The 54304-nt window shown below is 46.4% G+C and carries 65 protein-coding genes, 3 tRNA genes, 1 pseudogene and 1 other annotated feature (1 of these 70 cut by a window edge); of the genes and pseudogenes, 36 read left to right on the forward strand and 33 right to left on the reverse strand.

Features of this window, described 5'->3' with window-relative positions; translation table 11 throughout:
• Both ACFO8Q_RS13850 and ACFO8Q_RS13855 read right to left on the reverse strand, forming a co-directional pair.
• Nucleotides 1-925: Alp7A family actin-like protein (locus ACFO8Q_RS13850; RefSeq protein ID WP_380026404.1), on the reverse strand; the 925-nt coding region annotated here is incomplete at its 3' end.
• Nucleotides 871-1053 (reverse strand): hypothetical protein, encoded by a 183-nt coding sequence (locus tag ACFO8Q_RS13855; protein WP_380026405.1) that lies wholly within the window; start codon nt 1051-1053, stop codon nt 871-873. The genes ACFO8Q_RS13850 and ACFO8Q_RS13855, both read right to left, overlap by 55 nt.
• A gap of 695 nt (nt 1054-1748) precedes the next feature.
• On the opposite strand from ACFO8Q_RS13855, the gene ACFO8Q_RS13860 reads away from it, so the two are divergent.
• The gene (locus tag ACFO8Q_RS13860) at nt 1749-2186 is read left to right on the forward strand and encodes a hypothetical protein (protein WP_380026406.1); all 438 of its coding nucleotides are present in this window, start codon (nt 1749-1751) and stop codon (nt 2184-2186) included.
• Here ACFO8Q_RS13860 and ACFO8Q_RS13865 read toward each other — a convergent pair.
• From ACFO8Q_RS13865 to ACFO8Q_RS13880, 4 genes are read right to left on the reverse strand one after another with little or no spacing between them, the layout of a single operon-like run.
• On the reverse strand, nt 2183-2416 hold the full coding sequence (locus tag ACFO8Q_RS13865; protein ID WP_380026407.1) for a DUF3892 domain-containing protein: 234 nt from the start codon (nt 2414-2416) through the stop codon (nt 2183-2185). The genes ACFO8Q_RS13860 and ACFO8Q_RS13865 overlap by 4 nt on opposite strands.
• Before the next feature lie 55 nt (nt 2417-2471).
• A complete protein-coding gene (locus ACFO8Q_RS13870; RefSeq protein ID WP_380026408.1) occupies nt 2472-2672 on the reverse strand; it encodes a DUF951 domain-containing protein in 201 nt (66 codons plus the stop codon).
• Nucleotides 2673-2698: 26 nt separating this feature from the next.
• Nucleotides 2699-3595 carry a mechanosensitive ion channel family protein gene (locus ACFO8Q_RS13875; protein WP_380026409.1) on the reverse strand — a complete coding sequence of 299 codons (897 nt, stop codon included), beginning with the start codon at nt 3593-3595 and terminating at the stop codon, nt 2699-2701.
• Between the two features lie 16 nt (nt 3596-3611).
• Entirely contained in the window at nt 3612-4175 is a 564-nt protein-coding gene (locus ACFO8Q_RS13880; RefSeq protein ID WP_380026410.1) for a CvpA family protein, read from the reverse strand.
• A gap of 147 nt (nt 4176-4322) precedes the next feature.
• Here ACFO8Q_RS13880 and yyaC point away from each other — a divergent pair, with 147 nt between their 5' ends.
• Both yyaC and ACFO8Q_RS13890 read left to right on the forward strand, forming a co-directional pair.
• The gene (gene yyaC, locus ACFO8Q_RS13885) at nt 4323-4910 is read left to right on the forward strand and encodes a spore protease YyaC (protein ID WP_380026411.1); all 588 of its coding nucleotides are present in this window, start codon (nt 4323-4325) and stop codon (nt 4908-4910) included.
• Between the two features lie 21 nt (nt 4911-4931).
• Nucleotides 4932-5177 (forward strand): YkuS family protein, encoded by a 246-nt coding sequence (locus tag ACFO8Q_RS13890; RefSeq protein WP_380026412.1) that lies wholly within the window; start codon nt 4932-4934, stop codon nt 5175-5177.
• Between the two features lie 236 nt (nt 5178-5413).
• Here ACFO8Q_RS13890 and ACFO8Q_RS13895 read toward each other — a convergent pair whose 3' ends face one another.
• From ACFO8Q_RS13895 to rpmH, 14 genes are all read right to left on the reverse strand, one after another.
• On the reverse strand, nt 5414-5923 hold the full coding sequence (locus ACFO8Q_RS13895) for a DUF4446 family protein (RefSeq protein ID WP_380026413.1): 510 nt from the start codon (nt 5921-5923) through the stop codon (nt 5414-5416).
• 90 nt (nt 5924-6013) lie between these two features.
• Nucleotides 6014-6700, reverse strand: coding sequence for a DUF554 domain-containing protein (locus ACFO8Q_RS13900; protein ID WP_380026414.1), 687 nt, complete (start codon nt 6698-6700; stop codon nt 6014-6016).
• A gap of 13 nt (nt 6701-6713) precedes the next feature.
• Nucleotides 6714-7850: an aminotransferase class V-fold PLP-dependent enzyme gene (locus tag ACFO8Q_RS13905; RefSeq protein ID WP_380026415.1), complete on the reverse strand. Its 1137-nt coding sequence runs from the start codon at nt 7848-7850 to the stop codon at nt 6714-6716.
• Between the two features lie 575 nt (nt 7851-8425).
• Nucleotides 8426-9262, reverse strand: coding sequence for a ParB/RepB/Spo0J family partition protein (locus ACFO8Q_RS13910; RefSeq protein WP_380026416.1), 837 nt, complete (start codon nt 9260-9262; stop codon nt 8426-8428).
• Nucleotides 9259-10017, reverse strand: coding sequence for a ParA family protein (locus tag ACFO8Q_RS13915; protein WP_380026417.1), 759 nt, complete (start codon nt 10015-10017; stop codon nt 9259-9261). Before ACFO8Q_RS13915 ends, ACFO8Q_RS13910 begins: the two co-directional genes overlap by 4 nt.
• A gap of 143 nt (nt 10018-10160) precedes the next feature.
• Nucleotides 10161-10985 carry a nucleoid occlusion protein gene (gene noc, locus ACFO8Q_RS13920; protein WP_380026418.1) on the reverse strand — a complete coding sequence of 275 codons (825 nt, stop codon included), beginning with the start codon at nt 10983-10985 and terminating at the stop codon, nt 10161-10163.
• Between the two features lie 110 nt (nt 10986-11095).
• Complete coding sequence (rsmG, locus tag ACFO8Q_RS13925) at nt 11096-11824, reverse strand: 16S rRNA (guanine(527)-N(7))-methyltransferase RsmG (protein ID WP_380026419.1); 729 nt, start codon at nt 11822-11824, stop codon at nt 11096-11098.
• Entirely contained in the window at nt 11821-13710 is a 1890-nt protein-coding gene (gene mnmG / locus ACFO8Q_RS13930) for a tRNA uridine-5-carboxymethylaminomethyl(34) synthesis enzyme MnmG (RefSeq protein WP_380026420.1), read from the reverse strand. The genes rsmG and mnmG overlap by 4 nt, the downstream gene beginning before the upstream one ends.
• Nucleotides 13711-13727: 17 nt before the next feature.
• The gene (gene mnmE / locus ACFO8Q_RS13935) at nt 13728-15107 is read right to left on the reverse strand and encodes a tRNA uridine-5-carboxymethylaminomethyl(34) synthesis GTPase MnmE (protein ID WP_380026421.1); all 1380 of its coding nucleotides are present in this window, start codon (nt 15105-15107) and stop codon (nt 13728-13730) included.
• A 150-nt stretch (nt 15108-15257) separates the two neighbouring features.
• The gene (gene jag, locus ACFO8Q_RS13940) at nt 15258-15956 is read right to left on the reverse strand and encodes an RNA-binding cell elongation regulator Jag/EloR (RefSeq protein ID WP_380026422.1); all 699 of its coding nucleotides are present in this window, start codon (nt 15954-15956) and stop codon (nt 15258-15260) included.
• Nucleotides 15953-16687, reverse strand: a complete 735-nt coding sequence (locus ACFO8Q_RS13945) for a YidC/Oxa1 family membrane protein insertase (protein WP_380026423.1) — start codon at nt 16685-16687, stop codon at nt 15953-15955. Before ACFO8Q_RS13945 ends, jag begins: the two co-directional genes overlap by 4 nt.
• A gap of 14 nt (nt 16688-16701) precedes the next feature.
• Nucleotides 16702-16935: a membrane protein insertion efficiency factor YidD gene (gene yidD, locus ACFO8Q_RS13950; protein ID WP_380026424.1), complete on the reverse strand. Its 234-nt coding sequence runs from the start codon at nt 16933-16935 to the stop codon at nt 16702-16704.
• 3 nt (nt 16936-16938) lie between these two features.
• Nucleotides 16939-17283: a ribonuclease P protein component gene (gene rnpA, locus ACFO8Q_RS13955; RefSeq protein ID WP_380026425.1), complete on the reverse strand. Its 345-nt coding sequence runs from the start codon at nt 17281-17283 to the stop codon at nt 16939-16941.
• A gap of 107 nt (nt 17284-17390) precedes the next feature.
• On the reverse strand, nt 17391-17525 hold the full coding sequence (rpmH, locus tag ACFO8Q_RS13960; RefSeq protein ID WP_200757487.1) for a 50S ribosomal protein L34: 135 nt from the start codon (nt 17523-17525) through the stop codon (nt 17391-17393).
• 563 nt (nt 17526-18088) lie between these two features.
• On the opposite strand from rpmH, the gene dnaA reads away from it, so the two are divergent.
• From dnaA to gyrA, 7 genes are all read left to right on the forward strand, one after another.
• Complete coding sequence (dnaA, locus tag ACFO8Q_RS13965) at nt 18089-19450, forward strand: chromosomal replication initiator protein DnaA (protein WP_380026426.1); 1362 nt, start codon at nt 18089-18091, stop codon at nt 19448-19450.
• A 178-nt stretch (nt 19451-19628) separates the two neighbouring features.
• A complete protein-coding gene (gene dnaN, locus ACFO8Q_RS13970; RefSeq protein ID WP_380026427.1) occupies nt 19629-20765 on the forward strand; it encodes a DNA polymerase III subunit beta in 1137 nt (378 codons plus the stop codon).
• A 19-nt stretch (nt 20766-20784) separates the two neighbouring features.
• Nucleotides 20785-21012 (forward strand): S4 domain-containing protein YaaA, encoded by a 228-nt coding sequence (yaaA, locus tag ACFO8Q_RS13975; protein WP_380026428.1) that lies wholly within the window; start codon nt 20785-20787, stop codon nt 21010-21012.
• On the forward strand, nt 21009-22121 hold the full coding sequence (gene recF / locus ACFO8Q_RS13980; RefSeq protein ID WP_380026429.1) for a DNA replication/repair protein RecF: 1113 nt from the start codon (nt 21009-21011) through the stop codon (nt 22119-22121). The genes yaaA and recF overlap by 4 nt, the downstream gene beginning before the upstream one ends.
• Before the next feature lie 30 nt (nt 22122-22151).
• On the forward strand, nt 22152-22409 hold the full coding sequence (remB, locus tag ACFO8Q_RS13985; RefSeq protein ID WP_380026430.1) for an extracellular matrix regulator RemB: 258 nt from the start codon (nt 22152-22154) through the stop codon (nt 22407-22409).
• A gap of 153 nt (nt 22410-22562) precedes the next feature.
• Nucleotides 22563-24470: a DNA topoisomerase (ATP-hydrolyzing) subunit B gene (gene gyrB, locus ACFO8Q_RS13990; RefSeq protein ID WP_380026431.1), complete on the forward strand. Its 1908-nt coding sequence runs from the start codon at nt 22563-22565 to the stop codon at nt 24468-24470.
• A gap of 287 nt (nt 24471-24757) precedes the next feature.
• Complete coding sequence (gene gyrA / locus ACFO8Q_RS13995) at nt 24758-27226, forward strand: DNA gyrase subunit A (RefSeq protein ID WP_380026432.1); 2469 nt, start codon at nt 24758-24760, stop codon at nt 27224-27226.
• A gap of 45 nt (nt 27227-27271) precedes the next feature.
• Here the strand turns inward: gyrA and ACFO8Q_RS14000 are convergent, their stop codons facing one another.
• The 4 genes from ACFO8Q_RS14000 to ACFO8Q_RS14015 are packed head-to-tail and all read right to left on the reverse strand — an operon-like array spanning nt 27272 to nt 30368.
• Nucleotides 27272-27460, reverse strand: coding sequence for a hypothetical protein (locus tag ACFO8Q_RS14000; protein ID WP_380026433.1), 189 nt, complete (start codon nt 27458-27460; stop codon nt 27272-27274).
• A 15-nt stretch (nt 27461-27475) separates the two neighbouring features.
• A complete protein-coding gene (locus ACFO8Q_RS14005; protein WP_380026434.1) occupies nt 27476-28402 on the reverse strand; it encodes a prenyltransferase in 927 nt (308 codons plus the stop codon).
• Nucleotides 28383-29303: a polyprenyl synthetase family protein gene (locus ACFO8Q_RS14010; RefSeq protein ID WP_380026435.1), complete on the reverse strand. Its 921-nt coding sequence runs from the start codon at nt 29301-29303 to the stop codon at nt 28383-28385. The genes ACFO8Q_RS14005 and ACFO8Q_RS14010 overlap by 20 nt, the downstream gene beginning before the upstream one ends.
• 33 nt (nt 29304-29336) lie before the next feature.
• The gene (locus tag ACFO8Q_RS14015; protein ID WP_380026436.1) at nt 29337-30368 is read right to left on the reverse strand and encodes a YaaC family protein; all 1032 of its coding nucleotides are present in this window, start codon (nt 30366-30368) and stop codon (nt 29337-29339) included.
• A 153-nt stretch (nt 30369-30521) separates the two neighbouring features.
• Between ACFO8Q_RS14015 and guaB the strand changes: the two genes are divergently transcribed.
• The 4 genes from guaB (at nt 30522) to ACFO8Q_RS14035 (ending at nt 34618) form a co-directional block, all read left to right on the forward strand.
• Nucleotides 30522-31979, forward strand: a complete 1458-nt coding sequence (guaB, locus tag ACFO8Q_RS14020; protein WP_380026512.1) for an IMP dehydrogenase — start codon at nt 30522-30524, stop codon at nt 31977-31979.
• Between the two features lie 420 nt (nt 31980-32399).
• On the forward strand, nt 32400-32621 hold the full coding sequence (locus ACFO8Q_RS14025) for a hypothetical protein (protein ID WP_380026437.1): 222 nt from the start codon (nt 32400-32402) through the stop codon (nt 32619-32621).
• The gene (locus tag ACFO8Q_RS14030; protein ID WP_380026438.1) at nt 32618-33598 is read left to right on the forward strand and encodes a hypothetical protein; all 981 of its coding nucleotides are present in this window, start codon (nt 32618-32620) and stop codon (nt 33596-33598) included. Before ACFO8Q_RS14025 ends, ACFO8Q_RS14030 begins: the two co-directional genes overlap by 4 nt.
• Before the next feature lie 63 nt (nt 33599-33661).
• Complete coding sequence (locus ACFO8Q_RS14035; RefSeq protein ID WP_380026439.1) at nt 33662-34618, forward strand: S8 family peptidase; 957 nt, start codon at nt 33662-33664, stop codon at nt 34616-34618.
• Between the two features lie 57 nt (nt 34619-34675).
• Here the strand turns inward: ACFO8Q_RS14035 and ACFO8Q_RS14040 are convergent, their stop codons facing one another.
• Both ACFO8Q_RS14040 and ACFO8Q_RS14045 read right to left on the reverse strand, forming a co-directional pair.
• Complete coding sequence (locus ACFO8Q_RS14040; RefSeq protein WP_380026440.1) at nt 34676-35569, reverse strand: DUF4179 domain-containing protein; 894 nt, start codon at nt 35567-35569, stop codon at nt 34676-34678.
• Nucleotides 35566-36024, reverse strand: a pseudogene (locus ACFO8Q_RS14045) (RNA polymerase sigma factor); the annotation flags it as partial. The pseudogene ACFO8Q_RS14045 and the gene ACFO8Q_RS14040, both read right to left, overlap by 4 nt.
• A 492-nt stretch (nt 36025-36516) precedes the next feature.
• Between ACFO8Q_RS14045 and ACFO8Q_RS14050 the strand changes: the two are divergent.
• The 6 genes from ACFO8Q_RS14050 to serS all read left to right on the forward strand — a co-directional run bounded on the left by ACFO8Q_RS14050 (nt 36517) and on the right by serS (nt 42280).
• Nucleotides 36517-37707 (forward strand): D-alanyl-D-alanine carboxypeptidase family protein, encoded by a 1191-nt coding sequence (locus tag ACFO8Q_RS14050; protein ID WP_380026441.1) that lies wholly within the window; start codon nt 36517-36519, stop codon nt 37705-37707.
• 21 nt (nt 37708-37728) lie between these two features.
• Nucleotides 37729-37878, forward strand: a complete 150-nt coding sequence (locus tag ACFO8Q_RS14055; RefSeq protein ID WP_380026442.1) for a hypothetical protein — start codon at nt 37729-37731, stop codon at nt 37876-37878.
• Nucleotides 37879-38000: 122 nt separating this feature from the next.
• Nucleotides 38001-38882 (forward strand): pyridoxal 5'-phosphate synthase lyase subunit PdxS, encoded by an 882-nt coding sequence (gene pdxS, locus ACFO8Q_RS14060; RefSeq protein WP_380026443.1) that lies wholly within the window; start codon nt 38001-38003, stop codon nt 38880-38882.
• A gap of 14 nt (nt 38883-38896) precedes the next feature.
• On the forward strand, nt 38897-39475 hold the full coding sequence (gene pdxT, locus ACFO8Q_RS14065) for a pyridoxal 5'-phosphate synthase glutaminase subunit PdxT (protein ID WP_380026444.1): 579 nt from the start codon (nt 38897-38899) through the stop codon (nt 39473-39475).
• A 104-nt stretch (nt 39476-39579) separates the two neighbouring features.
• A complete protein-coding gene (locus ACFO8Q_RS14070) occupies nt 39580-40662 on the forward strand; it encodes a glycoside hydrolase family 15 protein (protein ID WP_380026445.1) in 1083 nt (360 codons plus the stop codon).
• A 43-nt stretch (nt 40663-40705) separates the two neighbouring features.
• Nucleotides 40706-40948, forward strand: a binding site (T-box leader).
• A gap of 51 nt (nt 40949-40999) precedes the next feature.
• Nucleotides 41000-42280 (forward strand): serine--tRNA ligase, encoded by a 1281-nt coding sequence (gene serS / locus ACFO8Q_RS14075; protein WP_380026446.1) that lies wholly within the window; start codon nt 41000-41002, stop codon nt 42278-42280.
• A 78-nt stretch (nt 42281-42358) separates the two neighbouring features.
• Here serS and ACFO8Q_RS14080 read toward each other — a convergent pair whose 3' ends face one another.
• Nucleotides 42359-42994, reverse strand: a complete 636-nt coding sequence (locus ACFO8Q_RS14080; protein WP_380026447.1) for a deoxynucleoside kinase — start codon at nt 42992-42994, stop codon at nt 42359-42361.
• A gap of 64 nt (nt 42995-43058) precedes the next feature.
• Here ACFO8Q_RS14080 and ACFO8Q_RS14085 point away from each other — a divergent pair, with 64 nt between their 5' ends.
• Together ACFO8Q_RS14085 and ACFO8Q_RS14090 are read left to right on the forward strand one after the other, a co-directional pair.
• On the forward strand, nt 43059-43325 hold the full coding sequence (locus ACFO8Q_RS14085) for a hypothetical protein (protein WP_380026448.1): 267 nt from the start codon (nt 43059-43061) through the stop codon (nt 43323-43325).
• A gap of 41 nt (nt 43326-43366) precedes the next feature.
• Nucleotides 43367-43460, forward strand: a tRNA-Ser gene (locus ACFO8Q_RS14090).
• A 48-nt stretch (nt 43461-43508) separates the two neighbouring features.
• Here the strand turns inward: ACFO8Q_RS14090 and ACFO8Q_RS14095 are convergent.
• Both ACFO8Q_RS14095 and ACFO8Q_RS14100 read right to left on the reverse strand, forming a co-directional pair.
• Nucleotides 43509-43742 carry a hypothetical protein gene (locus ACFO8Q_RS14095; protein ID WP_380026449.1) on the reverse strand — a complete coding sequence of 78 codons (234 nt, stop codon included), beginning with the start codon at nt 43740-43742 and terminating at the stop codon, nt 43509-43511.
• Nucleotides 43743-43754: 12 nt separating this feature from the next.
• Nucleotides 43755-43994, reverse strand: coding sequence for a helix-turn-helix transcriptional regulator (locus tag ACFO8Q_RS14100; RefSeq protein WP_380026450.1), 240 nt, complete (start codon nt 43992-43994; stop codon nt 43755-43757).
• Nucleotides 43995-44146: 152 nt separating this feature from the next.
• Between ACFO8Q_RS14100 and ACFO8Q_RS14105 the strand changes: the two genes are divergently transcribed.
• The 5 genes from ACFO8Q_RS14105 (at nt 44147) to ACFO8Q_RS14125 (ending at nt 46320) form a co-directional block, all read left to right on the forward strand.
• On the forward strand, nt 44147-44536 hold the full coding sequence (locus tag ACFO8Q_RS14105; RefSeq protein WP_380026451.1) for a helix-turn-helix domain-containing protein: 390 nt from the start codon (nt 44147-44149) through the stop codon (nt 44534-44536).
• 48 nt (nt 44537-44584) lie between these two features.
• Nucleotides 44585-44663 (forward strand) — tRNA-Arg (locus ACFO8Q_RS14110).
• Nucleotides 44664-44883: 220 nt separating this feature from the next.
• The gene (locus ACFO8Q_RS14115) at nt 44884-45153 is read left to right on the forward strand and encodes an AbrB/MazE/SpoVT family DNA-binding domain-containing protein (RefSeq protein ID WP_380026452.1); all 270 of its coding nucleotides are present in this window, start codon (nt 44884-44886) and stop codon (nt 45151-45153) included.
• Nucleotides 45153-45539 (forward strand): type II toxin-antitoxin system death-on-curing family toxin, encoded by a 387-nt coding sequence (locus tag ACFO8Q_RS14120; RefSeq protein ID WP_380026453.1) that lies wholly within the window; start codon nt 45153-45155, stop codon nt 45537-45539. Before ACFO8Q_RS14115 ends, ACFO8Q_RS14120 begins: the two co-directional genes overlap by 1 nt.
• Nucleotides 45540-45759: 220 nt before the next feature.
• Nucleotides 45760-46320: a GerAB/ArcD/ProY family transporter gene (locus ACFO8Q_RS14125; protein ID WP_380026454.1), complete on the forward strand. Its 561-nt coding sequence runs from the start codon at nt 45760-45762 to the stop codon at nt 46318-46320.
• Here the strand turns inward: ACFO8Q_RS14125 and ACFO8Q_RS14130 are convergent.
• The 3 genes from ACFO8Q_RS14130 to ACFO8Q_RS14140 form a co-directional block, all read right to left on the reverse strand.
• Nucleotides 46305-46646: a Ger(x)C family spore germination C-terminal domain-containing protein gene (locus tag ACFO8Q_RS14130; protein ID WP_380026455.1), complete on the reverse strand. Its 342-nt coding sequence runs from the start codon at nt 46644-46646 to the stop codon at nt 46305-46307. The genes ACFO8Q_RS14125 and ACFO8Q_RS14130 overlap by 16 nt on opposite strands.
• Nucleotides 46647-46659: 13 nt before the next feature.
• A complete protein-coding gene (locus ACFO8Q_RS14135) occupies nt 46660-46980 on the reverse strand; it encodes a spore germination protein (RefSeq protein WP_380026456.1) in 321 nt (106 codons plus the stop codon).
• A 283-nt stretch (nt 46981-47263) separates the two neighbouring features.
• A complete protein-coding gene (locus tag ACFO8Q_RS14140) occupies nt 47264-47467 on the reverse strand; it encodes a hypothetical protein (protein ID WP_380026457.1) in 204 nt (67 codons plus the stop codon).
• 223 nt (nt 47468-47690) lie between these two features.
• Here ACFO8Q_RS14140 and tadA point away from each other — a divergent pair, with 223 nt between their 5' ends.
• From tadA to ACFO8Q_RS14180, 8 genes are all read left to right on the forward strand, one after another.
• Nucleotides 47691-48140: a tRNA adenosine(34) deaminase TadA gene (tadA, locus tag ACFO8Q_RS14145; protein WP_380026458.1), complete on the forward strand. Its 450-nt coding sequence runs from the start codon at nt 47691-47693 to the stop codon at nt 48138-48140.
• Between the two features lie 8 nt (nt 48141-48148).
• Nucleotides 48149-48239, forward strand: a tRNA-Ser gene (locus ACFO8Q_RS14150).
• Between the two features lie 240 nt (nt 48240-48479).
• Nucleotides 48480-50186: a DNA polymerase III subunit gamma/tau gene (gene dnaX / locus ACFO8Q_RS14155; RefSeq protein WP_380026459.1), complete on the forward strand. Its 1707-nt coding sequence runs from the start codon at nt 48480-48482 to the stop codon at nt 50184-50186.
• Between the two features lie 12 nt (nt 50187-50198).
• Nucleotides 50199-50504 (forward strand): YbaB/EbfC family nucleoid-associated protein, encoded by a 306-nt coding sequence (locus ACFO8Q_RS14160; protein WP_380026460.1) that lies wholly within the window; start codon nt 50199-50201, stop codon nt 50502-50504.
• 27 nt (nt 50505-50531) lie between these two features.
• On the forward strand, nt 50532-51134 hold the full coding sequence (gene recR, locus ACFO8Q_RS14165; RefSeq protein WP_380026513.1) for a recombination mediator RecR: 603 nt from the start codon (nt 50532-50534) through the stop codon (nt 51132-51134).
• Between the two features lie 229 nt (nt 51135-51363).
• The gene (locus tag ACFO8Q_RS14170) at nt 51364-51639 is read left to right on the forward strand and encodes a DUF2508 family protein (RefSeq protein WP_380026461.1); all 276 of its coding nucleotides are present in this window, start codon (nt 51364-51366) and stop codon (nt 51637-51639) included.
• 65 nt (nt 51640-51704) lie between these two features.
• Complete coding sequence (locus ACFO8Q_RS14175; RefSeq protein ID WP_380026462.1) at nt 51705-51974, forward strand: pro-sigmaK processing inhibitor BofA family protein; 270 nt, start codon at nt 51705-51707, stop codon at nt 51972-51974.
• Between the two features lie 102 nt (nt 51975-52076).
• On the forward strand, nt 52077-52265 hold the full coding sequence (locus tag ACFO8Q_RS14180) for a sigma factor G inhibitor Gin (RefSeq protein ID WP_380026463.1): 189 nt from the start codon (nt 52077-52079) through the stop codon (nt 52263-52265).
• Between the two features lie 36 nt (nt 52266-52301).
• Here the strand turns inward: ACFO8Q_RS14180 and ACFO8Q_RS14185 are convergent, their stop codons facing one another.
• On the reverse strand, nt 52302-53732 hold the full coding sequence (locus tag ACFO8Q_RS14185) for an NAD-dependent malic enzyme (protein ID WP_380026464.1): 1431 nt from the start codon (nt 53730-53732) through the stop codon (nt 52302-52304).
• A gap of 153 nt (nt 53733-53885) precedes the next feature.
• Between ACFO8Q_RS14185 and ACFO8Q_RS14190 the strand changes: the two genes are divergently transcribed.
• A protein-coding gene (locus ACFO8Q_RS14190) for an aminotransferase class I/II-fold pyridoxal phosphate-dependent enzyme (RefSeq protein WP_380026465.1) crosses the window boundary here: on the forward strand, nt 53886-54304 show its beginning. The gene runs 1033 nt beyond the window's last position; the window shows 419 of its 1452 coding nt (coding positions 1-419); the start codon lies at nt 53886-53888; its stop codon lies beyond the right edge, outside the window.

The raw sequence follows: 54304 nt of genomic DNA on the forward strand, positions 1-54304 counted from the left end.
ATAGCTTCACTGGGTTTAGTTTCCTATTGCCTTTAGAGGTACTCCCTGCCTCGGATATTTTCAGGGTAGGTTTTAAAAGCAGCGATCCTCCACCGATCTGGTAGGAGACACGAATTTGCGGCACTTTGTTCCATAAACTTTTAATCAGCTTGTACTCTTCTTTCGCCAGCTTCATCAATACCTCGTCCACGATAGGCTGAATGCTTCTCCGATTCCCCTTCAACCAAATGTAATTCCGTTCTTCCGGATTTTCTGCAGTAATCACTTCCACGAGTTGCCGTCTGCTTTGGAATTTATAACCGAATTGCCTGTGTACGCGGTCCATGATTTCATCCAGATAGGGGGAAACCCCTTCTTTAATTCCTTCGGAATGAACGTTATCGATACTTCCGTCCGAATGAACGATTACTGCATCGGTTGATAAGCCGCCAATATCGTTAATCAGGACTGTCATCTTCGTTAATTCTTCATTGCGTACGGAGCCATCTTCGTTGGTGGTTAAATCGACAAGTGCCACATGTCCTTCCGTGTTCACCAAGACTTCCTCAAACTTGAGTCGAACAATTTTTCCGCGCAGTTCCGGCGTATCTTTAAAATGAACCTCATGTTGATTGTTTGCCAGTTTCTCCTTAAACACCGATCGTTTCCCTCTCTTGGCTTCGCTAAGCGGCAATCCTGTCGAGAGGAAATAGGTACCTTCCACTATTCCTTTCTTTTCAGGAAGATTCATGACTGCATCATACGCAAGAGCAGTAAGGAGCAAAATGAGAGTCTGGTCGCTTTCCGATTTTTCCGATTCTAAAGTCAGTTCATCATTATGAGGATATCCAGCAGCAAGTTTTCCAACAGCATAAATCCCTTTACCTCTTTTTAATGCGCCGGAGACAATCTCGACGTGCAATCCGTCAATGATTTGCTTTTCCATCTCAACAACTTCCCGGGAGCACCAATCTCAGCAATAACATTCGGGATATACAGTTCGTTGTTTAATCCTCCGGCGTACGCCTTCAAGCCTTCATTTCCAATATCCACCGCTGCCATTCTTTTGCTCATCCCTACATCCTCCCTTTTCGTTTACAAGTTGTATACAAACCCGTCTACAAACTGTATACAAGTTTTGTTTACAAACGCAGGCCATCCCGCTCCGAAGTATACAAACTGTATACACTTGGATATTGCAAACCCGTTTTTTGTTTACAAGTTGTATACTTTTTGGAATAACCCCTGTCTTTTTGTTTACAAATTGTATACAACCGGAATCCAATTCGGTGTTCTGTTTACAAGTTGTATACACACTTGAAAAAAAGCGCCCGATACCTGAATGTGGCATGGGCGTTTTTCTTCACTATAGAAAAGAAAAGCAATAGATCTGTGACCAAGTTAAGAAAAATCTATGAAAAAACTATTAAAAAATCGTGAACATAGACCGATCCGATACTCTTCAGCCTTAAAAAATAGGCAATTCTCCTAAGACAAACACCGCTACCATCATGACACCCGTCACATAATCTAAAATGTACGAAAGGAGGGAATCAGGTAATGTATCCAATCTTCGGTGGTTACACTCGTTGGGCTGTGGTTTTCTTAATCATTTTTGTTCTGTTCTTCCTGTTGGTTCCTGTTTCCTACTAATAAATGGGAAAGCTGCTTGCAAGCGGTGGTCTCAATGGAGACCGCCTTTTTTCTTTTTTCATCCACGAGTTCCGATTCTATAATTTTGGGCAAAGTAAGAACGGAGGTGTTCTTTCATGTTGAAAAAAGCCTTACTCCTGTGCATGTTTCTTGTTGCAATACCCGGAACTCCCACCGTTGAAGCATCTCAACTGCCAGACATCGAGTTGTTCGATGTAACCAAAGGAAAGGTTGTTCAACATATTGTCAATACGGAAGAAATACAACAGGAAGCGGTTGACTGGCTGAGAGCGGTTACCGAACCGGCCCCACAACTCAATATCGAATTTCACGATGGAATCCTGCTTCGGGTTCCTCTAGAGCCTATCATCAAAATTGGCGAGGTCTCGATATCCCAATTGTTTCTGGTCCTGAGTCCGTCCAGAGAAGCGCTGCTGATTGTGTTAACCGAAGAAAACCGACCGTTGGTTCTGCGTTTCAACCCCGGCCGGCTTCCTCTATTCACAACACTGAAAGAATTTTGCGGAATCCCTTTGCTTTATGATATAAACTAAAACTCGGGAAGAATGGTCAGATTCCCACCTGTTTCCGGCTGTCCGTCCCCTGCTGAACTGGCAATATACCAGTTTCCTTGAGGATCAAGCGACGTAATCGAGTCAAATCCTCCATTATTTGCTTGCACCATAGCCTCTTCAATCGTGAGAATTCGTCCTGTATGAGTCTTAACCTTTGCTATGTTCCCATTCGCATCTTTCTGAATCGCAATAATTTTTTCTCCGATCATCCGGATCCCTCCAAATACCATATGCGAGGGTTAGTATGTTTCGGAAACTGGAGAATTAAACCTCATCTGCCTTGCGCAGGATTTTCCTCATCTGCCGTTCGAATTGACTCCTTGGAATCATCACACTGCGTTGGCATTGAACACATTTCATTCGAATGTCGGCCCCCATGCGAATCACTTCCCACTCATTCGCCCCGCAAGGATGAGGTTTTTTCATTTGCACTACATCGCCCAGCGCAAATTGTTTTCGCTCCACAGTGCATCCCACCAAATCAAGATTTGTTACCCTTCAGATACAGCCGGATTCCCTTTCGCATCCACATTCCCCGGAGACACTACTACCTGTTTCGGATACGGGATTTCAATTCCTCTCTCATCAAACGCGACCTTAATCCTTCTGCGTAATTCCCGGGCAACCGGAATGTTTTCCGTCGGTTTACAGTCCGCCGTGATACGGATGATCACTTCGGACGGACCAAAATTCTGCACCCCCAATACCTGAGGCTCCCCTACAATTGACGGCATCTCCTCTTGAGCTTTTGCTAAAACATCTTTTAATGTGTCAAAAACCCGATCGAGATTTTCCTCGTAAGCCACGCCCACATCAATCACAGCCAATGAATTCGCTTTTGAAAAATTGGTCACATCTGTGATTCGTCCGTTCGGTAAAATATGCAGTTCCCCGGTCCAAGCACGAATCGTCGTAATCCGCAATCCAATCGCTTCAACCGTTCCCCGATAGTTGCCCGTCTGGATTTGGTCTCCTACAGCAAATTGATCTTCCAGAATAATAAAGAACCCGGTAATCACATCTTTCACAAGACTTTGAGCACCAAAACCGATCGCCAACCCGACGATTCCCGCACCTGCCAAAAGTGTTTTAATCGGAAAGTTTAATTGCTCCATTACTGTCATAATTACAAAGAAATATACAACATATTTCAATATACTTGTGGCCAAGACTGTCAAGGTGCGGGTCCTACGCTCGTCCATTCGAACCGCGCGATTGGAGAACAATCGGGCTAAGGCAGCTCCGCCAATTCGGACAAAAATATTGGCTGCAACTACTATAACAATAATTTTTAGTGCCCCATATACCACCGCCCCCCAAAAGTCCGGGCTGCTCAGCTTTTCCATCAGATTTTGGTACAAGATCTTCCACTGCTCCCACATATACATTTCTTCTTCCACCTCTTTAAATCACCATCAAATTCATAAAAGCCCACACGAAAAAAGATTTCGCCAAATAGTGATCCAACGCCTCCCAGCCTCTCAACCATGACAATGGTCCTAGACATTGTACCATATATATGGAAAAAACGCTGCCTATACAGGTTCCAAGCAAGGTGCCTGTGACGCGGGACGCAATTGAACCGGATGGTTCTTTCCAGACTGTCTGAAACACTTGCAGGATCATTTGAATTCCAATCCAGACCGTTAACGCACCGGCTCCGACAATCAAAAGATGATACAGCTTATCCGCAGGACCCATTTCTGCATTTGAGAAACCGAACGTTGGTACCGTTCTCATCATTTCATGTATCCAATTTCTCAGCTGCCACGCCCAATCTCCATCAATCAATTGATCGCGAAATAACGGAATCGTAAACACAACTACAGCAATCGCACTTCCTATACTCATGCAATCGAGTAAAGATCGATATCCGCCCCGTCGCCAGCCAATGATTGTGAACCACGAGATCAGGCAAAGGATGAGCAGATCAACCATATTCGCATGGAGGATGGACAGATCAATCATGCTTGCTGCCTCCCTTTTCGAATCTTCGTCCCTCGTCGCGCATATAGTGGAAGTACCCCACTTTTATACGTATTCCAGTCAGACAAGTATAGAACTCCACAGTTTTCCATAAACTGATTACCAATACGCCTACCCGGAGGAATTCCTATGTCCACTTTCAAAATTGATCACACCCTGCCGCATGCGCCTTCAGCGATCCGACTTCACTTGATCGATTTGCTTGCAAACAAATATCGGGATCGGCCACTGGTGATCCTTTGCATCGGGACCGACCGTTCTACGGGGGATTCCTTGGGTCCGCTAGTCGGCAGCCGCTTACAAACACTTTTCAGGGATGAATTGTGTCCTATCTACGGCACATTGGAAAATCCGGTTCATGCGGTCAATTTGGCCGAAACTCTTTCCGGAATCAAACGGCTTTACCAAAATCCGTTTATTATCGCAATTGATGCATGTTTGGGACAGCTTAGTTCTGTCGGGATGATCTCCGTCGGTCAAGGGCCATTGAAACCTGGAGCCGGGGTAAACAAGAACCTTCCTGAAGTCGGCGACATCCACATTACCGGAATTGTGAATGTCGGAGGGTTTATGGAATACTTTGTCTTACAAAACACACGATTATCTGTAGTAATGAAAATGGCCGAATGCATCGCGCAAACTCTTTCTGAAACCGTACATGGTCTCTTGGAGGCTGCACCGTATAATCAAGCCCGCTTGGAATCAAACTACTTTTGATTCCAAAAAGGAGGGCTTTCCATGAAACGAGTTGCAGTTGAATCCAACCTCTCGCACGTCCAAGAATATCTTTCCGAACAAGGATATCAAGTAGATAATCTGGACGCTTCCAATCTCAATCAAGCGCAGAACTATTCTGCAATCGTAATTTCCGGCAGTGATCAAAACATGATGGGCATTCAAAATGTGGCTCAAAACTGTCCCACTATTAATGCGCACGGACTTACTCCGCAGCAGGTTCATGAACGGCTTCAGCAACTCCAGTAAAACGAAAGTCCCCGGGCATCCGGGGACTTATTTTCATGCCGATAGAATTGTCAAACCAACAACTCCATGCGATTGGGCAGAATCTTAAATGTTTCTTGAATTCCACTATGGAGAAGTTCCCCTCTGCATGAGTAAAAAATGGTTTTTCCGTTTTTACGACTACTTTTTTCCCTCTTAACATGGTAACCGATGCGCAGCCGTATCCACGATTCCGTTTACCACTTCATGAATCGTCTTCATCGTTTGGCGAAGCTTTCAATCGCGATGCAAATCGCTTCTTTCTCTTCGTCGGTCATTTTATATGTAGAATCGCCGTTTTCAACCGGCTTCGCATAGATTCTGGAGTCTTCCCTGCCATACAGACTTGAAATGACAACCCCATTTTTATCCCGATTTAGGATTGCCACTGAAAAGCTAAGATCGCTCCCAACATCGTTAAATGCATTGTAACGGACAATTCCTATTGGGCCAAGACTGCTTTGGATATCCTGATTGACTTTTGCTTGTGTGTCCTGTACTTCTTTCACCTTATCGGCCAGATGCTGCAGCTCTTCTACCTTTCGGAACAGCAGCTCCTCCAAATTGGACTTGTCCGCCCCCCGCATCAACCGCTGATACCGTTTATGCAGTTGGTTTAGGCGGACCGTATTGAGAATAAAGAAAAACAGGGCTAAGACTAAGAGACCGATGATTGTGAGAACGACTGTTTCAAGATTTTCCAAGATCCATTGACGATAGTCAATCATTCAGGATTTGCTCCTTCCCAGTACACAGTACATTTAACGTTGATATTGTATCATACCATTTTGCAGGATTCCCAATGTCCCAAGTCCTATCTATAGGAGAAACCACTTGAGAACTCCCGCGATAAAAATCGCTGGCAGCAAGTTCCCCACATTGATCTTTTTTATCTCAAGAATATTTAAGGCAATCCCCATTATCAGAATACCGCCGGTTGCCGACATTACGGTTATTACCGGCTGCGATAAGAAATCACTCATAAGATCGGCGGTGAGAGCGATCAATCCCTGATAAAAAAATACCGGAATTGCAGATAATGCAACCCCCACCCCCATCGTGGAGGTAAAGATAATCGCCGAGAATCCATCCAGTATGGATTTTGTGTACAAGACGGAATGATTTGAGTTTAAACCGCTTTCTAAAGAACCCACGATCGCCATAGCACCGACACAGTAGATTAAAGATGCAAAGACAAACGTCTCAGCGATTTTCCCTTGTCCGAAACGGGACATCTTCCGTTCAGCAAATCGTCCGGCACTCTCCAGCTTCCCTTCAATATCCAACAACTCGCCTATGACAGCTCCGGCTACCAAGGATAGTATCACCCAGAACAGATCATCTCCCGCTTTAAAAGCCATCGTTGCACCGATTATAAACACAGCCAATCCTAATCCCTGGATGATGGTCTGTTTCATTTTCTCCGGTATCCTCTGAAAAATGACTCCAAGTACGGATCCAACCAGAATAGCTGCTGCGTTGACCAGAGTTCCCAAAAGTACCATCTGTTGACTCCCTTCAACTGACAATGTCCCGTAATGCGCGGACAAACTCTTCTATATGATTTTTCGTATTAAAAAAACCTAAACTTGCTCTTACCAGCCCTCCCTCAATTGTTCCAATTGTCTCATGTGCGAGCGGGGAACAATGCAAGCCCGCCCGAACGGCGATTTGATAATGGGTGTCCAAAATAAATCCAATCTCGCTCGCATCAAATCCGTCAATTGAAAACGAAACGATAGGACAGCGTGGATGGCCTTTTTCTGGACCATAGATTGTCAACCCTTTGACTCGCCCCATTTCTTCCATCAGAAAATCGGTCAGGTGCTCTTCGTGTTTTCGAATCACATCCAATCCGGTTTCTTCTATAAAGCGGACCCCCGCCCCTAATCCGGCTATGCCTACCGTATTTCGAGTTCCGCTTTCATAACGGTCCGGCCTGACCGGAGGTTGTTCGATCAACTCGGAATGTCCTCCAGTTCCTCCATGCAGAAGAGGCACCAGATCCAATTCGGGGTGAATATATAAACCGCCGGTTCCTTGTGGCCCATACAGACTTTTATGACCCGTGAATGCCAGCAGATCAATTTTCATGGCTTCCACATCGATCGGACAATAGCCAGCTGTCTGCGAAGCGTCCACCATGAAACGAATATTTTTTTTGTGTGCCAGTTTCCCCAGTTCTTCGATCGGGAGAATGCTTCCTGTTAAATTCGATGCATGTGTAACCACAATCAGTTTCGTATTTTCCCTGATCGCTTGCTCTATGTCTTGAGCGGACAGTTTTCCGTCTATGGCGCCACTTACATACGATATCTCCACGCCGAACTCCCTCAAGTATTCCAAAGGTCTTCGGACCGAGTTATGTTCGAAGCTTGTAGTCACTACATGATCCCCGGATTTCAGATAGCCTTTCAACCCCAAATTTAACGATTCCGTTGCATTCTGCGTAAACACAATATCATTCGGGTTTTTCACATGAAACAATTTGGCCAACTGGGATCTGATTTGGTAAATTGTATCTGCCGCTTTGGCCGCCAACTGATGTCCACTTCGGCCAGGATTCGCGCCATAGTCTCGCAGCACCTCAACCATTGATTCTTCCACTTGCGGGGGTTTCGGCCATGATGATGCAGCATTATCCAGATATATCATTCTTTCGTCACCTCGCTACCTAACCCTAAACTCGTCCGCTTCTTCCCGGTAGAGATTCATAGAAGCTGTGATTTATAGAAGCTGTATGAAACAACTAAGAAAGTATAAAACGCGGCATATTCTCACCACGATTTATACTTTCCGTCCTTTTAAAGAAAACTTGGCTCCGCCAAGACTCTGGCTCTGGTGGAGCCAAAGTTACACCCAGCAAGGTGAGGAGCACCTTGGCGGGGCCCCCGTTGGCTTACGCATGGATGCGCTGATGCCGACGTTGCGACGAGCACGGACGTTCTAGTGTGGACCATACGACGCACATGGACGTGCTAGTGTCGATGATGCCTCAGGACGAGGCGTTTATCATCCACCAACATGGACGTTGCGTTTTCATCGACCAACACGGATGTCGCACTTTTAATCGGCCTTCCTCTATGTCGATAGGACAGAATTTATAATTTCCTATCGACCAAAAAAACTTTCTGTTGTATCCGGTTGATGGGCAAAGAGCTGCTTCGATAATCGTTCTATACGGTACAAAAACGGAGAGGACCCACTCCTCTCCACAGGTGATGTTCTCCTCATTCACTTATCAAGTTTAGGATCCGTTCCAAATCATCCAGTGAATAATATTCAATTTCGATCTTACCCCGTTTTTTGCCTGAATGAATTTTAACGGCAGTACCTAGAGATGCACGAAACTTCTCTTCATATTGTCGAATGGTCTTGTTGACTTCCGGTTTTTTCTTTTTTGTTTCACGTGGAACATTTTGCGCAAGTCGGTTGACTATCTGCTCCACGACTCGGACACTCAAATCATCTTCAATAATTTTTTTCGCCAGAGCTACTTGCTGTTGTTTATCTTCCAATCCAAGAATGGCTCTCGCATGTCCCATAGAAATTGTTCCACGTGAAACATATTCTCGAATTTCGATCGGCAGATTCAATAATCGGAGAAAGTTGGCGACATGAGAGCGACTCTGCCCCACTTTTTTCGCTAACTCATCCTGAGTTAGATCAAACTTCTCCATGATGTTGTTATATGCTTCCGCAATCTCCATCGGATTCAGGTCTTCCCGTTGAAGGTTCTCGATCAAGGCGATTTCAGTCATCTGCCTGTCGTCAAAATCTTTGATGACAACCGGTACTTCTTCTAATGCAGCGAGCTTGGCTGCGCGCAATCTGCGTTCCCCGGCAACAATTTCATAGCCCCGAAAGCTTTTTCGAACGATGATCGGTTGAATGATTCCATGTTCCCGTATTGAATCGGCCAATTCCTGCAGTTTATCAGCATCAAATTCTCGACGCGGTTGGTAAGGGTTAGGACGAAGCTCTTCCACTTTAACCGTTAGAACACTATCTTCCGCACCGATCTGCGGCAAAAGCGCTTCTAATCCTTTTCCAAGACGCTTGCTCATAAGTTCGACACTTCCTTTGCAAGGTCCATATAAACTTCGGCACCCCGAGACTTCGGATCATATGAAATGATCGGTTGTCCATGACTTGGAGCCTCACTAAGCCGAACATTCCGAGGAATAATCGTGTTGTAGACCTTTTCACGGAAGTACTTTTTGACATCTTCAATCACTTGGATTCCGAGATTGGTACGTGCATCTAACATGGTAAGAACAACGCCCTCAATTTCCAACTTGGTATTCAGATGCTTCTGGACCAAACGAATTGTGTTAAGCAACTGGCTTAAGCCTTCTAAAGCGTAGTATTCACATTGAATGGGAATCAGCACTGAATCGGAAGCAGTTAATGCATTCACTGTCAGAAGGCCAAGTGAAGGAGGACAGTCGATAATGATATAGTCGTACTTTGTCTTCAGAGGCTGCAAAGCTTTACGAAGTCTTACTTCCCGCGAAATGGTAGGTACCAACTCAATTTCGGCACCGGCAAGTTGAATTGTAGCGGGAATGATATGCAGGCCCTCCACCCCGGTTGCCAGAATCGATTCGTGGGCGTCCACTTCATTTATCAGAACATCATAGATACAGGAGCTTACATCAGCCTTATTGATGCCAACTCCGCTTGTAGTGTTCCCTTGTGGATCAATATCTACCAAAAGTGCTCGTTTACCTAGTGTAGCCAGGCAGGCACCGAGGTTAACAGCCGTCGTCGTCTTCCCAACGCCGCCTTTTTGGTTTGCTACCGCGATTATTCTCGCCAAAAGCTTCACCTCGTCCGGATATTAATTATGTACAGTAAGAATCTTCTTTGCTGATTCCTGCCTATTAAATCTCGCAACCTATATTTTACAGGATTCATAGAGAAAAAAAAAGAAGCAGGCGGAAAATGCCCGCTTCTTCAGCATTATGATTTCGGTACCCGAATCACAAATTGATAGTATTCCTCGTGATCCTGCTCTTCCGTTATGACAGATAATCCGGTCTTATGGATCATATCAAGCGATTGTCTTATCGTATTAACTGCCAATCGCACATCTTTCGAAACCGAAACTTTCTTCGGTTTCGGTTTAGGATTTGATTGTTCAAGCAGTTGTTCGATCCGGGTTTCCGTTTGTTTCACATTCAACTGCTTGTCAATCACTTCGGCAAGAACTTTGAGCTGAAGTTCTACAGACGGCAATGAAAGCAGAGCCCGGGCATGCCGTTCAGTAATTTCACGTGCCAAAAGGGCATCCTGTACTTCCTGCGGCAAATTAAGAAGTCGAAGTTTGTTGGCAACTGTCGACTGTGCTTTTCCAAGGCGTTGAGCTAAACTTTCTTGCGTAAGCCCGTGTAAATCGAGCAGCTGTTGATACGCTACCGCTTCTTCAATTGCAGTAAGTCCTTCCCGCTGCAGGTTTTCAATCAGAGCAACAGATGCTGCTTGAGTGTCCGTGAGTTCCCGAACAATCGCCGGAATGTTGGCAAACCCCAGTTTCTTCGCTGCCCTCCATCGGCGTTCACCTGCGATCAACTCATAAGAAGCCCCATTTTTCCGAACCAAAATAGGCTGAATTAACCCGTGCGTCCGTATGGTTTGACTTAATTCATCAATCCGTTCATCATCAAAAACGGTTCGAGGTTGGAAACGGTTCGGTTCAATTAAATCAATCGGGATCTGTTTTACTTCTTCATGTCCAGATATCTCTTTATCAGATCCGCCAAATAACCTTGAAAGCTGTTCCTTCATCAGCCACTCCCCCGGCAACTTGAATTGCAGAAAAAAAGAACCCCGTACATGAGATATGCACGCAGGTATTAATTCGAGATTCTTGATCAGAGTTCCTTCTTTTGTGAGTATTACATGATCGGTTTTTTTGCAGGAGTCCCCGCCTTACGAGGGTAAGCCTTCGGGGTGTCTTTGACCTTTTGTATGACAAGGATGGTTCTTTTCCCTTCAATTTCTTTGATTTCAAATGTACGGACATCCTCTACTTCGCCGCCTAAAGTTTGCAGTGCTTTAGCAGATTCTTTCAGTTCCGCTTCGCCATCAGGCCCTTTCATGGCAAAGAAATATCCGCCAACCTTTACGAATGGCAAACAGAATTCGAGCAATACAGGAAGACGCGCAAGCGCACGTGCAGTCACTTGATCGAATGATCCCCGCCATTTGGGATCCCTCCCAAAGTCCTCCGCACGACCATGGACTGGAGTAAAATTCGTGAGTTCCAATTGACTCTTCAATTCGCTCAGAAAGCTGATCCGTTTTTGCAATGAATCGAGAACCGTTACCTGGAGCTCCGGGCAGAGAATCTGTAAAGGAACCGATGGAAAACCGGCCCCCGCCCCAACATCCAATAGAGTGGAACTTTGGTTAAATTGTGCAACGGTAAGCAGTGTAGCAGAATCAAAAAAATGCTTCCAATACACTCCCTCTTGGTCGGTTATTGCCGTTAAATTCATTCGTTCATTCCAGTCCACCAATAACTCGTAATAACGGGCAAAGCGGGCAAGGATGTCCTCGCCCACCTCGATACCCATTTCATTTTGAATCTTAAGGGAAAATCGCTCGATTAGAGGACTGCTCATGCACCGGCACTCCTTTTAACCTTGCTCTCAAGCCAAACAAGCAGGATCGAGATATCAGCCGGGTTAACACCGGAGATCCTCGATGCCTGACCAATCGAGCGTGGATGAATCTTCGAAAGCTTCTCCCGTGCTTCCGAAGACAAGCCGGTGATCGCCTCGTAACTGATATCCTCCGGAATCAAACGTTCTTCCAGCTTCTTTTGCCGTTCGATTTGCTGTGTCTGCTTCTCGATATATCCCGCATATTTAATCTGGATTTCAACCTGCTCCGCAACTTCCGGATGAATTGGTTCCGGGGCCGGAGCCAAGTCGTTGACCGCTTTATAATCAATCTCCGGACGTTTCAATAATTGATCCAAAGTAACAGCCTGATCCTTCTCAAGCGGCTTCGTCCCTTTTTCCTGCAAGAACGGATTGATGTCGTCCGCCTTGAAACGAATCGATTTCAGACGGGACATTTCTTTCGCGATATTATCCTTCTTCCGCAAAAAACGGTCAAACCGCTGTGGGGATACCAACCCGATGCTGTGTCCGATTTCCATTAAACGCAGATCCGCATTGTCATTCCGCAAAATCAGTCGGTATTCGGCACGTGACGTCAGCAACCTATAAGGCTCATTCGTACCCTTGGTAACAAGATCATCGATCATTACCCCAATGTAAGCATCAGAGCGACCCAGAATTACCGGCTCTCTGTCCATAACGCCAAGAGCGGCATTGATTCCTGCCATAATCCCCTGTCCGGCAGCTTCTTCGTAACCGGAAGTGCCATTAATTTGACCGGCTGTATAAAGACCTTTAATGTCTTTCGATTCAAGGGTCAGTTTCAGTTGCGTGGGCAGAATCGCATCGTATTCGATCGCATATCCCGGGCGCATCATCTCCACATTTTCGAGTCCCGGAATCGTTTTTAGCATCTGGAATTGGACATCTTCCGGAAGCGATGTGGAGAAGCCCTGAACGTACCATTCCGCCGTATCTTTTCCTTCCGGTTCCAGGAAAATCTGATGGGAAGGACGATCCGCGAAACGAACCACCTTGTCTTCGATTGAAGGGCAATAACGCGGACCGGTACCCTCGATATCACCCGAGTACATCGGTGCCCGATGCAGGTTCTCCATGATAATGGAGTGGGTGGTTTCATTCGTGTAAGTGAGCCAACAAGGAACCTGTTCCCTCGGCTTTACATCATCGGAGAATGAAAAATGGAGCGGTTCCGGATCCCCCGGCTGCACAATGCATTTATCAAAATTAATCGTGTTCTTGTTGACCCGCGGCGGAGTTCCCGTCTTAAAGCGGGTAAGTTTGAAACCGAGATCCAGCAACGAATCAGTTAGTTTTAATGCCGGCATCTGACCGTTGGGACCGCTCTGATAGGAGACATCGCCAATAATGACACGCCCCCTCAAATAGGTGCCTGTAGTCAGGACGACAGCTTGCGCGTGGTATTCTGCCCCGGTTTTTGTGACAACCCCTTTAATCCGTTCCCCTTCGACCAACAATTCCTCAACCATTCCTTGACGAAGTGTCAGATTCGGAGTGTGCTCGATTGTATATCTCATGCTCAAGCTGTAGAAAGCTTTATCCGCTTGCGCGCGCAAAGCATGCACAGCAGGTCCTTTCCCTGTGTTCAAAAGACGCATTTGAATATATGTTTTATCTATGTTCGCTGCCATTTCTCCGCCAAGCGCATCAATTTCGCGGACCACATTTCCTTTCGCCGGTCCGCCAATTGCCGGATTACAAGGCATATAGGCTACGGTATCCAGATTAATGTTTAATAAGAGCGTTTTACATCCCAGTCTGGCAGATGCCAGAGCCGCTTCACAACCTGCGTGACCCGCTCCGATTACAATTACGTGATATTCCCCTGCAAAATAACGCATAAAAATGCACCTCCCTCTCACTTACCCAAACAAAATTGAGAGAAAATCTGATCCAATAGATCTTCCCCTACCGCTTCGCCAATAACCTCTCCTAGCGTCTCCCAGGCGTCTCTGATTTCAACCGCAACCAGATCCAAAGTCATACCGGCCTCTGCAGAATGAATCGCTTCCTCCATCTGCCGCTTTGCTTTTTCCAAAAGTGATATATGGCGGGCATTGGATACATAGGCTGCCTCTTTACCTTCAATACCGCCTTCTAGGAACAGTCTCGCGACTTCGTTTTCCAACTCCTCGATTCCTTTGCCTTCCTTTACAGACATCTCGACAACGGCCGCTCCCGAAACAACATTCGTGATATCTTCAGCTCGAATAGCTCTCGGCAAGTCCAACTTGTTTAGAATTATTATTGTAGGCTTTCCCTGTACTTTCGTCAAAAGTTCCCTGTCAGTGTCGGTCAGCTCTCTGCTGGCATCCAGCATAAAGAGAACCAAATCCGCTTCCTCCAAAGCGGATCGACTTCTCTCGACCCCGATTCTTTCCACCACATCCTGCGTTTCACGGATTCCGGCAGTATCAATAATTTGCAGCGGGATCCCGCGGATGCTGATTTGTTCCTCCAGAATGTCACGGGTAGTTCCCGGGATATCGGTGACAATCGCTCGTTCAGTGCGGGACAGAGCATTTAAAAGAGAAGATTTGCCAACATTGGGCTTTCCGATAATAACGGTACGAATCCCTTCACGCAGGACACGACCTGTTCGGGCAGTTTCCAGCAGCCTATGTATCTCATCTACCGCTTCGGAGCCAACCTTGATGATCCGGCGAACCGCGACATCTTCAACATCGTGTTCCGGATAGTCAATCGTGACCTCAATATGAGCCAGCAGCTCAATCATCGTGTGGCGCAAAGTCCGAATTTTATCACTGAGTCGCCCTTCCACCTGCTTTAATGCTAACTTCATGGACTCATCCGTCTTGGAGCGAATCAGGTCGATAACCGCTTCCGCTTGGGAGAGATCGATTCTTCCGTTTAAGAATGCCCGTTTCGTGAACTCGCCAGGCTCAGCCAATCTGGCCCCCGCAATCAGCACGAGCTGCAGAACCCGCTGTACAACGACAATTCCGCCGTGGCAGTGGATTTCCACCACATCCTCTGTGGTATAACTCCTTGGCGACCGCATGAGTGCCACCAATACCTCATCCACTCTCTCCTGTGTTTTCGGATCAATAATATAACCATAATGAAGCGTATGGGTTTTCGCTTCCTCCAAATTTGTTTTTGATTGAAAAATTTTATCCACAATCTGAATCGAATCGGGTCCGCTGACCCTGACAATTCCTACGCTGCCTTCCCCCAGCGCCGTGGCAATCGCGGCAATCGTGTCAAACTCAAGCATATAAAATCCCCCACGTTGTTATACAACTCATTGTGCACATTTCATTGTAACATAATGTTTTCATTTCAAAAAATTATCCACAATCCACAGCGTATTAAAAAAACCGCCACCCCATTGATGACGGTCGAATAAATTATTCACATGTGGATATTATTTTAAATAGATTAAGACTTTGCGATTTGGTTCCTCCCCAACACTCCGCGTTCCTACCCTCGTATGTCCCTGGAGATACGTGTGGATGACTTTGCGTTCGTGAGCAGGCATAGGCTCCAACTCGATCTCCTGACGCTCTCTCAAGACTTGCTTCGCCAGCCGGTCCGCCAAACGCTCCAAAGTTTCCTTTCTGCGTGCACGATAATCCTCCGCATCGAGGATAATCCGCAAAAATGTTTCGGAATGCTTATTGGCAACCAAATTCACAAGGTATTGAAGGGCATCGAGGGTTTGACCCCGCCTTCCAATCAAAATCCCCATTCTGTCGCCCTCGATCTGGAAGACATAATGACCTTCTCTTTCATACCTGACAACAACTTCAGCAGATAACCCCATCGATTCAACTACATCTTTCAAAAATTGGACCGCGTTCTCGATCGACTCAACCGGATCAAGTATTTCATTGGCGGGAACTGTTGGAGCAAGTGGAACCTCATACTGCGGTTGCTCTGCAACAGCGGGTTCCTTGACAACAGCTTCAACCTCAGCGTCACGGGATCCAATCAGACCCAAAAATCCCCTGGAAGGTTGTGTCAAGATGCGGATTTCGACTTGGTCTCTCGTAACCCCAAGCTTGCGTAGCGCAATTTCAACAGCATCTTCAACTGTCTTGCCCGTGGCAATTACCTTTTTCATTTTGCGGGGCCTCCCTGAGTGGCTGCCTTCTGCGGTTTCTTCAGGAAATAGTATTGAATGATGGTGAGAATGTTGCCGAATACCCAGTAAAGCGAAAGTGCAGCCGGAAATGTGAAAGCAAAGAAGAAAATCATGGCCGGCATAATGTACAGCATCATCTTCTGCTGTGGATCATTCGGATTCATCATCGTCATACGTGTCTGAATATAGGTGGTCAAGCCAGCTAAAGCCGGCAGAACAAAATGTTCGGGCTGTCCAAGCTGGATAAGTCCAAGGAATGTCGCCGCCTTAATGTGACCGTTGTACATGATAGCCTGGTAGAGAGCGAAGAGAATCGGCATCTGGATCAAGATCGGAAAACAGCCGGCAAGCGGGTTTGTGCCTTTCGCCTGAAACAGCTTCATCATTTCCTGATTCATTTTTTGCGGATCGTTTTTGTACTTCTCCCGGATCTTGGTCATTTCAGGCTGCAATTCCTGCATAAGCTTGGAATGCTTAAGCTGCTTATACATTAAAGGGAAAATAATAATCCGGATAATCAATGTGATGACCAGGATCGCAATCCCATAATCACCGATCAATTTACCAAAATAATCGATTCCGTCAGAGATGATACCGACAAATTTTCCCCAAAAACCGGAACGATCCAGAGTGCCGGAAGCATTGGCTCCACATCCGGTCACGGTCAAACTAAGTAAAGCCAACAATGAGAACAGACCTATCTTCTTCAAAAAAAAGTCCCCTCCTACTGCAGTCCCCGATTTTTAACTTCCGGCACAGGATCATACCCGCCGGGATGCCATGGGGCACATTTAATTAGACGTTTAGCGGATAACCATCCCCCGCGTGTTATCCCATGCTTGTCAATCGCTTCAAGCGCATAAGCGGAACATGTGGGATAAAACCGGCACGATGGCGGTTTCATGGGTGAAATCCATTTTCTATAAAATTGAATTGCAAGCAATGCCAGTCGTTTCATCTCTTATGTACCCTTTTTTATATATCCTGTTTTCAAAAGTAAGTGTACTAGATTCGTACGAAAACCGTCAAAGTCCAAACCTGCAGCTGACGGCCTTGCAATAATCACAAAATCGACCGATAGAGACGGGTCCAGATGTTCAGCACGGATGGCTTCTCTCAGATATCGCTTGACTTTGTTCCGAACGACCGCATTGCCTACTTTTTTAGACACAGAAAAACCCACCCTGTAATGGCCTAGCTGGTTGGGTGCATGATAAAGGACAAGGTACCGGTTGGCAAACGATTTTCCTTTTTTAAAAACTTTTCGAAAATCCCGATTGTCTTTGAGACGATGCGTTTTTTCCATGACTACCTCTCAGTATGTACGAAGAAAGCGCTCTTTTATACTAGTATCCGCACGGACAAGTTGCCAGAGCACCTGAACGTAGAAAAAAGGCCACAAAAACTTGTGGCCTATGCGGACAATACCTTTCTACCTTTACGACGGCGAGCTGCTAATACTTTACGGCCGTTTTTTGTGCTCATGCGTTTACGGAAACCGTGAACTTTTTTGCGTTTGCGTACATTCGGTTGAAATGTCGGTCTCATTCTTGCCACACCCCCTATATGAAAAGAAAAACATCCTTATTCCCTGGAAAGAGATAACTTCAACAACATACTAGGACATTATAGACATTTATTTGTGCTGCTGTCAAGAACGCATCCCTTGTGGGTAACTTTCAAATACTTTTCGACTGGAAATCCACAAGCATCGACAAATTTTTCAACATATTATCCACAATCCACAGAGTTGTGCATCCTTTTTGTTGAATACTGTCAGATTTGTGGATAAGTCGGAAAAAAGCATTGCAGACAAGGGTCTATTTTTGTTATCATGATTTTGTCATCGTAGTGGATAACTCCGATTTATACCCAAGGTTGTCCACATCTTGTGGATAACGCTGTGAATACTTATCCTCTCATGGAATTATTTTATCCACATGTCCTCATAAGGAATCTACAATTTCCATGTCAATTCACGAATCCACGACAAAATTCGCCTATGATGAATTATCCACAGTTCTGTTAACAAAGAACTTTTAGCGTGGATTTTTTTTTCTCTAAAACCTACTTTTCTACTGTTTTTTTTTTCTAGGAGGTATGTAGTTTCCATGGATCGGCAAGCCGGCGAACTTTGGCAAAAAGCTCTTTCCTTGTTAGAAAACACATTGTCCAAACCGAGTTTTGAAACTTGGTTTAAAGCAACCCGGCCTCTCTCCCTGGAAGGGAATACGTTGGTTGTAGGTGTTCCTAACGATTTTGCCCGCGATTGGTTAGAGTCCAGGTATTTGGGGATCATTACGGAAACCCTTTCCGCTCTTACACTTTCTGACATGACCGTAAAATTCGTGATTCCTCAGATCGCAGAAGAGCAGTTTGAAAACAAGGAGGTTCGCCGCATAAAAGAACCCAATGGACGGGCGGACAAGGACTTGAACGAGGAGTACATACCCTCTGCCTTGAACCCGAAATACACTTTTGAAACGTTTGTGATCGGGGCAGGAAACCGGTTCGCTCATGCTGCTGCTTTAGCCGTGGCCGAAGCGCCGGCGAAAGCGTACAATCCTTTTTTTATCTACGGCGGTGTTGGTTTGGGAAAAACCCATTTGATGCACGCGATTGGTCATTATGTACTGGAACATAATCCATCCGCCAAAGTGATGTACATCTCTTCCGAAAAGTTTACGAACGAATTCATCAATTCGATCCAGTACAACCGTACAGACGATTTTCGGAATAAATACCGGAATATTGATGTTCTTCTGATCGATGATATTCAGTTCCTGGCCGGAAAAGAACAGACACAGGAAGAATTTTTCCATACATTCAACACTCTGCATGAAGAAAGCAAGCAGATTATCATATCCAGCGACCGACCGCCAAAAGATATTCCCACGCTGGAAGATCGGCTTCGTTCCCGATTTGAATGGGGGCTCATAACAGACATTCAGCCTCCCGATCTTGAGACCCGCGTGGCGATTCTTCGGAAGAAAGCGAAAGCGGACGGTCTGAACATCCCAAACGATGTCATTATGTACATTGCGAATAAGATCGACACGAACATTCGAGAGTTAGAGGGAGCTCTGATCCGAGTCGTTGCCTACTCTTCTCTGATTAACCATGATTTGAGTGCGGATCTGGCAGCGGAAGCGCTGAAAGATATCATTTCCGACTCCAAACCGAAAGCCATCACAATCACCGAGATTCAAAAAGTTGTGGGGGAGCATTTTCATCTGCAGATTGATGATTTCAAGGCGAAAAAGCGAACGAAAGCCGTCGCATTCCCCAGACAGATCGCGATGTATCTTGCGAGGGAACTGACAGATTTTTCATTGCCTAAGATCGGGGATGAGTTTGGCGGGAGGGACCATACTACCGTGATTCATGCTCACGAGAAAATATCGAAAGAACTGGAGAACAATTTCTCCTTGCGGCAAACTGTTGAAAACCTGAAAGAAAAGATTAAAGTATAAACAGATTGTCCACATCGACAAAATCAGACAAAATATGAATTCACAATAGTTATCCACAAATCCACAGCGCTTATTACTGTTATGACTGTTTTAAAAAAGTATTCATCAGAATATAAGTATGAATCGCATTCGATTTTGATTCCAAGTCTATTTAAAATCAACGAGGAGGATTTTTTCCGTGAAGGTGTCGATTGAACGCAGTGCTCTTCTTTCCGCAATCCAAAATGTACAAAGGGCTGTATCGAATAAAACGACCATTCCGGTATTATCCGGTATTAAGATTGCAGCAGAAAAAGAAGCGTTAAAAATGACAGCTACCGATTTGGAAACAGGCATTGAGACAAGCCTTCCCACACACGTAGACAATGAGCAAGTTGCAAAAATTATGGAAGAAGGGGCTATCGTTCTATCGGCTCGTTACTTGTCTGAAATTGTGCGCAAACTTCCTCATTCAACCGTTGAATTGGAAGTCAAACAGAACTACCTGACCGTGATTCGTTCCGGTACTTCCGAATTCAATTTGCATGGGCTGCATGCCGAAGAATTCCCAAGGCTGCCTCAGGTTTCCGGAAACCAGATGTTCAGCATTCCGTCAATTGTTTTGAAAGATATGATCCGCCAAACGGTTCCGGCTGTATCGACGGAAGAAATTCGGCCGGTTCTGACTGGGGTAGTCGCTTCTCTTAAAGACGGACATCTTCGATTCGTCGCTACTGACAGCCACCGGCTGGCCCAACGGGAAGTAGTGGTGGAAGCTCCTGCCGCGTTATCATTCTCAAATGTGATCATTCCGGGCAAAAGCTTATCCGAGCTTGGACGTTTGCTGCCTGATAATGATGCGCTAGTAGATGTGGTAATCGCGGAGAACCAGATCCTTTTCAAATTTGCGCAGACTCAGTTTTATTCCCGTTTGATTGACGGTCAGTATCCGGATACTTCCCGCATCATTCCTACTGCGTTTAAAACAAGCATCCGTGTTGGCACCAAACTTTTACTAGAAGCAGTGGAACGTGCAGCTCTGATCGCGCGGGACAACGATAATAACGTAGTGAGATTGAACATCAAATCCAATCAGCTTGAAATCTCTTCAAATTCGCCGGATGTAGGGAAGGCTTCCGAAATGTTGAGCCCGGCACAATTTGGTGGAGAAGAATTGCTTATTGCTTTTAACGCAAAATATTTGATTGATGCGCTGCGTGTGGTGGAAGGTGAAGATACAACGGTCGAATTTACCGGATCCATGAGTCCGTTCCTGATCAAACAGCCGGACAATGCGGGCTATCTGCACCTTATCTTGCCTGTAAGGATATATTAATAAGATGGGAAGATGACCGTTGACGAGAGAAGTAGACCTTTCCTTGGATGAAATCACTTTAGGCCAGCTGCTCAAATATGCGGATATTGTCGGCTCCGGCGGCGAGGTCAAGTCATTTTTGCAAGAAACCAAAATACTGGTAAACGGGGAAGCGGAGAATCGGCGGGGACGCAAACTTCGTGCGGGAGATGTGATAGAGATCGAAGGGTTTGATCGTTTGATTCTCACGAAAAGCGGACGGGTATGATTCTTCAGAAGCTGGAATTACGGGATTTTCGCAATTATGAGCTGCTCTCTTTGTCATTGTCTCCGCAGGTGACAATTTTCGTAGGTCAGAACGCGCAAGGAAAAACAAACGTCCTGGAAAGCATTCTGATGCTTTCTTTGGCCAAGTCCCACCGTGCGAACCGGGATTCCGAGATGATCAGGTGGGGAACCGAATTTGCTTCTGTGTCAGGTCAAGTGGAAAGAAATCAACGCACCTATTCCCTTGACCTGAAAATTTTGAACCGCGGGAAAAAAGTTCGTGTAAATGGGATCGAGAAGCGGAAAATCAGTGATTTTATCGGACATCTCAATGTGGTTCTGTTCGCTCCCGAGGATTTGATGCTCGTAAAAGGGGCTCCGCAGAATCGAAGACGGTTTCTTGATATCGAATTGGGACAAATGAGTCCGCAATACTTGCATAACCTTGCACAATATCAGAAGGTACTGCAGCAAAGAAACAATATTCTGAAAGACGGCGAACGAATGGATGCCGGTCTTGTAGGGACACTGGCTGTTTGGGATGAACAATTGATTGAATACGGCACAAAAATTATCCGCAAGCGGCTGGAGTTTGTGGATAAACTTCAGCAGTTTTCTTCGGATATCCACAAGAGGATAACTTCCGGCGGGGAAGAGTTGACGTTGAATTACAAATGTTCGCTTCTTGAGAATGGGGATGCCGCAGATCAAGTGTCCGAGAATTTTCGACAGCAGCTTGTTTTGCGGCAAAAGGATGATTTCCGTCGAGGAGCGACCTCTGTCGGCCCGCATCGGGATGATATAGAAGTTCGAATAGATGGCAAAGATGTACACATATACGGTTCTCAGGGACAGCAGCGTACGGCCGCATTGTCCATGAAACTTGCAGAGATCGAACTGATTCGGCACGAGGTAGGGGAATATCCGGTCCTGCTGCTGGATGACGTATTGTCAGAATTGGATGAGATGAGACAGCTGCATTTGCTTGACAGTATGGGTGAACGAGTTCAAACTTTGATAACAACAACCATGACATACGGTTTGGAAGATTTAATGCGGGAAAAAGCGGTTGTTTACAGGGTTACGGACGGCGAAATCCATCAATCGTAAAAACGGTTATAAAGAAAGGCGGGTGTCGGGATGTTTATTCATTTGGGCGGGGATGTGATGGTTCCCAGCAAGGAAGTGATCGCCATTTTTGATTTGAAAATGAAAGAATCAGCCGACAGCACCAAGGAGTTCTTGAATGTGGCGGAAGAGGAAGGATTTGTAATCGTTATTGATGAAAATGAGAGCAAATCGTTTGTCGTGACAAACCGTAAGGTCTATTTTTCGCCAATTTCTTCCCTCACACTTAAAAAACGTGCAGGGTTTGTCTCGGAACTTGACGAAAAGTAATAGAGGAGATCGGCACGCACTGTCGCGTGCCTGCTTTTTCTGTCTTTAGCACCGAATGTTATTGATTCGGGATGTGAAAACTCCTGATTTTTTGCGTTGTATCAAGGGGTATGGTAGAATTTACAGGTATGATAAGGAATCGGAGGGACATGGATGACGCAAGAAACGCACGTATATGACGAGTCCCAGATACAGGTGCTGGAAGGCCTTGAGGCTGTACGCAAGCGTCCGGGTATGTATATCGGATCGACCAGTGCACGGGGATTGCATCATTTGGTTTGGGAGATTGTCGACAACAGTATCGACGAAGCACTCGCAGGACGATGCGATACAATTGACGTCACGATTCATCCTGATAACAGTGTGACAGTTCGTGATAACGGAAGCGGAATTCCCGTCGGTATTCATCCTCAAATGGGGATTCCTACGGTAGAAGTGGTTTTAACCGTACTTCATGCCGGGGGAAAATTCGGCGGAGAAGGATATAAAGTGTCAGGGGGTCTGCATGGTGTCGGATCCTCTGTTGTGAATGCTCTTTCGGAATGGTTGGAAGTAGAAGTAAAACGCGAAGGAAAAATTCATAAGATGCGCTTCGAAAGAGGCAAAACGGTAAGTCCTCTTGAAGTCATTGGCGAAACCGATGCAGATGATACCGGAACCACGATTTCTTTCAAACCGGATCCGGAGATTTTTACCGAGACCACGGAGTATTCTTACGATATTCTGCAGTCCCGGCTGCGTGAACTTGCGTTTCTGAACGGCGGAATTACCATTTTGTTGAATGACGAGCGTCATGATAAATCCCAGACGTTTCAATATGAAGGCGGAATTGCCTCATTCGTCGAATATCTGAATAAGAGCCGGGAAGTCTTGCATGATCCGGTATTTGTATCCGGTGAGAAAGATGGAATTATTGCGGAGGTTTCCCTGCAATATAACGACAGCTATTCAAGCAGCATCTATTCGTTTGCCAATAACATCAATACCCATGAGGGCGGAACCCACGAAGCGGGCTTCAAAACCGCCCTCACCAGGGTGATTAACGATTACGGAAAACGGATGAATCTGATCAAAGAAGATATGAAGCTCGAAGGCGATGACGTTCAAGAGGGGTTGACGGCTGTAATATCCGTCAAAATTCCGGATCCTCAATTCGAAGGTCAAACCAAAACCAAGTTGGGGAACTCGGAAGTGCGCGGGATTGTACAAACCCTTTTTGGCGAGAAATTTACCGATTTTTTAAATGAGAATCCTGCAGTCGGCAAGAAGATAATCGAAAAGGCGGTTATGGCCGCGAGGGCAAAAGAAGCAGCACGGAAGGCCAGGGATCTTACCCGCCGTAAAAGTGCCTTGGAAGTAGGGTCTTTACCCGGAAAATTAGCGGATTGCACTTCGCGGGATGCTTCCATCTCCGAACTGTACATCGTGGAAGGGGACTCTGCAGGCGGTTCCGCAAAACAGGGGCGCGACAGCAAATTCCAAGCCATTCTGCCGCTGCGGGGGAAAATTATCAACGTCGAAAAGGCCCGTCTGGACAAAATTCTCTCGAACACGGAGATTCGAGCCATTATTACAGCTGTCGGTACGGGGATCGGTCAGGATTTTGACATTTCCAAAGCCCGTTATCACAAGATTGTAATCATGACAGACGCCGATGTGGATGGATCGCACATTCGAATTTTGCTGCTGACATTCTTCTACCGGTATATGAAGCCTTTGATCGATGCCGGTTATATCTACATTGCACAACCGCCGCTTTATAAAGTCACGAAAGGCAGACAGATTGTGTATGCCTATAACGATAAAGACCTTGAACGGGTTCTTGAAGAGGTCGGCCGTACCGGAATTGGAATTCAGCGATACAAGGGTCTTGGAGAAATGAATGCCGACCAGTTATGGGAGACGACCATGGATCCGGAACATCGTACGTTGCTGCAGGTATCGATGGAAGATGCGGCAGAGGCCGATATGATTTTTGACAAGTTAATGGGTGAACGGGTCGAGCCGCGCAGGGAATTCATCGAAGAGAACGCGAAATTTGTACGAAATTTGGACATATAAGAGAACCCCAGAAAGTTGCGTGACGAAGCAGCAAAACAACGGGAACCGCGGCAAGGCCGCGCAAGGTCACGAACCCGCCCATCAAAGTGACGGTAAGCTCTGGGGCTTATTCCGAGTACTTTCACTCGAGAGCACTAGGTCACGCTATGGCACTGAAGTGCCAAGTCGGCCTTGAGGATGGGGACCCGAAGATTGCTCAAGTCTCGCCGTATTCCGGGGGTTCCGGAAAAAAGGCTAAGCACTCCGCTTGGAACAGGACCCGCAAGAAACGCCATGGAGGGAATTGAATGCCGGAAACAGGCAAAGTCTTACCGATTAGCATAAGTTCAGAACTACGCACTTCCTTCTTGGATTACGCGATGAGCGTAATTGTAAGCCGCGCGATTCCTGATGTTCGTGACGGACTGAAGCCTGTACATCGCCGGATTCTTTACGCGATGTATGAGGCCGGCAACACACCGGACAAGCCTTATAAAAAGTCTGCCCGCATTGTCGGGGACGTTCTCGGTAAATACCATCCGCACGGAGACTCCGCCGTGTATGACGCGCTTGTCCGAATGGCTCAGGATTTTTCCACTCGTTATCTGCTTGTGGATGGTCACGGAAACTTCGGTTCGATTGACGGGGATGCGGCAGCCGCGATGCGTTATACAGAATCGCGTATGTCTCATATCGCCATGGAACTGCTTCGAGACATAAATAAAGAAACGGTTGATTTTGGACCGAACTATGACGGGAACGAAAAAGAACCGTTGGTATTGCCGTCTCGCTATCCGAACCTGTTGGTAAACGGTTCATCCGGGATTGCGGTGGGAATGGCAACGAACATTCCTCCGCATAATCTTCGGGAAGTGATTGACGGGGTTGTCATGCTGATTGACAATCCGGATGCGACAGTTAATGATCTGATGACCGTTGTAAAAGGGCCGGATTTTCCAACAGGCGCTTTGATTCTTGGACGGGACGGAATCCGCAAAGCATGTGAGACGGGCAGAGGCTCCATCATTATGCGCTCTGTTACAGAAATCGAAGAAACAAAGGGCGGAAAAGCGCAGATCATCGTTAAGGAAATTCCCTATCAGGTGAACAAAGCGCGTTTGGTGGAACGCATTGCGGAATTGGTTCGCGATAAACAAATTGACGGAATCACCGATCTACGCGATGAGTCCAACCGGAACGGGATTCGAATTGTGATCGAATTGCGCCGGGACGTCAAGCCGCAGGTGGTCTTGAATAACCTGTACAAACAGACACCGATGCAAACCAGTTTCGGAGTGAACGCGCTCTCGCTTGTTAACGGTGAACCAAAAGTATTGAACCTGCGGGAAATGCTGTACTACTATCTGGAACACCAGAAAGTAGTTATCCGCCGCCGGACTCAGTTTGATCTGAATAAGGCGGAAGCGCGCGCCCATATTCTGGAAGGTTTGCGAATCGCGCTCGATCACATCGATGCGGTCATCGCTTTGATCCGCGCCTCCAAAACCGATGAAGAAGCGCGCGACGGATTGATGTCCAGGTTCGGATTATCAACCGAACAGGCGCAAGCCATTCTCGATATGCGCCTGCGTCGTCTTACCGGTTTGGAACGGGATAAGATTGAGAATGAGTATAATGAGCTCCTGAAGTTAATTGACCATTTGAAAGAGATTCTCGCGGACGAGGCGAAGTTGATGGGCGTTATTCGGGACGAAATTACAGAGATCAGAGAACGTTTTGGCGATGAACGCCGTTCTCAAATCATCGCTGCTGAAGGTGAGATCGATGTTGAGGATCTGATTCCGCAGGAAGATGTTGTGGTGACCATCACACACGCGGGCTATGTGAAACGTCTGCCGGCTACCACATATAAGAGCCAGCGCCGCGGTGGTCGGGGTGTTACCGCAATGGGTACCAAGGAAGAAGATTTTGTTGAACATTTATTTATCACGTCTTCTCATAATCATATCCTGTTCTTCACCAACAAAGGAAAAGTTTACAGGTTGAAGGCGTATGAGATTCCCGAATTTGGAAGAGCGGCGAAAGGAACCCCTATCATCAATCTGTTGAATATTGAGCAGGGGGAGACCATTTCCGCTGTAATCCCATTGAAAGAGATCACGGACGGGGATTACCTGTTTATGGCGACCCGTAAGGGGGTCGTGAAGAAAACGCCTCTGTCCGAATTTGCAAATATCCGTAAGGGCGGTCTTATAGCGCTCACGATTCGTGAGGATGATGAACTGTTCGGGGTTCGCCTGACTGACGGACAGCGTGAAATTATCATGGGTACCCGCAACGGCATGTCGATCCGATTCAGCGAGAATGACGTAAGACCGATGGGACGTACAGCAACGGGAGTGCGGGGTATTTCGTTGAAAGACGATGACTTTGTGATCGACATGGATCTTATTGAACCTGGTTGGGATGTTTTGGCCGTAACCTCCCGCGGTTACGGAAAACGAACGAGTGAAGCCGATTACCGTCTCCAGACGCGAGGCGGTAAAGGAATCAAGACGATTAATGTTACGGAGAAAAACGGTCATGTGGTGGGTCTGAAAGTTGTATCTCCAGACGAAGAATTAATGATCATTACCAATACCGGTGTGGTCATACGCCTTCGAATCAAAGAGATTTCGGAACTTGGCCGATATACGCAAGGCGTGAAATTAATCAGCGTGAAAGAAGATGAAGAAGTGTCGACCGTAGCCCGGGTTGTTGCAAGTGATGACGATGAAGAGGGTGAAGCGGCTGACGGCGCTGCAGAAACGGAGTAATGAAATCAGAAAATCCCCGCAACATCAGGTTGTGGGGATTTTGGTTTATTCTCTGGCTTTCACATCAAGTAATCTGTCCTTCATCCACCGATTTCCCGATTCGACTGTGTCGGCCATTTGCAAATAGAGCTGTTTCATCAGCGGATCGACAGCCGAGTTTCCATAGGTCCTTAAATCGGCGCAAATTAGCTCACATTGTACAATAACCTGCTGGAGTTTATCCGGAACCGTCATATGGGAGCTCCTTTACTATGTAATCACTTCAAATCCAAATAGTACCAGCGTATGAAGAACCGTGAGAGCTATCATTTTGACTTGATTGTACGTAATATTGCCGATGTTATGCGGATTCGTATTCCATGCAGCGAGCGCTCCCATCAAACCGCAGAATACCGAGAATATGAAAATTTTGTGTACGCTTAGAGTTGCCACTATACCGACGAAAGCGGCCATCAGAAAATAGGCGGCGGTGATGTGCCGCGTTACTTCTTTTCCCCAAATCGAAGCGGCAAATGCAACCGTTGTAACTTTTCGCGGGGTTGCCTGCAGATCCGCGTCAATATCACTGGTATGATGCTGCATCAACCAGGCAATGCATAAGAGAGAATGGATTATGGATGCCCAAACAACCGGTTTGGAAAGCGATCCGGTTAACACAAAATAGGTCCCTAAAGTACAAGCAATCATTGCCGGAAATGCGGCGAGCCATTCTCCGACTAAAGGAAAATAAGCGAAACGGAACGGGGCAGCGGTATAGGTTACAGCGGCCCAGATGCCGATTGCAATAAAAATCCATGCATAATTCGAGGTAAGATGGCTCAGATACTTACCCAAACCGGCGGAAGCTGCGATCCCGGCAAGTCCAATCAGCAAGAGGTGTCTTTCCGAATAGAGTCCTTTCGGAATGACTTTGCTGCCGCCTGATAAGATTCCGGGTGATTTCTGGTCGGTGCCAGACTTCCAGTCTGTGTGATCATTAAATGCGTGAGCCACCACTCCTTGTAACAAAAGAGCACCTGCAAACAGTGAGCCCACCACTTGCCAGGGAATTGACGACAAACCTTTAAGATCATGGACGGCAAACCCGATCGAGAGAAGTATCGCACAAAAGCTCCACGAAACAACCGGTACGATTCTCACCAATAAAACCATACCTCTAATCGAGCGTAGGAGCATAAGCGTTCACCTCCTGAAGTTGTTCGAGCTTCTTTTTTATTTGCCGGGATATACACAGAAGTCCGCGTTGTCCATTGGTGGATGGAAGGGAGGATAAACAGATCACCGATTTTTCTATGTAGTGTGCTGCAAGTTTCCGTGTATATTCAAGAGAATCAGCAGACGGCACAATGTTGACTTTAAGAAACGTTGGCAAGCGGTTTGATTCCTGCCAAAATGAATGAAGGTAAGGGAGCGTAAATATTCCCCGCGAAATATCCTGCATAATCGGTTTTCCAAGCCCCTCCGAGGTTTCTATTATGTCCTGCAGGTCATCCAATAATTGATACGCCATCCCAATGCAATAACCGTAGTTCGTAAGAGCATCCATGATTTCGAAAGGAGTGTCTTGTGTCAGGCAGCCGATTTTGCAGCAGGTGGACATGAAATTGGCGGTCTTTTGGCAGATGCGGTTCAGATACTCCTCTTCCGAAATCCAAGGATCGTATTGCTGATCCATCTGCATGAATTCTCCGTTCACAAGGCTTAGTATGGCTTCTGCGAAATGTGGGACAACCATTGGATAGGGACTGATTACACGAAGCAGGGTTCCGAAAAAATAGTCCCCTACCAGAACGGCAGCTCCCTCGCCCCACATCCGGTGGATGGTAGGTTTTTTTCGTCTGAACGCTGCTTGATCCACGATGTCGTCGTGAACAAGTGAGGCCATATGTAAAAGCTCGGCTGCAACTGCCAGATCGATCGAGCGTTTCATTGGAGAGCCTGCGATGTCTCCACACCACAAAACCAGAACAGGCCGTACGCCTTTTCCTTTTGTTTCCAGAAAATGTTGAATCATGGGACTGAGGGATGGACTGCCAGACGCCAACAAGCGGCGAAGTTCTTTGTCTACCTCGGACATGTATGGATGCTCCAATTTCGTACCCACCCCTTTTTAAGAACTGTAGAATATATATTGCTCACCGAATAACTGATTTAATATCAGATTAGGGAATTTTCGCATCGAAAGGTTCAAAAATTCATTGATCAAATACACATCTTGTGAAAGAAAAGTAAGAATCATTTCTCCCCAGCGTTCCGTTTCGTAACGGCAGAGCATGCCCAAAACAAACATGACCATAAAATGCAAACTAATCTCAGGAATAAGAAAGTCACCCGCCAGGGGATACCGAAGGTAGGTGCGCCCCGTCAAATCTTCAATCAGTAACGGATGGCAGCTGACAGGTCTGACATGGTGAAGATGCAGCCGACCGGGAGGATCGATATCCCCAAGATAGAATACAGGCCGGTTGGGCTGGGCAGGATCTTGATGAGTACGGTTCAATAAATTCAGGAATTCATCCCGGGTGTGATTCCCGGCCTGAAGAATCCACCTTGGCAAGTCCCAGCAAGTTTTGTTTCCATCGACTCGATGTTCAATCTCGCAAACGGCAGGGAAACCATAGAGTCGCCCGTACCCCGGAGTCAATTCCGGGATCACGGCAAGCAAATCTTTGATGACCACCCGCTGCCGGTCGGAAAAAGGACTTCCCCCCAGCATTTGGTGAAGTACTACAAACAGACCGTCCTTTTGAACCCGAATCTCGTCCTGAATAAAATAATAAGAGTCTTTCTTGAGCTTTCGAGTCGATAACCCGTGTTTCAGGACACTGGTTGTGGTGGGGTACTCCGGGTCGCGGGAAGCGATATAAGCGCGTGCAAGACTCATCATCCCATAGTACAGCAGCAAGGGTTTGGTCATGATATCGCAAGTTTCGGCCGCCCGATAATATTGACGAGCTTGTTTGATGCCATAGATTAATTTGGGCGTTGCCAGATAAGCGGCGCGCTGTGGTTCATCAATCCCCAGGGACTCATATTGGGCCCGCAAGTAGCGATTGGCTGTTTGCTCATTTTCAAAGTAGACAAATGTGTCCCACATTTTCCGGTAAGGCTCCTCGGTGCGTATTCGTGTTACTTTCTGCAAAGAGAAGACCTCCTTGACCTTGGATCTTTCCTGAACATTCTTGCTATTTTGGGGTTCTTCCAGATCGGTTGACCCGATTCAACTTACTTTGTTAAACTAGCCATAATATCTACGGGTAAATGGGAAACTATACGAGAATGGGGGAATCGAGTGATGTGGGAGACCAAGTTTGAAAAAGAAGGTTTGACGTTTGACGATGTTCTTTTAGTTCCACAGAAGTCCGAAGTGTTACCAAGAGATGTTGACGTAACAAGCCGAATTACAAATAAAGTCAGACTGAATACACCGATTGTTTCTGCAGGGATGGATACTGTAACTGAAGCCAAAATGGCGATTGCCATGGCACGAGAAGGCGGAATCGGAATTATTCACAAGAGCATGTCCATTGCAGAACAAGCGGAAGAAGTCGATAAGGTGAAACGCTCCGAGTCGGGTGTTATTACCGATCCGATTTTCCTCACACCGGAAGATCATGTATATGATGCGGAAGCGATGATGGCCAAATATCGAATTTCAGGCGTTCCCATTGTCGATGGCGAACGACGTCTGGTTGGCATTCTCACCAATCGCGACTTGCGTTTTGAACAGAACTTCCAGCGTAAGATCGCGGAAGTCATGACCAAGGAAAATCTGGTTACCGCTCCGGTGGGCACGACTCTGGAACAAGCGAAGGAAATTCTGCAGCATCACAAAGTCGAAAAGCTTCCGCTGGTGGACGATAACTATATTCTTCGCGGATTGATCACAATTAAAGATATTGAAAAAGCAAAGCGCTTTCCGAACGCCGCGAAGGACGAAACCGGAAGATTGTTGTGCGGTGCAGCGGTTGGTGTTGCGAGAGACACCTTTGAACGTGCTCAGGCATTGATTGCTGCCGGTGTCGATTTAATCGTAGTGGATACCGCACACGGTCACTCAAAAGGAGTTCTTGAAACGGTTCGCGAGCTTCGCAAACGGTTCCCCGGACTGCAAATCGTTGCCGGGAATGTCGCGACAGGCGAAGCGACGAGGGATCTCATCGAGGCAGGCGTGGATGCCGTTAAGGTGGGGATTGGACCTGGATCGATTTGTACAACTCGTGTGGTGGCTGGAATTGGAGTGCCGCAAATTACAGCAGTGTACGATTGTGCCACGGTAGCTCGTCAATATAACATACCAGTCATTGCGGATGGAGGAATCAAATATTCGGGTGATATTGTGAAGGCGATTGCCGCCGGGGCCGATGTGGTCATGGTTGGATCGCTGCTTGCCGGAACGGAAGAAAGCCCGGGTGAAATGGAGATCTTCCAAGGCCGCTCGTTCAAGGTCTATCGCGGGATGGGGTCAATTGGAGCCATGAAAGAAGGTTCCGGAGACCGTTATTTCCAAGAAGGCGAGAAAAAACTGGTACCCGAAGGCATTGAAGGTCGAGTTCCATACCGCGGAGCGGTGGCAGACATAATTTATCAACTGGTCGGCGGTCTCCGTGCCGGAATGGGATATTGCGGGGTCAAAACGATTGACGAATTGAAAAACGATACCAAGTTTATTCGGATCACCGCTGCCGGCTTGCGTGAGAGCCACCCGCACGATGTGCATATAACGAAAGAAGCACCGAATTACAGTTTATAAACAAGGAACCCCCGATCCAAGAGAGTTTCCTTTTGGATAATCCTCAGTGAAATAGAAATGCCCTTAGAAAACGTTTTTTGTTGGGACAGGTGTTTTTTAGCTCCTGTTCATAAAAAACGCTTCTGAGGGCATTTTTATTGGTTGAATTATGGACTTGATTCAGAAAACCCAATTTATCCAAAAAAGTTTTTTTTTTACAAACTATAGATTTCGACAACATTTTACAGTTCAGTTGTGTTACAAATATTTACTGTAATAGTAAAAAAACAAAATAATGGAGGGAATTAGAATGGATCTAAACTGAAAGACCTAGTATTTCCAAATTTTCTAAGACAGGGTCTGGATTTCCCGTACAACAGGGATATTTCCCAAGTATTTGATGTTCAGAAAACAAATGATTTAATCAAAGGGAGTGTTGGAATGAGAAAACCCAGATTTATTCCTGCTCTTACAACAACAGTCGCAATGGCAATGCTTTTTAGCTTCGCTGGGAACGGGTCGGCTGTTACCACTAATGATGAAATTTCGATCAAGAATATTAGCAATCAAAAAGTAATTCATTCTACAACAACAGAAAAAGTCGTCAATGTAAAAGCGAATGAAAGTTGCAAACACATCTCAAACTGTTATGACGATGATTGAATAAAAATTTGCTCGACTCGGCAGACAAAGTGACCAAAGACAAGTTGGTCCAGCAACTGAAACAAGATCTCGACAACTATAAGTACATCCTGATATACGGTGTCCCAAGCAACCTCCCATCTGAACAGGTTGTATATGATACACTTCAACTCCCCAAAGGGGTTATCACTGAATTTGTAGACGATGCAGCAAAAGAAACTTTCAAACGCCTGTTCGCCTTTGGAGCAGTAAAGAAGGCAGATGGTTCTGTTCATGTCGACAGCTACTACGCGACACCTGGCAGTGATCTGACTAATCTGGACAGCCAACTGGAGTTCATTACGTTTGGTTTCAAAAAGGCGATGGGCATGAAAGACTATCGTATTAATCAATTTAATGATGAAAACAAGGTGAAGCCACAGGACGTGATTAATGACCCTGACTATACCAAAAGTGAAAACTTTGATTACGGTTCATACGGAAAATACCAGTCTACAGGTTATTTTGAGCGCATGGGGTATAGTTCCTATAGTCTATGGGATGCGAAATATTCTGACACCACAACTGCAGGCTATGGCATGTACTCAGATTCCTGGTGGACAGTTGATGAACTGGTAACTCGCTCTAGTGTTGAAAGATTCAACGCTGAAGAAATCGTCGACCATGGCCCAACTACAACAAATTCCGGCAGTCAAGCTCAGGTTAATTTAACATGGGGTGCTCCTACAGTAGGTTGGTCTTGGACTCTAAATGATGTAGATACCATTGATGACTATCATGGTGGATTAATGGGATATCGGCGTTGGATCTTCGATTACTATAAAACATCCAATGCTTCAAAATACTCGTATAAAACTGAGCCTGGTGCTCGATTCAAAAATACCGTAGGGGCAATGGCGATTGACACCAGTCATTCGATCCTCTACTGGGATTACTTGTGGGGTACCACGAACAGAATATATACGGGTACCTACACTTACTCCTTCCCAGACCGTTAAGATCAATCAACAAGAAGGATCAAACAGATCCTTCTTGTTTTATTCAAACAGGAGGTTTACTTCATGAAACAGTTGCGAGAATTATCTGTTTATGGCCTTACACTTTCCCTCTTGATCACAACTGTGGGGTGTACATCTTCGTCCCTTACGACAATGCCCCACAACTCGGAAATCACAAAGACAACGGAAACTGATTGTAAGCCTGTTACTGTTCGCAAAGATTACCATCCGGTAATCAAAAGGATCGCCACTGATGCAAATGCTGATTGGGGACTCGAATCCATTCATGCTGCGGATGTGAAATCAAAAGGCAGCAAAACACCTATTGTTGCGGTAATCGATTCAGGGAGTAACCTATCAAATGAAAACGTGTTGCCCGGCTATAATGCAATCAATGACACGACAGATGTAAAGGATGACTCAGGTCATGGCACAACAATCACGTCGCTTATATTGAAAGTAGCGCCACAATCGAAAATTCTCCCTGTTAAAGTGATGGATGAGAAGAAAGAACAAGATCCTGCCATTGTTGCAAAAGGTATCAATTTGGCAATTGAAAATGGTGCTCAAGTGATCAATTTAAGCTTAGCGGTACCAAACGAATCACCTGAGCTGAAGCAAGCAATTCTCCACGCCACAAACAAGGGAATCCCTGTAATTGCTGCAACAGGTAACGACAGTAGAGAAGAACTTCCTTTCCCAGCTAACATGAGCTCAGTGATCAGCGTGATCGCCCGGGATATTAACAATGTAGATGTCGCTTTTTCAAATGTCTCTTCCTGCAAAAAATCTGTTTCTGCCCCAGGAGTTCATCTCAGAACAGAAGATGGTTTTAAATCGGGAACCTCGTTTGCCGCTGCCCTTGTAACAGGAACCGTTTCACTGATAAAAAGTTCGAGGGAAGACCTCGATGTCAAAACTATCCAAGCAATTCTAGAGCAGACATCGGTGGACGGGAGCGATTTCTCGTATGGCCTTATTCAAGCAGATCAAGCCGTTTCTCAAGCAACCGAAAAGTAGTCATTTACTTCATAAAAATACAGCAAGGATACAAGGACCCTCGCTGTATTTTTATTTTTATAGCTTTGGAATTTGAACAATCACATCTGGTTTGTTATAGAACTCCAACTTGAGTGTCATCGGCTGAGTCCCTTCTACCGGATCGAAGAATATGTGCATCAGCTGTGGGTCTTTCTGATCACGTGCACCCCTGGTCAGGTTGGCCACTTTTCCGTTTTCTGTGATTGTGGCCCAGATTGGTGTGTATGGGCTGGTGAATGTAATATCTATTTGTGTTTGTGTCAGGGCAAAATCGATTTTATTAATGGTAAGCGTATAACCCTCTGGCATTTGTATCTTAATGTTTGGTGTGACGATACGGGATTCGAATCGTTTGACTGGGAAGCGAATCAACCAATCACCTTTCACACCTTTAATCGAGGTGACTTGTAAGACAGCTTCTTTGACTCCCGAATCGAAAGGTTCAAATTGGATTCGTCCCAAACTGTGGTCTTGTGACTGGAGTCGATAGGTTTTTCCTTTTTCATCGGACAAAGTGACCGCTTCAAGAAGCACGTCGTCTGCCTCTGTACCTTGAACATTTACTTGTAACACAGTTCGTGTACTATCAGCGCTGACCGCTTGTAAGGTTACCGTTATGCCTTGATCGGTGACCGAGGCGTTTGGCGTTTGAATATTCCCTTGTTTTTCTGCTTGTTGTAAACCAGGGTCAACAAGAGGTCCGCCAAACCAAGACTGATAGATTGCTCTAGCTTGCGGTGTCAGGCCAGCAAGCAGGAGCAAAACTATCGTCGCGGCCGTTATAAATCCTTTGTTAGATCTGAGAAAAGGTCGTTTTGCCACGGGCGATTCATCAAGAGCCGGCACGATTTCAGGTATATGGACTTTCATTTCGATGCCTTTAAAATTCTTCCGCAAGAACGCTTCAAAATCCTTATTCTCGTTTTTCATCTGCGACACTCCTCCTTAAGATCAATTTTGAGTTTTTCAATCGCTCGATGAATGCGTGACTTAATTGTCCCTTCAGAACATTCTAAGATTTTTGCAATATCACGTATTTCCAAATCGTTTTTAAATCGTAAGATTATAACCACCCGATATTTTTCATCAAGTTTGTTAACCGCTTGCCAAAGTCCCATCTCCATTTCCGAGAGAGGGTCTTCCCAGACAATATCGATATCAAGCGGAGAGGTCGAATTTTTCTTTCTCTTCTTGCGTACTGTGTGGCATTGATTGATCAAAATCTTCGTAATCCAAGTTTTAAAATATTCTTTATGCTGAAGTTTTTTAATCGAACGGAATGCGGCTAAATAGGTCTCCTGTACGACATCTGCCGCATCCTCTCCATCACCGAGAAAGAAGAGGGCAGTCGTATAAAGATAGGGTCTGAATTCTCGAAAAAGGGCTGTAAAAGCTTCCTCTTGATTGCACTGGGCCTGTTACACTAACAAAACGATTTTTTGTGTTTCCAACAGTTTACCTCCTTCCTTTACACTCGATTAGATTAATTTTTGAATAAAAACGTTCCGTTTGTTACTAAAGTTTTTTAAGGTGGGCGTTTTGAAAATTCCTAAGTTCGTGTTCAATCGAAAAAAACGCATCGAAATCGATTTACAACCATCCTCCACAGGATGGACGTGTGATTAGTGTGGACAAATTAGGACCTTTAGAAGCTCGTCACGGTTACCCGCCAACTATACACCAAGCATGAAGCTTGTCATTTTTTTGCAGCTACGATGTGAAAAGCGACTAGCTGTTCGGACATATTTACAAATTTCTGATTGACAAGTTATCCTTCTTGACTAAATTTTAACACCATAAAGCTAGCTTCTCTTATCTTTTTCATGCTCGTCTCCTTATGTTATACTAAATGGTGAAATTCACGAGAGGAGATAACCATGATCGGAAATCGAAAGTGGACCAGCAGAATTCTGAGTTTTGCAGTTGCTGTGAGTGTAGCCGTCTCGACTCTGGTTCCAACATCCAAAGCAGCGGCAGCCGGGGAGCCTGTCATTGAGGCACCAGTGGCATTGCTGATGGATGCCAAATCCGGGCAGATTTTATATGAAAAAGGTGAAAACGACAAACGTTTTCCTGCAAGCACCACAAAAGTCATGACGATGCTGCTTGCAATGGAGGCTGTGCAATCCGGCCAGAAAAAAATGACCGATATAGTGCCCGTTCCATTGGAAGCATACAATATCGAAGGGTCAAGTGTTTGGCTCGATCCAAATGAAAAGTTCCAGCTTCAGGACATGATCAAGTTTGTTGCAGTCCCTTCCGGGAATGATGCGGCAATGGCGCTTGCCATTTTTCTTGCTGGAAGCCAGCAGGCTTTCGTACAGAAAATGAATGACAGAGCCAAGGAGTTAGGGTTGAAGGGAACTCACTTTGCGAATCCGGATGGACTGCACAATCCGGATCACTTTACAACAGCTTCTGACTTGGCGATTCTTGCAAGAGAGTTGATCGTAAAATATCCGCAAATTCTCGAGTTGACGAAAATCAAAAGCTTTGAAATCCGCGGCGGAAAAAACAAAATTGAAAATACCAACCACCTGATTGGCAAATATGAGGGGATGGACGGTCTCAAGACGGGTTTCACCGATGAAGCCGGATATTGCCTTGTCAGCACGGCAGAACGCGGGGGCTTTCGACTGATTGGAATCATCATGGGTGCGACCGATGATCTCCAACGCCAAGCGGACACGACCAAGCTGCTCGATTACGGTTTTACCAATTTCAATTCGAAGCGTATTGCCGACAAAGATAAACCTGTAGGGGAAAAAGCGATCGTCCCAACCGCCAAAAACGAAGAAGTCGAGGTTGCCCCTGCACAAGATCTGTATGTAGCGGTTAAGAAAGGTGAAGAACAAAGCGTTCAAACCAAATTTGTTTGGAATCAAGTGGAAGCTCCGGTTGCCAAAGGGCAAGTTTTAGGGCAAATGCAGCAGGTGCAAAATGGGAAAGTTCTTAGCTCGGTTGACCTGGTTTCCACCCAGGAAGTGGAAAGAGGAAGCTGGATCCGCCTTTTTTTCCGCAAAGCATTGGATGGAATCTCAACCAGCGTTAAGGGACTGTTTGAATAATACTAGTGAAGGTGAGTGCCGATGGGTTCCGGAATTTCTGCAGCATGGTGGCTGACAATAAATTCAATCCTGATCTTCTTGATTCTGCCGGGCGGGTTCTTTATGTTCCGTGCCTTCCTTCGCAGAATGAAACGGGAAGAAGGGCTTGATCAAAAAGAAAATCGGGAGTAATCCCGGTTTTCTTTATTTCCCCCCTTATTTCAACAATTCTGATTTGGAGGTTGTCGACAGATACAGGGTAGGATAAAATAGAAAGGATGAATTTTAAAGCAATTACGAGGAGTGGGGTCAAGATGGAGGTAGGAACATCCAGAGTTAAACGTGGTATGGCTGAGATGCAAAAAGGTGGCGTCATTATGGACGTCGTCAATGCTGAACAGGCAAAGATTGCGGAAGAGGCCGGCGCTGTAGCGGTTATGGCTCTCGAGCGCGTGCCTGCAGATATTCGCGCTGCTGGTGGGGTTGCCCGTATGGCAGACCCGACGATTATAGAGGAAGTAATGAAATCTGTATCGATTCCGGTTATGGCGAAAGCGCGCATCGGACACTATGTCGAAGCGAAAGTGTTGGAATCGCTCGGTGTTGATTATATCGACGAGTCCGAGGTATTGACTCCGGCTGATGATAAGTTCCACATTAACAAGAAGGAATTTACTGTTCCTTTCGTATGCGGCGCGCGTGACTTGGGAGAAGCGCTTCGTCGTATTGCGGAAGGCGCATCCATGATCCGTACCAAGGGCGAGCCGGGAACCGGCAACATTGTGGAAGCGGTTAAACACCAACGCACCATGCAGGCGCAGATCCGTAAGGTTCAAAACATGTCTGAAGATGAACTGGTATTTGAAGCCAAGAACCTGGGAGCGCCGGTTGAACTGTTATTGGAAGTGAAGAAGCTTGGCAGACTTCCGGTTGTAAACTTTGCTGCTGGCGGTGTGGCAACTCCGGCCGATGCAGCTCTCATGATGCACCTCGGGTCTGACGGTGTATTTGTTGGTTCCGGTATCTTCAAATCGGACAATCCAGCCAAGTTTGCAAAAGCGATTGTAGAAGCGACTACTCATTACCAGGACTACAAGTTGATCGCTGAACTGTCCAAGAATCTTGGAACCGCAATGAAAGGCATCGAATTGTCTACTTTGGCTGCGAACGAGCGCATGGCGGAACGCGGCTGGTAGGAGGCCGGTGGAACATGAAAATCGGTGTATTGGCCTTACAAGGCGCAGTAATCGAACATATCAAGAGCTTGCAACAGGCCGGTGCCGATGAAGTTGTAACCGTCAAACGCAAGGAAGACCTGCAAGGGCTTGACGGTTTGGTTTTACCCGGAGGGGAAAGCACAACCATCGGGAAACTCATGAATCAATATGATCTGATGAACCCGATCCGTGAGATGGCTCAGGCGGGAACGCCAATGTTTGGCACCTGTGCGGGTTTAATTCTCCTAGCTGGTCGAATCCATGGACAAGATTGGGTTCATCTTGGGATTATGGATATTCTTGTCGATCGCAACTCATTTGGCCGTCAGCGGGAAAGCTTCGAAACTGACCTGAAGGTGAAAGGAATCGAAGGGGAACCCTATCGGGCGGTATTTATTCGAGCACCTCACATCATGGAAGTAGGAGATCAGGTTGAGGTATTATCCACGTACCAAGACCGGATTGTGGCAGCCAGACAAGGTCACCTGTTGGGGGCATCTTTCCACCCGGAATTAACAGACGATGTACGATTGCATCAATATTTCTTGGATATGGTAAGAGAAACTCGATAAAAAGCGCAAACCATACATGCATCCTGGGATGAGTGTATGGTTTCGCTTTTGGTATTTCTCGATGGGTGGAGTTACTTTCGTGGGAGTGACAGGAGGAGACCCAGGTGAAAAAGCTCTATCAACACAGTATTGAGTTAATTCTGCGAACGCAGGCTCCGAATGGAGCGTTCCCCGCGTCCCCAAATTTTTCTGCATACCGGTACTGTTGGTTGCGGGATGGAACGTTTATTGCATATGCGCTTGATAAAGCAGGTGAGCATGAGGCAGTTGGCCGGTTTTACCGATGGGTGGATATGGCCATAAGGAAACACCTCCCCAAATTGTCGCTTCTCTTGTCTAGGTACAGGAATGGGGAACCGATTGAAGAAGCTGATTTCTTACATACTCGGTTTACTCTGGAAGGCGATGAGGGCAAGGAAGAATGGGGAAACTTCCAACTAGACGGGTATGGCGCGTATTTATGGGGTGTCTCGGAACATATCGGGCTAACAGGCAATAAGGATTTTCTGAAAGATGTGGATCAGAGTGTAGATGCGACGATTCGATATCTCTCCACTTTCTGGAGTGTCCCTAACCATGATTGTTGGGAGGAATTTGGTGATCGTGTGCACCCGAGTACTTTGGCTGCCATTTATGGCGGGCTGCAAGCGGTCTATCCGTACGTTTCCAATTCCGAAATTCCAAAAACATTAGGTGCAATTCGTGTAGCGCTTCAAGAGAATGGCGTGCAAAACGGCCGGTTTATAAAGTCGTTTGGCAATCCAAGCATCGATGCAAACTTGCTGTGGTTGTCCGTTCCGTTTAAAGTGGTCCCTCCGAATGGACAAAACATGGTCAAAACAGTCGAAGAAATTGAAAATCGGCTTGTCACAGGCGGCGTTCACCGTTATCCGGAAGATTCCTTCTACGGCGGAGGCGCCTGGGTACTATTAACCGCCTGGCTGGGTTGGTATTACGCTGAGATCGGGAACCTGAAACGCGCTGGCGAACTACTGGACTGGGTGGAGTCGCAAACGGATGCAGATCTTTCTCTCCCCGAACAAGTTCCGGAAGCTCTTTTTTTTCGGGACAAGTATCAAGAATGGGTGGATCGGTGGGGGAAGCCTGCAAAACCGCTGTTGTGGTCCCATGCCATGTACATCATTCTCGCCAAGAGACTGCAGGAGCTTACATCTTCAAGCGATTAAGAAACGCTTGTATGAACTCAATTAAGTGTGGTAAACTATGCAACACAAAGCGATGCGGAGAACAAGTACCAGAATCCCTCTTGTTCAGAGAGCCGGTGGTGGCTGCGAACCGGTCAAGAGCTTCTGTGAATCCCTCTCCAAGCGGGCTGTCAATCGAATGATTCTGCAAAGGCATTCGTAGTAAGCGGCTCCGGGTCATTCCGTTATCAATGAAAGAGAATCGCTCACTTTATACGGGCGGTTGAACTTGGGTGGCACCACGGGAGATACAGCTCTCGTCCCGGACTTTGTCTGGCGGCGGGAGCTTTTTGCATTTTTAAAAGGGAGATGAATCAAAATGTTAGATCCACGAATTCTGCGCAATGAACCGGATAAGGTGCGGGAATCACAAAGAAAAAGGGGCGAATCGCCGGAAGTGGTGGACGAATTCCTGCAATTGGATTCACGTCGGCGTGAACTTCTTGCTGAGACTGAAACTCTGAAAGCAAAACGAAACAGTGTATCGCAAGAGGTCGCAAAGCTTAAAAAAGCAGGCCAGGACGCGGAACAACTGATCGTGGAAATGCGGGAAGTGGGTGACCGAATCAAGGAGCTGGATGATGAACTGAGGGTTTTGGAAGAGAAGATTAACCATCTCCTGTTGACGATTCCGAATATCCCGCATGAAAGTGTTCCTTACGGAGAATCGGAAGACGATAACGTAGAAGTGAAAAAATCGGGAGATATCCGGCAGTTTGACTTTGAACCGAAGCCTCACTGGGAGGTTGCGGCGGAGCTGGGCATCCTTGATTTTGAGACAGCCGGTAAGGTGACCGGTTCACGGTTTGTGTTCTATAAAGGACTGGGAGCTCGCTTGGAACGGGCTTTGGCAAATTTCATGCTCGATATCCATACAGGAGAACACGGCTATACCGAGGTCCTGCCGCCATTCATCGTGAATCGGGCGAGCATGACCGGAACCGGAAATCTTCCGAAGTTTGAGGAAGATGCGTTCAAGCTGGTGGACACCGATTACTTTTTAATTCCAACTGCAGAAGTGCCTGTTACCAATATCCACAGGGATGAAATTTTGCAGGCTGAAGATCTGCCGCGCTATTATGTTGCATACACCCCTTGCTTCCGTTCGGAAGCAGGATCGGCCGGTCGCGATACACGAGGGTTAATCCGGATGCATCAGTTTAACAAAGTGGAAATGGTGAAGTTTACGAAACCGGAAGAATCGTATGAGGAATGGATGAAGCTTGTGGAGAATGCGGAAACGATTTTGCAGCGCTTGAATCTTCCTTACCGTTCACTGAATATGTGTACTGCGGATCTGGGATTCGGTCCAGCGAAAAAATTTGATTTGGAAGTTTGGCTCCCGGCCGCCAATCAATACCGGGAAATCTCTAGCTGTTCGAACTTTGAAGACTTCCAGGCGCGTCGCGCCAATATCAGATTCCGCAGGGATCCCAAGGCAAAACCGGAATTTGTGCACACAATTAATGGTTCCGGACTTGCAGTCGGTCGTACAGTGGCCGCTATTCTTGAAAATTACCAGCAGGAAGACGGCAATGTTGTGATTCCGGAAGCGCTTATCCCTTACATGGGCGGGGTAACCAAGATCACACGCTCATAAAAAAAACAGTGGATCGCGAGAAAAGCAGGTTGCCTATTCAAGAGCCGCCTGCTTTTTTTCCTGCCGGTATCTTCACTGTTAACTCAAGTCATGTTGAATACGCATAAGCACAGCTTCCAAATCAGATTCACGCTCGACAAAATCAACTTCATCACCGTTAATGTCAATCACTGGAACCGTCGGGTGCGTTTTCTTGAACGAATCAAAAAAATTGTTGTAATCATGCTGGAGAACCCGAATGTATTCCTTTTCAATATTCTTTTCAAACGGACGTCCCCGTTTGGCAATACGTGACATAATGGTATCCACACTGGCATTCAGATAGACAATTAGAGAAGCCTGGGGCATGTCTGCAGTTAAGATATCATAGATCGTCAGATACTTGGCGAGCTCGGAACCCGATAAAGTGCGGCGGGCAAAGATCGTATTTTTAAAAATGTTATAATCTGCAACAACCGATTGTCCGGCCAACAAATGGCGGCTTTCTATATCACGCAGCTGCTTGTATCGGTTGCAAAGGAAAAACATCTCGGTTTGGAAGCTCCACTCTTCGATGTTCTCGTAAAATTTGCCCAAAAAAGGGTTTTCCTCGACAATTTCTTTCAGCAAAACAAAACCAAAACGCTCGGAGATGGCTTCGGCCAAAGAGGTTTTCCCGATTCCGATCGGGCCTTCGACTGTGATGAAATGAGGCTTCACTCGACTCCCTCCCATACTCGAATTCTAGCACAAAATCATGTATAATAGGTGGTATCTAAATAAAGGAGCCGATTCAACAATGATGTTTCTCGTGGGCTTGCTCGCGTTTATCGTTTGTGTAATTGTTCAGTTTTTCGCTTTGCACCGGGCGGCATTTGGCCGATTCCTGTTTATCACGGTTGCTTTCTTTTTCGTTGGATTCATGATCAGTTTATCTCCATATGACGTTTCAAAGATTATTTCGAAGATTTTCTACGTGTTTGCGTGGGGTTTTATGCTGCTGGTGACTTTCTATTCCATTGGCAGAAGGAATAAGATGAAAAAGTTAACAGACTCAAAATCTTGATTTCCGGCACTGAACACTGTACAATAGGGAAGTATCTTCAAGGAGTGATGGCCGAGTAGGTCGAAGGCGCTCGCCTGCTAAGCGAGTATACGGGGATAACTCGTATCGAGGGTTCGAATCCCTCTCACTCCGCCATTTACTGCATCCTACCCAACATAGAACCAGCCAAAACAGGCTGGTTTTTTATTTGGGTGCAGTTGCTCCTTCGTAGATCGATTCCGGTACAGCGAGCCCTCTCGGACCACCCGTAAGTTCCATAAGCCGTTCCAGCAGATAGGCGCGGTATACAAAACCGCCTTTCAGGCCAATCAATGTACTGATAATTTCATTCGTTGATAACGCTAGAATCTGCTGGATTTCCTGGTGACTCAACCGGTTATTCCGGATCAAATTGGACACTACATCTTTTTCATTCATACAGATTTTGATTCACCCCTCGTGATCAGGATTGTTTGCGGAATCGGAGAACCCGGAAAAAATGTCGGGAAACAGATCTCTGGCTGGTACCCCATAGAAATGTTCTAGCTTCAACATGGTTTCCCGTCCCGGTTTGGATTGCCCGCCTTCCAATTTCCTTAGATAAATCGTCGAAATGCCAATTTCCATTGCAACCTGTTCTTGTGTCAAATTGCGGGATGCGCGTTCTTTGGATAGACGTTCTCTTCTCAAACTACCACCCCATTTGATACAAAAAGTATCTGATTAACTTTAGAATACATGTTACATTTTGTAACGTCAACCATAATTTTCATCTATTTTTTCATTTCGTTGTTCCAACAGATACAATTTGTAACTATAATAGAAGTCAAGGAGGTGGGAGTATGCTCGCGGAACGTCTGGCTATGTTAAGGGGTACGAGAACCCAGCAAGAAATTGCAGATGCACTCGGTATTTCTCGAGCTCGATACGCCCACTATGAAAACGGCAGAAATGAACCGGATATTAAGACATTGATTCGTTTGGCTGATTTGTTTGAAGTGAAGGTAGATTATTTGTTGGGGAGATCGGATACTGTAAAAGACGCAAGAGCGAATTATAAGTCTCCGCTGCTTGATGAAGCACGTGAAATTGCCGAACTGTTTAAGAAAGATCCGGAAAGTCACAAGTTTTGGATGGCTTATAAGCAGGCGGTTCCGAAGAGACGCAAGGAATTTCTTCGCACGTGGAAAATTATGATGGAATTGGAAAAGGAGAACGGCTTAACCAAGTGAAAGTTTGCCGGTTGATTCTGCACGGCGGAATCCATATAATATGACCATGCACCCGTAGCTCAGGCGGATAGAGCGGTCGTTTCCTAAACGACGTCTTGGGGGGGTTCGAATCCCTCCGGGTGCACCAGAAATTCTTGTGTGGCGTGGGTTTTCGCGTTAGCGATAACTTGCGCCTTTTCTTTTTTGGTCACGGTTTGGTCACATAGATGATTTTTTCGCATGTCTTTCTCCAAAAAGCTCTTCTCCAAATTGAGTGGCGGCGGTAACAAAAAAGTTTTGATTTTTGGGTGAATCACGTATAATTATTATAACATTAGAACATAAAATGAATGGGGGCGGGATTATTGATGAGAGTGGTGACGAACCGGATGATGGAGCGGAAGGTAACGAAGATCGGGAATAGTCTTGGTGTTACCATGACCGAGGCTTTGAAGAAAATTGGCGTTGATTCCGGGGACATTGTAAGTATTGACATCCGCGAAGAGGCTGGCGAAATCGTGATCAAGAAAAGCGAGCGGATGGCGTTACCTAAAGGCGTGACACGAGAGTTTCTGGAGACACTTCACGCCGTCATGAACGAATATGACGAAACATTGAAAGGGCTTAAAGATCGATAATGACTGTTCGTTATCTGTCCGTACAACATATTGTCGCAATCAATGTATCAACAATCCAGCGATATAGCCCGTCCGAGCAGATCGGCATTAAAAGCGAATCCCTTTTGGAATCGGCGGTATACCGTCCCCAACAATCTGCTTTCGGTGAGGATGCCTACCCAACGATCTTCGAGAAAGCCGCCGCATTATTTGAATCACTTGGCCAGAATCATGCGTTTCAAAACGCCAACAAACGAACAGCTTTCACGGCCATGGTGATGTTTCTGCGATACAACGGATATTTCTTCAAAATGGAGCAAAAACAGGCGGAGGATTTCACGGTTGCGATGGTGGAGCATGAATACAGCTTTGAGCGTCTCGTGGAAATCATCAAAAATCATTCATAATGAATACTAGCGCTTGGACAAGACCGGTATTTCCGGACGTAGGAGAACGGCTGTTGGATTCGCGCACCATCTATTTATTAGTGCGGATTTTCCGTTTTTGCGGAAAGTCCGTCTTTTTTCTTTAGGCATGATCGCAGCTCGAGCGGATCTGTAGTTATGAATAAACGGTCTTACGGTAAAAATAATCTGTAGACCTTCCTTGGTAAGGATTGACGTTAGTATGACGCGTATAAGCAAAACTCAACTGTTTGCTCTTATCATGTTGTTTGAGATCGGGAGTACGACGCTCTTTGCATTGGGAATTGACGCAAAGCAGGACGCATGGATCGCGATTCTGATCGCGATGCTCGTAGGCTTTATTCTGCTATGGATCTATATGAAAATCCAAAGCTATTACCCGGACAAAAATTTTGTTGATATTCTGATTGAGACTTTGGGGAAGCCGATTGCCGCACCTTTGATCATCCTCTACGCTTTCTATTTTTTGTTGATATCCTTTCAAAATTCCCGTGAATTTGGTGACCTGATTGTCATGATCTTTCTCCCCACCACACCGCTGGTGGTTATTCTCGCCGTTTCCATGCTTACTACCGTTTATATCCTTTGTTTGGGATACGAAGTGTTCGCTCGCACAAGCGAAATCATGCTTCCAGTTGTTTTATTTTTTATTATCGGTTGCGTTACTTATGAGGTGGATAAACGTGTCCGATCTAAATGCATTAAAAGAAGCCGGTGTGCTTCCAAGCGTTCGGCATCACAGGCGGATTATTGTATACGGTAATCCTCGCATTCATTCTGCTGTATAACGTCGTGTTGTATGTTGTAAAGATTCTGACACAGAGAAGGAAAAACTGACAGTTCTTCTTCGGGAGGATAAGTGGGACCTTGCTTTAACTGTGTCGTTCTAAGAGTTACATTTGCGTTTACGGTATATTCAACCTTAGGAAACAAATCACTCCACTTGTCTTTGATTTCGTTCCACTTGCCGGGGTATTTTTTATTCAACGCACTTCCAAAACGCAAAATATCGGACTTGAACTCTTTTTGTGCTTTATCAACAGTCTTTCGTAGTTCTTTTTCGATTACCTGTTTGTTTATTTCTTCCAATTGATTCAGATAATCAAGTCTTTCTTTTGGCTCGCTCTTCTTCCGCCTTTTTTAGTTCTTGAATGATTTCGGGATTCGCGATCCCTTCAATATATCCGATACATATAGATGTACGGGTTTGTTGCCCCAATGTGTATCTTTCAAACGTCAGATTCGGGTTTTTAATTTTTCTTCGAAGCAATGCAAGATTCACCTGAAGATTTTCAACAAATCCCTCACGAGGACCTCTCACCACAGACTCTGTATCCGGGTCTTGAACATTTCGTGCTTCGAAACCCTGTGTGCCGATTGTAAGAACGGTATCAAATCCGTCAACAAATAAAAGCCGTTTCACCGGATAAAATAGCTTCCGGTGTTAGTTTCTACATCTTTATAAATGGTGGAGTTATCTGCAACGTACTGTGCTGCTTCTTGCACCAATGTTTTTTCCTCTGGATTTCAGATGGAAATATTTCTGGATCTTGTCAAACAAGCAGCAGTCACCCCAAAATTCTTACCGTTTGCCGTATTATTTGTAAAAAAATAGGGGGCGAAATGCAAGGCTCCGAATGAGCGATAGGGGATAAGGCGGAAGGGTTCGTAAAGCCCCGGAAAAACAGATTCCGAGGCTCTTTTTCTTACAGTGACGTTCCGTATCTTTTGGTTTTTTTGTTGGTCACAGTTCTTCTCGTGTTTGGATGAGGTTCAATTGCAACAAAACGCGGACAAAACACGACCTCTACAAAAGCGGGTTGTTTGCAGGCTAATTCTTGGCAGCGCTGACAACGGTCTGCGCAATCATACAAGATTTCTATCTGCTCGGCTTCGAATACCCGGTGCATCTTAAATTACCTCCTACCCCAGGATTACTGGCTTATTTCTTGCTGTACCAGGAAAAATCCTTTTTTATATGTGAAAAAAACTGTGGTTTTATGATTTTGCACGGAGCAAAGGGCTAGCATACAAGCAATTTGTCCCAGAGCGCCGTATTTTATTGATTTTTGGCATCGAATTATGGTAAACTGGCATTCCATGCATCCCTGATAATTGGTGGTGCCCAGAACTATGCAGCATGAATTGTATATGCGAGAAGCTCTTGCAGAAGCCCAAAAAGCGGCCGGGTGGGGAGAAGTTCCCATAGGAGCAGTAGTGGTTTATGACGGAAAAGTGATTGCCCGCGGACACAATATGAGGGAAACCTGGAAAGATCCGACTGCCCATGCCGAGATCCTGGCAATTCGGGAGGCTGGCCGTATTCTTGGCGGTTGGCGGCTCGTGGGATGTAAGTTGTATGTTACGTCAGAGCCTTGTCCGATGTGTGCGGGAGCCATCCTGTTGTCTCGTGTCGACGAGGTGGTGTTTGGGGCGAAGGAACCGAAATTTGGCGCTGCCGGCTCGATCGTGAATCTCATCGAAACCGATGAATTTAACCATCGACCACAACTTACCTCTGGCATCATGGAAGAGGAGTGTGGTATGATACTGAAGGAGTTTTTTCAACAACGCCGAAAATAACGCAATCTGGAGAGGTGTCCGAGCTGGTCGAAGGAGCACGACTCGAAATCGTGTAGGCGGGGAACCGTCTCGTGGGTTCGAATCCCACCCTCTCCGCCACGAGAGCCATCCGCTCAGACCGGGTCCTGTGCGACGGGAACTCCTGAACCGTGTCAGGTCCTGACGGAAGCAGCACTAAGGGAATCTTTCCGTGTGCCGCAGGGGTGCCTGGTCTGAACAGATGGCTTTCAACATGACCGTTCTTATGCTGAGGACGGTTTTTGCTTTATTATTCCTTTGTTTGTTGGTCTGTATATGGTAAGCTAGAAATAGCATGCTTATTATCTTAGGAGGGCTCACATGTCGTACATAGCCTTGTACCGGGAATGGCGCCCGCAATCATTTGCAGACATGGTAGGCCAAGAACACGTTACGCGAACATTGCAAAACGCGCTAAGAACGAACAGGCTTGCTCATGCTTATTTATTCTCGGGTCCAAGAGGAACAGGGAAAACAAGTTCGGCCAAAATTTTGGCTAAAGCGATCAACTGTGAGCACGGACCGACGGACGAGCCCTGTAACGTTTGTGCGGCGTGCCGAGGTATAACAGCGGGTTCGATTATGGACGTCGTAGAAATTGACGCAGCTTCCAACCGCGGCGTGGATGAAATCCGGGATTTGCGGGAACAAGTGAAGTATGCACCGACAGAAGTCCGTTACAAAGTATACATTGTGGACGAAGTTCACATGCTGACGACAGAAGCGTTTAACGCGTTGTTAAAAACGTTGGAAGAGCCGCCCAAACATGTTGTGTTTATCTTGGCGACAACGGAGCCTCACAAGCTTCCGGCAACCATTATTTCGCGCTGTCAACGGTTCGATTTCCGACGGATTGCAGGTCGACAGACGGTTGACCGGTTGCGGTATATTGCGGAGCAGAAACAAATTGAGGTCGATGATGACGCGTTGTGGATGGTAGCCCGTGCGGCAGAAGGCGGTATGCGGGACGCGTTGTCCATTTTTGACCAAGTGATATCATTTGGCGGCGATAAAGTAACAGTAGAGGCCGTTGTAACTTTAATAGGCGGAGTTCGAACCGATACATTGGCTTCGATAGCACGATCTATAGCCAACAAGGAAATCCAGCAGGTACTGCGGTTGACCGGAGATTTGATTGATGACGGGAGAGACGTGGTGCAAATCCTGCACGATTTAACCGTGTATTTCCGTGACCTTCTGATGTATAAAACAGTACCCGGGTTGGAAGAAATCCAAGATCGCATACACTACGATAAGACGTTTCCCGAAGTGGCGGAGTTGTTCACCTCATCCCGATTGATCGCTTTGATTGACCAGATGACGGAAACGTCACAAGAAATGAAGTGGCACAGTCAAGGCCGTCTTTTGCTTGAAATGCTGCTGGTTCGTCTTTGCAAAACGGAATCATCGGATGTACAGGGCTTGCTTCGCCGGATTGAAGAGTTGGAACGCAAGGTGGAGCAAGGAGTTCCCGCAGCGCAACCTGGAATACGGACACAAGCAGCGCCTGCTGCGGCAAGTTTCAGCCAACCCGCCAAGCCGATCCCGCCCGCCGAAAAAGAAGCTCCAGCCAAAGCGGCTCCCGAGGCAAAAGCCACGCCGTCTCCGACGCCAATCCCAGCCTCCCGCTCTATTGACAAACTGCTGAAAAATCCGAGCCAAGAACGGTTTGAGAAAATTTCATCAGGCTGGAACCAAATCCTTGATGAAGTCAAGCGGCGCAAAATCACCGCTCAAGCATGGCTGTTGGATGGGGAACCTGCAGCGGTGGACAGCGGAAACGTGATTGTGGCTTTTAAAAATCAAATCCATCGGGACACCGTCATGAAGCCGATTCATAAATCGGTCATCGACGAAGTACTGACGGAATATATGGGAGAACCGAGTTCACTGGTTGCGATCCTGCAATCCGAATGGAAGTCGTATAAACAGGAAGGGGCTGCCGAGTTAGCGGCCGCAAGTGAAAATTCTCTTGTGAACGACGTGATCAATTTGTTCGGGCAAGAAATTGTTGAGATTGAAGAGTAGGAGGAAAACAGAATGAAAAATATGAATCAGTTGATGAAACAAGCGAAGAAAATGCAGGAAGACCTGATGAAAGCGCAAGCAGCGTTAGGAGAAAAGACCGTGGAAGGAACCGCGGGCGGCGGTGCAGTCACTGTTGTGGTGACCGGTCACAAGCTGGTTAAATCGGTTACGATTAAGCCTGAAGTAGTGGATCCGGAAGATGTGGAAATGCTCCAGGACCTTGTCTTGGCCGCAGTAAATGATGCAATGAAAAAAGCGGATGAAATGTCACAAAAAGAGATGGGGCATCTCACCAAAGGACTGAATTTTCCATTCTAGATTTGCAGGTAGGGGAGAAACTGCATGTTGTATTACCCGCAGCCGATTGCCGATTTGATTGACGGTTTCATGCTGCTGCCTGGAATCGGACCCAAAACCGCTCAGCGACTCGCTTTTCATGTTCTTTCCATGAAAGAAGAGGACGTGATGGAGTTTGCGAAGGCGCTTGTGAATGCAAAAAGACACCTCCATTATTGTTCGCAGTGCTGCAACATTACGGATGTGGATCCCTGCCGCATATGCAGCGACCCGTCCCGAAACAGAGAACTTCTTTGTGTGGTACAAGACGCCAAAGATGTTGTGGCGATGGAGAAGACTCGTGAATTTAACGGCCGTTATCATGTATTGCAGGGGGCAATTTCCCCGATGGAAGGGATCGGGCCGGATCAAATTCGGATTCCGGAGCTGCTTCGCCGTCTGCAAGAGACGGATGTGAACGTCAATGAAGTGATCTTGGCGACCAACCCGAATGTGGAAGGGGAGGCAACCGCGATGTATATTTCGCGTCTCCTGAAACCGGCAGGGATTAAGATCACCCGCATCGCACACGGACTTCCCGTAGGCGCCGACTTGGAATACGCAGATGAAGTGACCCTGTCCAAGGCGTTGGAAGGGCGTCGCGAAATATAAAAAACCCCGTAAAGTGAAGTGAAGCTTTGCAGCAACACCGAGTACTTTACGGGGGCCCCGGAAAAAACGGACCCGGAAAAGAATAAGGGACCGAAAAACAAGAAACAGTGCATCGACAGTGACCCAGCCATCATGGCTGAGGTCACTTTTTAACAAATATGGAATAGTTCGGTTCGCTCCCGACTATACTCTAGTGTCACGAGTTTCGTAGAGTGCTAGGGGGAGGACAATGAGTGGGAAACATTTTTGGAGCAAGTGGATGTTTTGGATGGAAGGAGAGAATAAGGAGGAACCTTCCGAAGAGGAGAAGTTCTTTGCCGAACTCCAGCAAGCACATAAAGAGTGGGTTCTCGCACAGCAGCGAATCGATTTGTTGGCAGACCCCGAATTGATTGACCATGCGATTTTTGTTTTGGAAGCGGCGGAGAAAAAGTATAACTTTTATTTGCGGAAAGCCCGGGAAAAAGGCATTCGCGTGAACATTCCATATCCAAAAGCCATGTGATACAGAAAATGGTCTAGCTTGTCTGAGTGTCTCATAGGATACAGTAGGACAAGGAGGGAAAACGGATGAGCACGCTGCAAATCGCAGGATTGGCTTTGGGAGGATTGGTCGCAATTTATTTGCTGTCTCAGGTGGTTCGAGAGCCCGGCGGTATTGTGATCGGAATTGGGAAGGCACTATTGTTTGGGGTAATCGGTTTGTTCCTATTAAATTTGGCAGGTCAATACATCCAACTTCATATCCCGATTAATCCGTTGACTGCGTTATTGGTTGGACTTCTTGGCGTGCCGGGGCTGGCCGCTTTGATCGTGATCCAATTGTGGATTCTTGCGTAAGGTTCACCTGTTTTCCGACTTTTTCATAGGATAGAGGTATAAAAACCTAGAGATTTGCCCTACACTGAATGCTAGATGAAAGAGTCGGAAAGTGGTGATTCGATGAGTGAGAGTTCACAGACTCGCGTCTGTATCGTTTGCAGGGAACCCAAGTCCGAAGGGATTCGAATCTGGGAACAATTTGTATGCGTTTCTTGCGAGCGGGAAATCGTGCAAACAGACGTTGAAGACGAGAAGTACCCTTTTTATATTGAACGGATGAAAGGAATCTGGTTCGACATGATTTCGTAGAAATAGGAAAGCCACCCACCTGGGTGGCTTTTCGGTTTAAAAGTTATTGTTGGAAGTGACGTCCCCACGGCGGGCGACACCGGTGTCATACGCAGCCTCGATTACCGCTTTCGACACAACCTCCGCCACTCGCTTGTTGAACACGGAAGGTATGATATAGTGCTCGGACAACTCTTCATCTGTCACAACCGAGGCAATCGCACGAGCTGCAGCTAACTTCATTTCTTCGTTAATGGTGCTTGCCCGACATTCGAGAGCACCTTTAAAGATCCCGGGGAAGCAGAGCACGTTGTTGATTTGGTTCGGATAATCGGAACGTCCGGTTGCCATTACCCGTACATACGGTTCCGCTTCTTCCGGATCAATTTCCGGATTGGGGTTCGCCATGGCAAAAACGATAGGATCTTTTGCCATCGATTTCAGATGCTCCACTTTCAGGACACCAGGTCCCGACAATCCGATAAACACATCCGCCCCTTGAATTGCGTCATCCAGAGTACCGGTCAGATTCAGCGGGTTGGTGTTTTTCGCATACCAATCCCACATATTGTTATCATAATCCTGGTTTCGATTCAGAATCCCTACTCGGTCTACACCGATAATATTTTTCACACCAGCCGCAAGAACCATTTTGGAACAAGCGACACCTGCCGCTCCAATTCCGACAACGACAACCTTCAGATCTTTAAGACGCTTGCCCACTACTTTTGCTGCGTTGATCAAGCCGGCCAGAAGAACCACTGCCGTACCGTGCTGATCGTCATGGAATACGGGGATATCCAGTTCTTCTTTCAGACGTTCTTCAATTTCGAAACAACGCGGAGATGAGATGTCTTCCAGATTAATGCCGCCAAATGCTGGAGCAATTGCTTTCACAATCCGAACAATTTCATCAGGGTCTTTGGTGTCCAGACAAATCGGAAATGAATCGACACCGGCAAATTGCTTAAACAGCATCGCTTTCCCTTCCATTACAGGCATCGCTGCATAAGGGCCGATGTCTCCCAGACCCAGTACCGCAGTACCATCGGAAACTACGGCAACCGTGTTCCGTTTAATGGTCAACTGGAACGCCTTGGAAGGATCCTCATGAATCGCTTGGCAGACGCGCGCCACGTGCGGAGTATATACGCGGGACAGATCATCCCGGTTTTTCACTTTGATTTTAGGAGTAACTTCCACCTTGCCACCAATGTGCATCAAGAAGGTCCGGTCGGATACATTGATTACTTTAATACCGGGAGCGGCATCCAGAGCATTGACGATTTTCTGTCCGTGTTCTCTGTCAAAAACGTTGATGTTTACGTCACGAATAACGGTTTCTTTCGATACCCGAATGACGTCGACCGCAATGATATCGCCGCCGGCTTCCCCTATTATCGAAGCAAGCTTGCCAAATGTAGTGCTCGAATTCTCCAATTCCAGACGAAAAATCAGGCTGAGCCCGACATTATGCTGCAGCGCCATTGTGAGGCCTCCCAAATATCAATATAATTTTAATAAAAACATTGAGTCTATTTTACAAGTTCGCTGTAGTTGAAACAAGTCTATGGCACGATATAATTGAAGAAACCTACCGGTTGGTTTAATTTTTATAGTTCATTATTTGGAGGCGGTCGTGTGAACAGTCGAATTCCCATGTTGGAAGCGCTCAGGGTACATCTTCAAACGAATCCCCTACCTCTTCATGTGCCCGGCCACAAGATGGGAAGAGGATTTCCAATGGATGCCGCACCCTGGTTGGGACAAGCACTCCGCTTGGACTTGACGGAACTTCCCGGTCTGGACGATTTGCACCAGCCGTCGGGGGCGATTCGTGAAGCGCAGGAGTTGGCTGCTGAAACGTTCGGGAGCGAGGAGACCTATTTTCTGGTTGGCGGTTCAACGGCCGGAAATATGGCGATGATTTTAACGGCTTGCCGACCGGGAGAATCGATCATTATCCCGCGTAATGCACACAAATCGGTGCATAATGCGATCGTGCTTGCTGGAGCGCGGCCGACTTATCTCTACCCGGAAGTCGACCGACAGTTTGGAAT

Origin of the sequence: Effusibacillus consociatus, from assembly GCF_042652925.1 — a bacterium.
In the GTDB taxonomy this organism is placed as follows: Bacteria; Bacillota; Bacilli; order Tumebacillales; family Effusibacillaceae; genus Effusibacillus; species Effusibacillus consociatus.

What these genes read in the sequence shown, in the direction of transcription:
- serS (WP_380026446.1), top strand. Translation starts at nt 41,000, where the DNA reads ATGTTAGATCCACGAATTCTGCGCAATGAACCGGATAAGGTGCGGGAA.
- ACFO8Q_RS14120 (WP_380026453.1), top strand. Translation starts at nt 45,153, where the DNA reads ATGACTGTTCGTTATCTGTCCGTACAACATATTGTCGCAATCAATGTA.
- ACFO8Q_RS14040 (WP_380026440.1), bottom strand. Translation starts at nt 35,569, where the DNA reads ATGAAAAACGAGAATAAGGATTTTGAAGCGTTCTTGCGGAAGAATTTT.
- ACFO8Q_RS14180 (WP_380026463.1), top strand. Translation starts at nt 52,077, where the DNA reads ATGAGTGAGAGTTCACAGACTCGCGTCTGTATCGTTTGCAGGGAACCC.
- ACFO8Q_RS14035 (WP_380026439.1), top strand. Translation starts at nt 33,662, where the DNA reads ATGAAACAGTTGCGAGAATTATCTGTTTATGGCCTTACACTTTCCCTC.
- guaB (WP_380026512.1), top strand. Translation starts at nt 30,522, where the DNA reads ATGTGGGAGACCAAGTTTGAAAAAGAAGGTTTGACGTTTGACGATGTT.
- rnpA (WP_380026425.1), bottom strand. Translation starts at nt 17,283, where the DNA reads ATGGAAAAAACGCATCGTCTCAAAGACAATCGGGATTTTCGAAAAGTT.
- pdxT (WP_380026444.1), top strand. Translation starts at nt 38,897, where the DNA reads ATGAAAATCGGTGTATTGGCCTTACAAGGCGCAGTAATCGAACATATC.
- ACFO8Q_RS13895 (WP_380026413.1), bottom strand. Translation starts at nt 5,923, where the DNA reads ATGATTGACTATCGTCAATGGATCTTGGAAAATCTTGAAACAGTCGTT.
- ACFO8Q_RS14185 (WP_380026464.1), bottom strand. Translation starts at nt 53,732, where the DNA reads ATGGCGCTGCAGCATAATGTCGGGCTCAGCCTGATTTTTCGTCTGGAA.
- gyrB (WP_380026431.1), top strand. Translation starts at nt 22,563, where the DNA reads ATGACGCAAGAAACGCACGTATATGACGAGTCCCAGATACAGGTGCTG.
- ACFO8Q_RS13910 (WP_380026416.1), bottom strand. Translation starts at nt 9,262, where the DNA reads ATGAGCAAGCGTCTTGGAAAAGGATTAGAAGCGCTTTTGCCGCAGATC.
- ACFO8Q_RS13890 (WP_380026412.1), top strand. Translation starts at nt 4,932, where the DNA reads ATGAAACGAGTTGCAGTTGAATCCAACCTCTCGCACGTCCAAGAATAT.
- gyrA (WP_380026432.1), top strand. Translation starts at nt 24,758, where the DNA reads ATGCCGGAAACAGGCAAAGTCTTACCGATTAGCATAAGTTCAGAACTA.
- ACFO8Q_RS14095 (WP_380026449.1), bottom strand. Translation starts at nt 43,742, where the DNA reads ATGAATGAAAAAGATGTAGTGTCCAATTTGATCCGGAATAACCGGTTG.
- dnaA (WP_380026426.1), top strand. Translation starts at nt 18,089, where the DNA reads ATGGATCGGCAAGCCGGCGAACTTTGGCAAAAAGCTCTTTCCTTGTTA.
- ACFO8Q_RS14140 (WP_380026457.1), bottom strand. Translation starts at nt 47,467, where the DNA reads ATGCACCGGGTATTCGAAGCCGAGCAGATAGAAATCTTGTATGATTGC.
- pdxS (WP_380026443.1), top strand. Translation starts at nt 38,001, where the DNA reads ATGGAGGTAGGAACATCCAGAGTTAAACGTGGTATGGCTGAGATGCAA.
- ACFO8Q_RS14170 (WP_380026461.1), top strand. Translation starts at nt 51,364, where the DNA reads ATGAGTGGGAAACATTTTTGGAGCAAGTGGATGTTTTGGATGGAAGGA.
- mnmG (WP_380026420.1), bottom strand. Translation starts at nt 13,710, where the DNA reads ATGCGTTATTTTGCAGGGGAATATCACGTAATTGTAATCGGAGCGGGT.
- rsmG (WP_380026419.1), bottom strand. Translation starts at nt 11,824, where the DNA reads ATGAGCAGTCCTCTAATCGAGCGATTTTCCCTTAAGATTCAAAATGAA.
- yidD (WP_380026424.1), bottom strand. Translation starts at nt 16,935, where the DNA reads ATGAAACGACTGGCATTGCTTGCAATTCAATTTTATAGAAAATGGATT.
- ACFO8Q_RS14055 (WP_380026442.1), top strand. Translation starts at nt 37,729, where the DNA reads ATGGGTTCCGGAATTTCTGCAGCATGGTGGCTGACAATAAATTCAATC.
- ACFO8Q_RS14085 (WP_380026448.1), top strand. Translation starts at nt 43,059, where the DNA reads ATGATGTTTCTCGTGGGCTTGCTCGCGTTTATCGTTTGTGTAATTGTT.
- mnmE (WP_380026421.1), bottom strand. Translation starts at nt 15,107, where the DNA reads ATGCTTGAGTTTGACACGATTGCCGCGATTGCCACGGCGCTGGGGGAA.
- yyaC (WP_380026411.1), top strand. Translation starts at nt 4,323, where the DNA reads ATGTCCACTTTCAAAATTGATCACACCCTGCCGCATGCGCCTTCAGCG.
- ACFO8Q_RS14125 (WP_380026454.1), top strand. Translation starts at nt 45,760, where the DNA reads ATGACGCGTATAAGCAAAACTCAACTGTTTGCTCTTATCATGTTGTTT.
- ACFO8Q_RS14010 (WP_380026435.1), bottom strand. Translation starts at nt 29,303, where the DNA reads ATGTCCGAGGTAGACAAAGAACTTCGCCGCTTGTTGGCGTCTGGCAGT.
- ACFO8Q_RS14025 (WP_380026437.1), top strand. Translation starts at nt 32,400, where the DNA reads ATGAGAAAACCCAGATTTATTCCTGCTCTTACAACAACAGTCGCAATG.
- jag (WP_380026422.1), bottom strand. Translation starts at nt 15,956, where the DNA reads ATGAAAAAGGTAATTGCCACGGGCAAGACAGTTGAAGATGCTGTTGAA.
- rpmH (WP_200757487.1), bottom strand. Translation starts at nt 17,525, where the DNA reads ATGAGACCGACATTTCAACCGAATGTACGCAAACGCAAAAAAGTTCAC.
- noc (WP_380026418.1), bottom strand. Translation starts at nt 10,985, where the DNA reads ATGAAGGAACAGCTTTCAAGGTTATTTGGCGGATCTGATAAAGAGATA.
- ACFO8Q_RS14115 (WP_380026452.1), top strand. Translation starts at nt 44,884, where the DNA reads ATGAGAGTGGTGACGAACCGGATGATGGAGCGGAAGGTAACGAAGATC.
- ACFO8Q_RS13900 (WP_380026414.1), bottom strand. Translation starts at nt 6,700, where the DNA reads ATGGTACTTTTGGGAACTCTGGTCAACGCAGCAGCTATTCTGGTTGGA.
- dnaX (WP_380026459.1), top strand. Translation starts at nt 48,480, where the DNA reads ATGTCGTACATAGCCTTGTACCGGGAATGGCGCCCGCAATCATTTGCA.
- ACFO8Q_RS14050 (WP_380026441.1), top strand. Translation starts at nt 36,517, where the DNA reads ATGATCGGAAATCGAAAGTGGACCAGCAGAATTCTGAGTTTTGCAGTT.
- remB (WP_380026430.1), top strand. Translation starts at nt 22,152, where the DNA reads ATGTTTATTCATTTGGGCGGGGATGTGATGGTTCCCAGCAAGGAAGTG.
- tadA (WP_380026458.1), top strand. Translation starts at nt 47,691, where the DNA reads ATGCAGCATGAATTGTATATGCGAGAAGCTCTTGCAGAAGCCCAAAAA.
- ACFO8Q_RS14175 (WP_380026462.1), top strand. Translation starts at nt 51,705, where the DNA reads ATGAGCACGCTGCAAATCGCAGGATTGGCTTTGGGAGGATTGGTCGCA.
- ACFO8Q_RS13875 (WP_380026409.1), bottom strand. Translation starts at nt 3,595, where the DNA reads ATGTATATGTGGGAGCAGTGGAAGATCTTGTACCAAAATCTGATGGAA.
- ACFO8Q_RS14000 (WP_380026433.1), bottom strand. Translation starts at nt 27,460, where the DNA reads ATGACGGTTCCGGATAAACTCCAGCAGGTTATTGTACAATGTGAGCTA.
- recF (WP_380026429.1), top strand. Translation starts at nt 21,009, where the DNA reads ATGATTCTTCAGAAGCTGGAATTACGGGATTTTCGCAATTATGAGCTG.
- ACFO8Q_RS13860 (WP_380026406.1), top strand. Translation starts at nt 1,749, where the DNA reads ATGTTGAAAAAAGCCTTACTCCTGTGCATGTTTCTTGTTGCAATACCC.
- ACFO8Q_RS14080 (WP_380026447.1), bottom strand. Translation starts at nt 42,994, where the DNA reads ATGGGAGGGAGTCGAGTGAAGCCTCATTTCATCACAGTCGAAGGCCCG.
- ACFO8Q_RS13855 (WP_380026405.1), bottom strand. Translation starts at nt 1,053, where the DNA reads ATGAGCAAAAGAATGGCAGCGGTGGATATTGGAAATGAAGGCTTGAAG.
- ACFO8Q_RS14160 (WP_380026460.1), top strand. Translation starts at nt 50,199, where the DNA reads ATGAAAAATATGAATCAGTTGATGAAACAAGCGAAGAAAATGCAGGAA.
- ACFO8Q_RS14005 (WP_380026434.1), bottom strand. Translation starts at nt 28,402, where the DNA reads ATGCTCCTACGCTCGATTAGAGGTATGGTTTTATTGGTGAGAATCGTA.
- ACFO8Q_RS13865 (WP_380026407.1), bottom strand. Translation starts at nt 2,416, where the DNA reads ATGATCGGAGAAAAAATTATTGCGATTCAGAAAGATGCGAATGGGAAC.
- ACFO8Q_RS13905 (WP_380026415.1), bottom strand. Translation starts at nt 7,850, where the DNA reads ATGATATATCTGGATAATGCTGCATCATCATGGCCGAAACCCCCGCAA.
- ACFO8Q_RS13880 (WP_380026410.1), bottom strand. Translation starts at nt 4,175, where the DNA reads ATGATTGATCTGTCCATCCTCCATGCGAATATGGTTGATCTGCTCATC.
- ACFO8Q_RS14105 (WP_380026451.1), top strand. Translation starts at nt 44,147, where the DNA reads ATGCTCGCGGAACGTCTGGCTATGTTAAGGGGTACGAGAACCCAGCAA.